Genomic DNA, 57,325 nt, shown 5'->3' on the forward strand with positions numbered 1-57,325 from the left:
CGGTGTCGCGGGTGTGGCGCAGGTCGTTCGCCTGCAATTCGATGTCGACGGCGGCGCCCGCGATTCCGGCGGAGCCCTGGTGCATCAGCACGCGGGCGTGCGGCATCGCGCGGCGCTTGCCGCGGGTCCCCGACGACAGCAGGAACTGGCCCGCGCTGTAGGCGATGCCGAGCACCAGCGTGGACACGTCGCAGGGGACGAGCCGCATGACGTCGCGGATCGCGAGCATCGACGGCACCGACCCGCCGGGGGAGTGGATCCACAGCGCGATGTCGGACGACGAGTCCTCCCGCGCCAGGGTGATCAGCTGCGTCGCCAGCAGCGTGCCGTTGTCGTCGTCCAGCGGGCCGTCGAGCACGAGGACGCGTTGCTGGTAGAGCTCGCGCCGGGCTCGTTCGTTGAACAACGGGACTTTCTGTTCCTCGCTCATGGCTTCACTGTGCGCCGACGCGCGCACCGGCCGGAGCCCGATCCGCCTGCGGCGGATCCGCCCAGAGCAGCGAGACCGCGGGGGCCGAACCGGCGGAAGATCCGCGGAAACCGTTGACCCGCTTCGCCCCCAATCATACATTCACTCATTAACTGTATGAATGGAGGGCGGCGGGATGGGACGTGGGACGGCCGTGGTGCTCGGCGGCAGCGTGGCGGGTCTGTGCGCCGCCGGAGTGCTCGCGAGGCACTTCGACAAGGTGATCGTCCTGGAGCGGGACCAGCTACCGCCCGGCGCCGAGCACCGGCGGGGCGTGCCGCAGAGCAAGCACCCGCACTTCCTCCTCAACTCCGGCCGCCGCGCGATCGGCGAGATCTTCCCCGGGTTCGAGGAGGCACTGATCGCCGCGGGCGGGATGCACCTGATGCCGTCCATGGACGCGGCGTACTGCGAGAACGACGGCTGGGCCCCGCGCAAGTCCGGATCGATGACGATGGTCTACAGCTCCCGCGTGCTCATCGAGCGGGTCCTGCGCGAGAAGGTCCGCGAACTGCCCGCCATCGAGATCCGCGAGGGCGTGACCGTCACCGGGCTCCGCTCCGCCGGGGGCGGCACCGTGAGCGGGCGCGTCGAGGGCGTCGAATACCGGGCCGACGGCGCCGACGAGGACTACCTGCCCGCCGACCTGGTGGTGGACGCGCTGGGCCGCGGCTCCTCGTCCGTCGACTGGCTCGGCGCCGCCGGCTGGGCCGCGCCGCCGGAGAGGACCCTCGACGCCAAGGTCACCTACGTCTCGCGGTGGTACGACCTGCCGCCCGCCGACCGGCGTCCCGAGTCGTGGTGGTGGCGGCACCTGGTCGTCACCCCGACCCAGGACACCGGCGACCACCCCGAGGAGCACGAGTTCCTCAGCAACTTCTTCCCGATCGAGGGCGACCGCGCCGTCGTGTGCATGGGGTCGTGGGGCATCGACATGCCGCGCAAGGCCGACACGTTCGAGGCCGCCGTGGACCGCGTGCGCGCCACGGCCTTCGGGCAGGCGACCCATGCCTGCACCCCGACGTCCGAGGTGCACCTGACCCGCTCCACCGGCAACAAGTGGCGCCGCTTCGACCTGCTCGACGTGCCGCCGGTCGGGCTGGTGTGCGTCGGCGACTCGATCTGCGCCTTCAACCCCTTCTACGCCCAGGGGATGAGCTCGGCCGCCCGCTCCGCGCTCATCCTCGGCGAGATGCTGGACGGCCGCGACGCCCTCGACCCCGCCTTCTTCCGCGAGTTCCTCGGCCGGCAGAAGAAGTCCCTGGACGTGCCCTGGATGCTCGCGATGGCGCGCGACCAGGCCTACGACTTCGCGACCGGGAGCGAGGTCGCCCCGGCGTGGCGGCGCAGGCTGGCCGCGCGCCTCAGCTGGCCGATCTTCAACGCCATCAACGCCACGAGCCGCGAGGACGCCTACGTCGAGCAGACGTTCGCCCAGGTGTTCAACCTCGACAGGTCGCTCCGGCAGATGGCCGCCGACCCGCGGTTCTGGTTCGGCATCGCGCGGTACAAGCTGCGTCAGCGGCTGGGCCGGACGGTCGTGCCCGGCGGGTTCGACGAGCGGAAGGACCCGCCCGGCACCGACTTCACCGGCTACACCGGCCCGGCGGACGCGGCGCCCGCCGGAAGCCGCCGCGGCGACGACCTCGTCGGAACCTGACCCGAGGAGTGGGACATGGGCTACACCTGCGACCCGGCGGCCGAGCGCGTCGCGGAGGCGCTCGGCTTCTCCTGCCACGGCGCGAACCCCGTGGTGACCGTCCGCAACCCGTTCGACCTCGCGAACGGCACCCTGCCCTTCCTCGAACTGCTCATCGTGGGCGGCGCGGTGTTCGCCCTCGTCCACGCGTGGCGGCGGTGGCGGCGCGACGGCGACCCGGTCAACATCTCGCTGTGGTTCGCGTCGGTCGTCTACCTGGCCGTGATCGAGCCGCCGCTGTACTTCCCCGGCTGGTTCGGCCTGGAGGAGCACGTCGGGTTCATCTTCTCCCACAACGTGTTCACCGTGCAGTTCATGTACGACCGGCTGCCCCTCTACATCGTGGCCTTCTACCCCGCGCTGTCGCAGCTCGCCTACGAGCTGGTGCGGGCCCTCGGCGTCTTCGCCCGGCGGGGTCCGCTGCTCGGCTCGGTGGCGGTCGCGTTCGCCTGCCAGGTCTTCTACGAGGTCTTCGACCAGCTCGGACCCCAGCTGAAATGGTGGGCGTGGAACCCGGCGAACGAGATGATCAACCAGCCGGCGCTCGCCTCGGTCCCGATGAACAGCATGCTGCTGTTCGCCTCGGTCTCCTTCGGCGCCATGACCTACCTGGTGGTCCGCCTGGTCGGGCCGCGGCCCGGCCGCGACACGCCCGCCGGCCGGCACGTCGCCTGGCGCACCGTCCTCGCCGGCGCCGCGACGCCGCTGGCGATGATCATCGTGAGCGCGCCCAGCGGCGCCTTCCGCGGTGAGGACCGGCTCGGGATCCAGCGGACCATCCTCGCCGCGGAGCTCGCCGTGGTCTGGATCGCCGGCCTCTACCTGCTCGTGGACGCCTGGCGCGCGCGGCACAGCGATTCGCGTGCGCGGCGTGCCGAGCCGTCCCCGGTGGCGTCGTCGCTGTTCGTGCGGACGTACCCGGCGGCGTACCTCGGCGTCCTCGTCGTCCTGTGGCTGACCGCGCTGCCCGCGTACTTCGCCTCGACCGGCGGCGTCACCGAGCAGGGCACGCCGGTCGGCAGCCTCTGGTACACCGCACTGTGCACCGTCGCCGCGACGGCCTTCATCCTGGGTGTACTGCGCGTGAGCGCGCCGCGACCGGCCGCGGAGCCTGTGCGATCCTAGGGCCATGGCGCACCACGGCTGGGGAGGACGGCCTCCCGCATCAGATGCCGAGGCCCGGCAGCGCATCGTCGACGCGACCGCCCGTTGCATCGACAGGCACGGCGTCGTGAAGACGACCCTGTCCGACGTCGCCCACGAGCTCGGCGTCACCCGTCAGACCGTCTACCGCCACTTCGACCGGATCAGCGACATCGTCGGCGAGGTGGCGGCCCAGGGTGCGGAGTCGTTCGTCGATCGGCTCGTCGACCACCTCCAGGGGATCGGCGACCCGGCCGGGGCCGTGGTCGAGGGCATGATGTTCTGCCTGCGGACCATCCCGACCGAGCCGCGACTGAGCCTGCTCCTGCAGCTCAGAGACTCCGCGGCCTTCGGACGCGGCGCCACCGCCGCGGACGCCATCGCCTACGGCGCCCAGATGCTCCACCGCTTCCCCGTCGACTGGGCGTCCGCCGGCGTCGGCGAGGACGACCTCAACGGCCTCGCCGAGATCATCATGCGACTGCTCACCTCGCTGCTGGAGCACCCGAGCGAGCCGCCCCACGACGAGGCGGAGATCCGCGCCCTGCTCAACCGCTGGCTGGCGCCCGCGCTGCGACGAACCGGTCCCCGCCCCGAGCGCGGATGTTCTTCGCAACTCGCCCCGGCGGGCCGGTGGCACGGGACAACCTCTTGATCTTCGCCCGGTCGAGCCGGGCCTGGTCGACATCCGGAAGTGGCGTCCCGACCCTTATGCCGTGCCCGCGACCGTCGGGACGGCGGCGATCGCCCGTCGCCGAACAATCCTCGGGTGCGAATCCAGATGCAGGGGTGTTGACAAACAGGCTAGCGGTTACCTATAATTTGAGTTGTAGGTTTCCTCTCTGGAACGCAGCGAGGTTCCGGGCGCGGAGGGCCCGGAGAAACATCGGAGGTGAGGCAACGATGCTGCTGACGTCGATCGACCCGTTCGTGCAGGAGTTCGAGCGCCAGTTCGACCGCGCGATCCGCCAGGCGGGCCTGACCAGCGGAACCGGTAACGGCGCGGCCATGCCGATGGACGGAGTCCGCCGCGCCGACGACGTCGTCCTGCGGTTCGACCTGCCGGGCATCGACCCCGGCTCGATCGAGGTCACCGTGGACCGCGGCGTGCTCACGGTCAGCGCGCGGCGCGAGGAGGAGTTCGGCGAGGACGAGCGCGTCTTCGTCCGCGAACGGACGATGGGCGCCTTCACCCGCCGGGTCTACCTGTCGGAGCACCTCGACGCCGACGCGATCGAGGCCGCCTACAACAACGGGGTCCTGGCCGTACGCATCCCGGTCCTGGAGAAGGCCAAGCCCCGCAAGGTCGCCGTCCAGGCCGGCGAAACGCACAAGGCCATCCGGAACTGACCGATCTTCCGCGGGAACGGCCGATCCAGCACGGCCCCGTCCCGGCGCAGCCGGCATCCAGGTCCCACCACGCCGGCCGCGCCGGTGGCGGGGCCGCCGGCTTGCCGGGCCTCCGGCGCCGACGGGACGGGGACCGGCTCCCGAGCCTCCGACCGACCCCCGCAGCGAACGACGAGGAGGACGACGAGCAGGTGAAGCTTCCCATGGACGACGATTACGCGGCCTTGTTCACGGTCGGGCAGGTCGCCGACATGCTGGAGGTGCAGCAGGCGTTCCTGCGCCGCATCGACGACCAGCGCGTCGTCTCCCCGCAGCGTTCGGCCGGCGGGCAGCGCCGCTACAGCCGCCTGGAGATCGGCCGCATCCAGCAGGTCGTCATCATGATGGGCGAGGGCATGACGCTGCCCGCCATCCGCCGGATCTTCGAACTGCAGCACCAGCTCGCGGAGGTCACCAGGGAACGCGACGAACTCGCCCGCCTCCTGGCCGCGCGTTCCCGTGCCAAGGCCGCTCCACCCGACCCCGACCGGTGACCTGAGTCCCGCCACCGACCGCCGCTTCAGCGCGCCCGAGGCCGCTCGTCCGCCCGAGGCCGCTCGTCCGCCCGAGGCCGCTCGTCCGCCCGGGCCTGCTCGGGCGGGCGGAGCTGCTCGGCCGCGCGCGTGATGCCCCGGCACATCCCTCCGAAGACCCGGTCGTGGAACGGCCGGAACACCCACCAGTAGGCGTGCCCGGCAAGCCCCCGCGGGTGGAACAGCGCCCGTTGTTCGAGCCGGCCGCGGCCGTCGTCCTCCGACACCCTCAGTTCCAGCCAGGCCAGGCCGGGCAGCCGCATCTCGGCCCGCAACCGCAGCAGCCGCCCGGCCTCGATCTCCTCCACGCGCCAGAAGTCCACCGTCTCCCCGATGCGCAGCCGGCGCGGGTCCCGGCGGCCCCGCCGCAGCCCGACGCCGCCCACCAGCCGGTCGATGACGCCCCGCGCCCGCCAGGCGATCGGGAAGGAGTACCAGCCCCGTTCCCCGCCGATCCCTTCGACGACCTCCCACAGCAGCTCCGGTGGAGCGCCGCTCCGGCACGAGCGCTCGTCGATGTAGAGGCTGCCGCCTGCCCAGTCCGGATCCGTGGGCAGCGGGTCGCTCGGGGCGCCGGGGACGCTCGCCGACGACCAGCGCGTGGCGACGTCCGCCTCGCGGACCCGGCGCAGCGCGAGCGCGACGGCGCGGTCGAAGCCGATCGGCCCGTCCGGCCGGGGCCGGACGTACCGCGCGATGTCGTTCTCGGTGCACACGACCTCGTTGCGCAGCGACTCGACGAGGGGACGCGCGAGACGGCCGGGGACGGGGGTGATGCCCCCCACCCACAGGCTCGACAGCCACGGGCTCAGCACCGGGACGGGGATGATGATCCGGCGGTTCAGCCCGGCCACGGCGGCGTACCGGCGCATCATGTCGGCGTAGGTGAGCACGTCCGGGCCGCCGATGTCGAAACCGCGGTTCACGTCGGCGGGCAGGTTCGCCGACGCCACCAGGTAGTGCAGGACGTCCCGGATCGCGATCGGCTGGATCCGGGTGAACACCCACCGCGGCGTGACCATCACGGGCAGCCGTTCGGTGAGGTAGCGCAGCATCTCGAACGACGCCGAACCCGAGCCGATGATCACCGCGGCGCGCAGCCACACCGCGGGCACGCCGCTGCCCAGCATGATCCGGCCGACCTCGGCGCGGGACCGCAGGTGCGGCGACAGTTCCTCCTCCGGGTCCATGCCGCCGAGGTAGACCAGGCGCCTCACGCCCGCGTCCCGCGCCGCGGCGGCGAAGGTCCGGGCCGCCCAGCGGTCGTTCTCGGCGAAGCCGCCCGCGCCGCCGATCGCGTGGATCAGGTAGTAGGCGACGTCGACACCGTCCAGCGCGCGCCGGGTCGCCACCGGATCGGTGGCGTCGGCCTCCACGATCTCCACCCGCCCCGCCCAGGGGTGGTCGCGCAGCCGCCGCGCCGAACGGGCCATGCACCGCACCCGGTACCCGGCGTCCAGCAGTTCCGGCACCAGCCGCCCCCCGATGTAGCCGCTGGCCCCGGTCACCAGGCACAGGCTGCCGCGCCGGCTCTCGGCGTCGCGGTTCACGTCCGGCCCCCGCTCCGGCGCGGCTATCGCATCGCCGCCGATCTGGGGGCCCGCTCGCGCATCTCATCGCGTGCGCGGGAGACGTCCTCGGTGGCCCGGTCGCGTATTTCCTCCATGCGCAGTGCGACGCCCATGGCGAAGAAGGTCGGGGCCCATTCGCCGACGAAGATGCCCCACCGGTCCGCACGTTCGAGACCCTGCGCCTCATACCGGTTCGACGCGGCCCACGAGGCGAATGCCAGGCCGATCGAGGCGAGGCCGGCCGTGTACATGTAATCGGACTTCAGGCCCCACTTGTGCAGTGTTTTGATCATTTCTCCCCCTTGGTCGCACGGCTGCCTACCCGGCGCCGACGTGCGCACGCGTGCGGTCCCAGGATTTTGCCGCCGCTGGAGGCGAACGATCCGATCGGACGGACCTTCCGGCGCCGTCCACGGCCGCCATCGTCTCCGGAGACCCGGCAAATCTCCGTTGACCAGGCGTTCTTGGGGGAATACGTCCACCGGACGGCGGGTACCGCGAGGCGCGGCCCGTCCGCGGATCTGGCGCGTGCCCTACTGGGGGTCGGCGGTGGGTGCGGTGCGGACGGTCGCCAGGTCGGCGAGTCCGGACAGGGTGATGACCGGTTCGAGGAGGGGCGGAGCGATCAGCTCCAGCCGCTCGGCGTGCGTGAAGAGGATGCTCAGCCCGGCGCTGTCGAGGTATTCGACGGCGGTGAGGTCCAGGACGAGGCGGCCGTCGGTGCCGCCGAGAGCGGTGTCGATGGCGGTCGCGAACGCCTGGCTGTTGCTCATGTCGATCTCGCCGGCGGCTGTCAGGAGGGCCGCGCCGTCCGGGTGCTGACCGGTCGTCAGGGTCAAAGGTGCGGTCATGGCTCGATCCTGGTGTACATGTCGACGGTGGTGCCGTTCGCGCCGGGTGTGATGGTGAGCTGCTGTGTCAGCGCGCGCATCAGGGCCGTCCCGCGGCCGCGGTTGTGGGCGGGGTTCGGCCGGGGCGTCTTCCACCGGCCCGAGTCGACGATGGTCAGGTGCAGCCGGTCGACGCCGGCCTCGGCGCGCAGCCTGACGAGTTCTCCGGGGGTGTGGCGGTGCCCGTGCTCGATGGCGTTCGCGCAGGCCTCACCGGCGGCCACCAGGACGTTCTGCGCCGTCCGGCGGGACAGCTGGCATTGGGCGAGCCAGTCGCGCAGGGCCTCGCGGACGGGGGAGAGCTGGGCCGACTCGGCGGGGAAGGTCACCTCCAGCGGGGCGGGGTGCCGGTACAGCAGCAGCGCGACGTCGTCGTCGTAGCCGCCCGGCGGCGCCAGGCGGCTCATGATGCGGGTGGCGAGGTCGTCGAGGGCCTGGTCGCGGCCGTCCTGGACGGTCTGGCCCGCCTGGGCGATCCCGTCGTTCAGGGAACGGCGCCGGCGTTCGACGAGGCCGTCGGTGTACAGCAGGACGGTGGCGCGGGCCGGGATGGTTATCTCGGCGTCGGGCCGGGGCCGTCCGGGCCGGACGGCGAGCGGAAGGGACCTGCCGCCCCCGAGCAGTTCGGTGGTTCCGTCGCGATGGGCGAGGATGGCGGGCGGGTGCCCGGCGCTCGAGTAGGTGAAGCCGCCGGTTTCGGGGTTGAGGACGCCGCAGAAGGCGGTCGTGCACAGTGCTCCGGGAATGCCGGCGGCGAAGTGGTCGAGGGCCATGAGCGTGTGGGCGGGGCTGGCGTTCTGGAGGAGCAGGGCGCGGCAGGCGCTGCGCAGCTGCCCCATGACGGTGGCCGCTTCCAGGCCGCGCCCGACGCAGTCGCCCACGACGATGCCGGTGCGGCCGTCGGGGAGGTCGAAGGTGTCGTACCAGTCGCCGCCGACTTCCAGCGGGCTGGCCGCGGGCTCGTAGCGGACGGCGAACCCGTCGGGCAGCCGGGAGGGGCCGAGGATGGCGCGCTGCAGGGCGAGGGCGGTGTCGCGCTGCTGGTCGATCTGGTGGGCGCGGACGAGACCCTGTGCGATGTGCCCGGCCAGCAGCGTCAGCAGCACCTGGTCCTGGTCGGTGAAGGGGCGCCGCTCGTTCAGCTCGACCCAGACCCCCAGGGTGCCCTGGGGGTGTTCCAGGGTGATGGCGGCCGGATGCTCCGCCGACGGGGTGAGCGTGGGGTACGCGCGCAGGGCGCTCAGTTCCAGGCGGCGCCGCTCCGGGAGGGTGTGCCAGGTCAGGTCCGGGTCGGTGGAGGTGAGGGCGGGCGGTTCGTCGCCTGCGAAGAGGACGGCCAGCACGCGCCGTGCGCGCCACAGTTCCCGCAGTTCGTCCAGCGCGCCGGACAGGGCGTCCGACAGGCCGACGGATCCGGCGAGGCGCAGGCTCACCGCGGCCAGGGCGCTCTCGCGCTGGATGGCGTAGTGCTCCGCGGTGACGTCGCGGAAGGTTCCCACGATGACGCGCCGCTCGGTGTCCGGGTCGTGGACGTGGTTGAAGGACGCGGTGATCCAGAGCCGGTGCCCGTCGCGATGGTCGACGGGGATGGTGTAGGTGCCGCGTTCCTGGTCCAGCAGGGTGGCGAAGGCGTCGGCGACCATCCGGTGCGCCTCGGCGTCGGTCTCCTCGTCCGGCCACCAGGGGTGGACCGGCGAGTAGGGCAGGTCCGCCGCTCCGTAGCCGAGGATGTCGGTGAACGCGGCGTTCGTCTCGATGATGGCGCCGTCCTCGTCGCAGACGAAGAACGCCTCCTGCAGGGAGTCGACCAGTGCGGTGCGCCAGCGGGCATGGCCGCTCCGCATCCGGGCCAGTTCCACGTTCGCCCGGACGCGGGCCAGCAGTTCGGCCGCGGCGAATGGCTTGAGCAGGTAGTCGTCGGCGCCCGCCCGCAGGCCCTCGATCGACGCCTCCTGCCCGGCGCGGGCCGACAGCAGCAGCACCGGCACGGCCGCGGTGCGCGGGTCGGCGCGCAGCTCCGCCACCATCTCCAGCCCGTCCAGGCGGGGCATCATCACGTCGCTGACCACGAGATCCGGCGGGTCGCGGCGCACCGCCTCCAGCGCGGCCCGGCCGTCGGCGACGGTGTCGACCCGGTAGCCGGCGCCGCGCAGCAGCCGGGCGAGGTACTCGCGCATGTCGCCGTTGTCGTCGGCGACCAGGACCGTGGCCGGCGTGGCGCCCTCGTGGGCGGACGCTGGATCCGAGACCGGGCCTGCCGCGTCCGGCGGCAGGCCGGGATCCTGCCCGGCGGGCTCGCCGGGCAGCCAGCGCAGCGCCTCCTGCACGTAGGGATCGGCGGTGGCCGACACCGCCGGGGCGGCCCCCGGCGAGCCGATGGCCCCGGCGGGCAGGTGGGACGTCCCGAACGGCAGCCGGATCGTGAAACGGGTGCCCTCGCCCTCACGGCTGTCGGCGGTGATGGTTCCGCCGTGCAGGCCGACGAGCTCCTGGACCAGGGCCAGGCCGATGCCACTGCCCTCGTTGGAGCGGGAGCGCGCGTTCTCGATGCGGTAGAACCGCTCGAACAGCCGCGGCATCTCCTCCGCGGGCACGCCCACCCCGGTGTCGGCGACGGTGACCCGGGCGTGTCCGTCCTCGGCCTGGACCGAAACGCGGATGCCGCCGTCGAAGGTGAACTTCAGCGCGTTGCTGAGCAGGTTGAGGATCACCTTCTCCCACATGCCGTGGTCGAGGTGCACCGGCCCGGGCAGCGGGGCGCAGTCGACGTCGAGGGAGAGGCCGGCCCTCTCGATGGCGGAACGGAAGACGCTGGCCAGTTCCGCGGTGACCGCCGACAGGTCGACCGGCTCGTAGCTCGCCTGCATCCGGCCGGCCTCGATGCGGGAGAAGTCCAGCAGGGCGTTGACCAGCTTTTGCAGGCGCAGCCCGTTGCGGCGGACGAGTTCCAGGTCCTGGCGCACGTCGTCGTCCGCGTCCGCCAGGCGGCTCCGCAGATCCTCCACCGGACCCATGATCAGGGTCAGGGGGGTGCGGAACTCGTGGCTGATGTTGGAGAAGAAGGTGGTCTTCGCGCGGTCCAGTTCGGCCAGTTCCTCGGCTCGCCGCTGCTGGGCCTGGTAGCTGCGGGCGCTGGCGACCCCGGCCGCGAGGTGCCCGGCGGTCAGCTCCACGAACCCGCGATACCCCTCCTCCAGCGCCCGGTACCGGTTCAGCGCGGCCACCAGGAACCCGTACGGCGCGTCGCCCTGCTGCAGCAGCGGCACGACCAGCGCCTGGACGGGCGGCTGCGGCCAGCTCCCGGACGGCAGATCGGTGAACGGGCCGCCGTCGAGCGGCACCAGCACCGATTCGCCCCGGGCCAGTGCCGCCGCGGGCCACACCGGCCCCGGGCCGGTGCCGCCCGAGTCGCCGGCGGGCACCACGAGCGGCGCCGCCGGGTGATCGCCGGAGATCCCCGTCGCGCCCGCCAGCCGCGCCGGCCCGTCGCCGTCGAACAGGTACGTCAGCGTGAACGGGAGATCCTGCCGGTTCCGGTCCAGTTGCCGGTGGGCGAAGGCCAGCGCCTCGGACTCGGTGCGCACCACGGTGGGGTCGGAGCCGAGGTCCCGCAGCGTCGCCATCCGCCGCTCCCCGATCACCCTCTCGGTCTCCTCGCTGACCACGCACAGCATGCCGACGACGGCGCCGTCGTCGTCCCGCAGCGGACTGTAGGAGAAGGTGTGGTAGCTCTCCTCGCTGTATCCCGACCGCTCGAGGAACAGCAGCAGCGCCTCGTCCCACGTCGCCTGCGCCGTGGTGAGGACGGTGTCGATCCGCGGGCCGATGTCGTCCCAGATCTCGGCCCACACCTCGTGGGCGGGACGGCCCAGCGCCCAGGGGTACTTGCGCCCCAGGGTGTCGCGCCGGTAGGCGGCGTTGCAGAAGAACGTCAGCTCCGGGCCCCACGCCATCCACATCGAGAACCGGGACGACAGCAGGATGCTCACCGCCGTGCGCAGGCTCTGCGGCCAGCCGGCCGGCGGGCCGAGCGGGGTCGCCGACCAGTCGACCGCGGCGAGATCGCGACCGATCTCGCGATCGGCTGAGAACACGTCCGCCCCGGTCCCACCGGTCGCGTCGCGCTCACCGCCGTCACAATGCGTCACGGGACGTCCTTCCGCGTCGGCCTCTCCGGTCCTCTCATCACTCGCCGGCACGGGAGAGATGATGCGCAGGCTAAGTAGGATAAATCAGGTTCTGACCCGGCCCCTCCATCTCTCGGCAGCACCGATCTGCACAGGAGCCTTCTAGGTGACCCACAACACGTTCACCATCGACCTTCCATCGCCGGACGCCGAGGTGCCCGTCCTGCGCGTCGCCGGAGATCTCGACCACCACACGGCCCCGCGGCTGCGGGAGGCCCTGGAAGCGGTGCCCTTCGCTCCCGGCAAGGGCGTCGTGCTCGACCTGTCCGGTCTCGCCTACTCCGACTCCACCGGCATCACCGTGTTCATCAACGCCTACAAACGCGCGCGGGCGGCCGGGGGCCTGCTGCTGCTCGCCGCGCTGAATCCCGACCTGCTCCAGGTCTTCCGTATCATCGGACTCGACCAGATTTTCGTCTTCCATCCCACGATCGACGAGGCGATCACCGCGTTCCGCCAGGAGTGAGCAGTGTCCACCGGCGCGCGGTCCGGGCCCGCGACGTGGCGCACAGTCCGCCCATAGTGTCCGTAATGAATGAATATGGGCGGTACTGTTCCGAACAGTAGTGGCGTGCGGCGCAGACCGGGCGCGCGCGTGAAGGAGGGGAGCAGGACCTTATGAGCGGTGGGGTGGACGGCACGCATCTTCCGAAGTTGCTCAAGTCACGACGGAAGGCGTTGCTCAGCCGCTGGGTGGAGCTCGCCGCCGAAGGCGTGCGGGGGCGGATGACCGGGGATGAGCTGAAGACCGAACTGGACGAGCTGTACGGGCTCATCGAGCGGACCGTCGCCACAGGCGACGAGGACGCCGCCGGCGAGCTGCGCGCCGCGCTGGCGGAGATGTCGCGCAGCCGAGCCCGGCAGGGGTTCAGCCCCAGCGAGACCGCGACCAGCGTGTTCGCGCTCAAGCAGGCGGTACTGGAGCAGGTCGAGGCGTCCGGCGACTCCGCCGTCTACGCCGAGTTCGTGAAGTTCTCGGCCCGGGTGGACGATCTTGGGCTGGTGACGTTCGAGACCTACGTCGCCGCGCGCGACCAGGTCATCGCCGACCAGATGGAGCAGCTGCTCGAGCTGTCCACGCCGGTGGTGAAGCTGTGGGACGGCATCCTCGGGGTGCCGCTGGTGGGCACGCTCGACTCGGCCCGCACGCAGGTGGTGATGGAGACGCTGCTGGAGCGGCTCGTCGAGACCGGTTCGCAGTTCGCGATCCTCGACATCACCGGGGTGCCCGCCGTCGACACCGAGGTCGCCCAGCACCTGCTGAAGACGGTGATGGCGGCCCGGCTGATGGGCACCGAGTGCGTGATCTCCGGCATCCGCCCGCAGATCGCCCAGACGATCGTGGCGCTCGGAATCGAGTTCGGCGACATCGCCACCAAGGCCACCCTGGCCGACGCCCTGGCCCACACCCTGGACAGGAGCGGAATCCGCGTGAGCGAGAGGGCGAACGCCTGATGGAGCGGGTGCCGATTCTCAAAATCGGTGAGGTGCTGCTGGTGTCGATCCAAGTGGATCTCCAGGACCAGACCGCCCTCGCGCTGCAGGAGGACCTGGCGGACCGCATCGTCAAGACCGGCGCGCACGGCGTGATCATCGACATCACGGCGGTCGACATCGTGGACTCCTTCATCGGCAGGATGTTCGCCACCATCGCCTCGATGTCGCGGTTGATGGACGCCGAGACCGTGGTGGTGGGGATGCGGCCCGCGGTGGCGATCACGCTGGTGGAGCTGGGGCTGTCCCTCGGCGGGGTGCGCTCGGCACTCGATCTGGAGAAGGGGATGCGCCTGCTCGGCGCACCGCTGCCCGCAGTCGGCCCGGGCGCAGTGGACCACCGGTGACCACCCCGCCCGGCGACGAGCTGTCCATCGCCTCCAACGAGGACGTGGTCCACGTGCGGCAGGTCGTGCGTGCCGCGGCGGCGGCGGCCGGCATGTCGCTGGTGGACCAGACCAAGATCGTCACCGCTGCCAGCGAGCTGGCCCGCAACGCCTTCGTGTACGGCGGCGGCGGTACCGCCCGCGTGGAATCGGCCGTCAACGCGCGCGGCCGGCCCGGCGTCCGGCTCGTGTTCGCCGACGCGGGGCCGGGCATCCCCGATGTCGAGCAGGCCCTCACCGAGGGGTGGACCACCGGCGGCGGCCTCGGCCTGGGGCTGCCCGGCACGCGCCGCCTGGTCGACGAGTTCGAGTTGGACACCGCGGTCGGCGAGGGCACCACGATTACGGTGACGAAGTGGACCCGCTGACCGGGGCCGGCTGGACGAGCAGCCCGCCCGCCGGTGACTCGGTGTGGGCGCGGGTGGAGGAGGGCAGCTCCGCCGCGGGGCTGCGGCGCCACGCCACCCGGATGGCCGAGCGATTGGGATTCACCGCGGAGCCTCTCGGCCGGATCCAGATCGCGGTGACCGAAGCGGCCACCAACCTGTCCAAGCACGCCGAGCAGGGCGAGATGCTGGTGCGGGTGGTCCGGGCCGGCGACGACGCCGCGCTGGAGATCGTCTGCCTGGACCGGGGGCCCGGCATCGCCGACGTCTCGGGGTCCCGCCGGGACGGCTACTCGACGAGCGGCTCGCTCGGCATCGGACTCGGGGCGATCGAGCGGCTGGCCGACCACAGCGGCATGCACTCGCTTCCGAGTACGGGCACCGTGCTGTTCGCGCGGTTCCTGCGGCCGCACGGCGAAGCGGCCGCGCCGTCGTCGTCCGTCCCGCCCTTCGCCGGACTGACGCGTCCGATCGAGGGCGAGCAGGAGTGTGGGGACGCCTATGCCGCCCGGACCGAGGGCGGGACGGTGTACGCGATGCTGTGCGACGGTCTCGGGCACGGGCCGATGGCGGCGCGCGCGTCTTCGGAGGCCGTCGCCGTGCTGCGGGAGGCGGCGCTGCCGGCCGCTCCCGTCGACCTCCTGGCGCAGGTGCACCGGCGGCTCGGCGCGACCCGGGGCGGTGCGGTCGCGGTGGCCGCGGTGGACCCCGGCGCGGGCACGGTGCGGTTCGCCGGGCTCGGCAACGTCGCCGGATGGATCATCGGCCCCGAGCGCCGGCACGGCATGATCTCCGTTCCCGGGATCGCGGGGGCGCAGTCCAGGAGGCTGCGCGAGCAGGTGTACGACCTTCCCCCGGGCGCGGTCGTGGTCCTGCACTCCGACGGGCTGACCGACAAGTGGGACGTCGTCGGCCGCCCCGGTCCCGGACGCGACCCGCTGCTGATCGCCGCCGACCTGCTGCGCGTGGCGGGGGTCCGGCACGACGACCGGGGCGTCCTGGTCGTGACCACCGCCGGGCGGAGGTGAGCTCGTGGCCGAGGAACTGCTGCGGGTGCGGATCTCGGACGAGGAGGGCGTCTTCGCCGTCCGGCAGGCCGGGCGGGAGGTCGCCGCCGCGGCGCGGCTCGACGCGCAGGACCAGGTACGGGTCGCCACGGCGCTCAGCGAGGTCGGCCGCGAGCTGTACGCTCACGCCGGCGAGGTCACGGTGGTGTTCCTTCTGGACCGTGAGCATCCCCCGGGTCTGGTGGTGGAGCTGGACGCGGATCCGGTTCCGGGCGCGACCCGTCCGAAGGAAGGGGAGGCGGCCGCCGCGCGCCTGCTCGACCTGGTCGAGGAGGCGGGGACACCTGCCGGGCGGGTCATCCGGCTGCGCAAGAACCTGCCCTCCGACACCCGCGCGGCGGACGGTCCGGCGCTGGCCGATCTGCGCGAAAGGCTGGGACGGCTGCGTCCGATCCCGGCGCTGGAGGAACTGCGGAAGCAGAACGCCGAGTTGATCGACGCGCTGGAGGACGTCCGGCGGCAGCGCGAGGAACTCCGGGTGCTCAACGCCGAGTTGGAGGAGACCAACCACGGCGTCATGGCGCTCTACAACCAGCTTTCCATGGAACTGGAGGAGACCAACCGGGGGGTGGTGGCGCTGTACGCCGAACTGGATGAGAAGTCCGACCAGCTGCGCGAGGCGGGAGCGGCCAAGAACCGCTTCTGGGCCAACATCAGCCACGAACTGCGGACCCCCGTCAACGGGGTCATCGGCCTCACCCGGCTGTTGCTCGACCCGGCCGCTGAGCCCCTCACGGGGGAGCAGCGGCACCAGATCTCGCTGATCGCCGACGCCGGGGGGACCCTGTTGTCGCTGGTGAACGAGCTGCTGGACATGGCCAAGGCCGAACAGGGCCGGTTGGCGCCGCACCTGTCGGTGGTGCAGATGTCCTCCCTGCTGCGGCGGCTGCTGGAGGTCCTCACCCCGATGGCCAAGCAGGCGGGCGTGGAACTGCGGACGGAGACCGACCCGGCCGCGCCCGCCGACGTGGTCACCGATGAGGAGATGCTGACCCGCATCCTGCGGAACCTGCTGGCCAACGGGCTGAAGTTCACCGACGAGGGAGAGGTGCGGCTGACCGTACGGGTCACCCCGGACAATCTCGAGTTCGTCGTCACCGACACCGGAATCGGAATCCCTTTCGGCGACCAGGAGCGCGTCTTCGAGGAGTTCTACCAGGTACCGCGCGGCAAACGCGGCGGGACCGGGCTCGGCCTGCCCTACGCCCGGCGTCTCGCCCACGCCCTCGGCGGTGAACTCGTGCTGGACAGCGAGCCCGGCGTCGGCACCACGGTGACCCTCCGGCTACCCCCGCCGAGGGGCCTGCCCGACCTCGGTCTCGGGCACGTGCTGATCGTCGACGGCGACGAAAGCTTCCGCCAGGCCCTGCGCGGCATGTTCGACGACGCCGCGGAGCGGGTCAGCGTGGCCTCGGACGGGCTGGCCGCCCGCGACCTGATCATCGCGGACCCGCCCGGCCTCGTCCTGCTCGGCCCCGGCCTGCCGGACCCCGACGTCCATGCCGTGCTGGCCCGGCCGGCGCCCGGCAGCGTCATCGTGCTGATCGCGTCCGCGGCCAGGGGCCGCCCGGCCGGTTCCGGACTGGAACGCGTCGACGCGGTCCTCGCGGAGGACCAGCTCTCCCCGGCGATGCTCGCCGACACGGTGTCGCGGGCCCGCGCACCGCGCCCGCAGGGAAGCGCCCGATGAACGACGGTCCCTCGTACACGACCCTGGTCGTGGACGACAACGACACCAAGCGGTACATCATCGGCAGCTGGCTGCGCCGCGCCGGGCACACCGTCGTCGAAGCCGCCTCGGCCACGGAGGTCTGGGACAGGCTGGCCGAACACGAGGTGGAACTGGTCGTCCTGGACATCCAGCTTCCCGACGTCAACGGCATGGAGGTCTGCGAGCAGATCAAGGGCTCGCCCGCCACGGCGTCGCTGCCGGTCATCCACATCTCCGCCACGGCCGTCGAGGTCGCCGACCGCACCGACGGGTTGCAGCGCGGCGCCGACGCCTACATGACCGACCCGATAGACCCGGGCGAGTTCATCGCCACCGCGGAAGCGGTGCTGCGCTACTACCGCGCCAGGCGCCGAGCCGAACGCATCGCCGACCGGCTGGCCGCCTTCACCCGGACGTCGCTGGCCATCAACGCCGCCCAGACGTTCGACGCGCTCGCGACGGTCGCGGCACGCGGCGCCTTCGAGATCTTCGCCGAGCCGGCGGCCGTGTTCCTGCTTCCCCCGGACGGCCGGGCGAGACGGACCATCAGCCTGGGCGCCGAACCGCTGTCCCGGCCGAGCCCGCCGGGCATGCCCGAGCTCCTGGCCCGGCTGGCCGGCCTGGACGACGGCACCGGCACGCGGGTCGTGCCCGTCCCGTCGCGGCGGTGGCTGGAGCTGGTGCCCGACAGTGCCGTCACGGACGACGTGCTCCTGGTCACCTCGCGGATCAAGCGGGACCGGCCCCCGATCGGGGTCGCGATCAGGGCGCACGGAGCGGCCGACGAGGACGACGCCAACCTGCTGCGCCAGCTCGGGCAGGCGCTCGCGCTGGCCATGGAGGCGTTGCGCTCCTATACCGAGGAGCACCTGATCTCCCTGACCCTCCAGCGCAGCCTGCTTCCCGCGGGCCGGCCGGCGGTGCCCGGCTGGACGTTCGCCGTCCGCTACGAGCCGGCCAGCGACCAGGCCGAGGTCGGCGGCGACTTCTACGAGGTCATCGACCGGGGCGACGACGTGCTGATCGCCATCGGGGACGTCCAGGGACACTCCCTGCACGCCGCCACGGTGATGGCCGAACTGCGGCACGCGCTGCGCGCCTTCGCCGAGGAGGGCCACGACGCCGTCGCGATCCTCCGGCTCCTCAACGACGTGCTGCTGCGCTACCACGACGACCAGACGGCCACCATGGTCCTGATGGCCCTTGACCCCCGGACCGGGGCGCTGCGGGTGGCCAACGCCGGGCATCCCCCGCCCCTGCACATCGCCGGGGAGAGGGGCGAATACGGCGGTCGCGGCGGTCTGCTGCTCGGCTTCCCGGCCGACATGGTCGGGACCGAGGAGCTCACGGTGCCGCCCGGCGGCACCGTCGTGCTGATCACCGACGGGCTGATCGAGGAGCGCGGCGTCTCCCTGAGCGCCAACATGGAGCGGTTGCGTACGGTCGCCGCCGAGGTGGACGACGACCTGGAGAAGTACGGCGACCGCATCATCGCCGAGTTCGGCCCCCGGGAGGACGACGTCGCCCTCATCGCGATGCGCCGCGACCTCGAGTGAGGGCGGCCCCGATTGTCGCGTGACCTGCCCATTCCCGGTGCCCCCGGCGAAGGTAAAAAAAGGGCCAAGTGCGTGGAATAGTTTGGCAACGGAGGGGCATATCCGGGGCCGGAGGTGCACACATGGTTCCGTTGCTACTGGTTCTTCTGCTCATTCTCATTCTCGCCGGCGCGGGGTTCGCGCTGAAAGCCCTGTGGTGGATCGCGATCATCGTACTGGTGCTCTGGCTGATCGGTTTCGTGGTCCGTCCGACGAGCTCCGGCGGCCGCCGCGGTCGCTGGTACAGGTGGTGAACGCGCAGGCACGCCGCTGATCGGCTCCCAGGTCGCCGAGGCGCACCGCGATCGACCCCGCGGTGCGCCTCGGCGCTCGATCGGCCGACCCATCGCCGAGCCGTCCCGGCCGTCATGATGCGGCCAGGACGGCTCGCGGGCGCCCTGGAGATTGGTCCCGCGTCGCAATTTTCGCCATTGTGGCGAGAATTACATTCGCCTTTTCGGGTGCGCCGCGTCACGTTGTGTCGACGAGCTGGTTCTCCCACGCCCAGGTGACGATGCCGACCCGGTTGCGCACCCCTAGTTTGGCCTGGATGCCCGACAGGTGGCTCTTGACGGTGCTGAGCGAGATGAACAGCTCAGCGGCGATCTCTTGGTTGGTACGGCCGCGCGCCAGGGCCCGGACGACCTCGAGTTCGCGGTCCGACAGGGGCGGGGGCTGCGCGGCGCGCGCCGGCGCCGAGGCGGTCGCCAGGTGCCGCAGCAGCCGGACGGTGACGGACGGCGAGACCAGCGCCTCGCCCTTGTGCGCGGCGCGGACGGCCTCGACGAGCAGGGCGGGCCCCGCGTCCTTGAGAATGAAGCCCACCGCGCCGCCGCGCAGCGCCCCGTACACGTACTCATCCAGGTCGAAGGTGGTGACCACGACGACGCGCATCGGGTCGGTCACCTGCGGGCCGGCCAGCGCTCGGGTCACCGCGATGCCGTCGAGCCGGGGCATCCTGATGTCGACCAGGCACACGTCCGGGCGCAGCCGCCGCGCCAGGGCGACCGCCTCGGCCCCGTCGGCGGCCTCCCCGACGACGGCGATGTCGGGCTGGTCCTCCAGGATCAGCCGCAGCCCGCGGCGGATCATCGCCTGGTCGTCGGCGAGCAGGACCGAGATCGTCATCGGGGCTCCCTGGTGGGGACGGGCAGGGTCGCCCGCACCGACCAGCCGGCGCCGGGCCGCGGCCCGGCGCGCAGCGAGCCGCCGAGCGACTCGACGCGTTCGCGCATGCCGATCAGACCATAACCGCCGCGATGAGGGTGCCGGGCCGGGGCCGCCGGGGCGTCGTCGGCGACCTCGACGGTGACATCCCGCGCGCCCTGCTCGACGGTGACCGTCACGGACCGGGCCTTGGGCGCGTGCCGCAGCACGTTCGTCAACGCCTCCCTGGTGACGCGGTACACGGTGGTGGTCACTTCCGGAGGCCACTCGGGGTCCCCGTTCCCGTCCGGCATGTCCAGCCGTACGTCCGGGCCCTGCCGGCGGAAACGCTCCACCAGCGCGGCGAGGCGCTCCGGCCCGGGGGACGCCGGCGGCGCGTCGTCGGCGTCGCGCAGCAGCCCGACGACCCGCCGCATCGCGGCCAGGGCGTCGGTGCCGGCGGCCTCCAGCTCGGCGAGGTACTCGCCCACCTGCTCCGGATTCCGCCGCGCGACGACCTGGGCGCCTTGCGCCTGGACCACCATGCCGGTGATGTGGTGGGCCACCACGTCGTGCAGCTCCCGGGCCAGCTCCAGCCGCTCGTCCCGCCGCACCCGATCGGCGGCCGCGCGAGCCCGGACGTCCAGCAGCCGGAGCGACAGCCCCGCGCCGACGGCGGCCAGCCAGACCAGGCCGTCCAGCGCCGTCACCGCCGCGAGGCCGGCGGGCGGCGGCCCGGCGGCGAGCTGACCGGCGATGATCAACGCCGGGACGGCGACCGCGACGGCGGCGGCCGGTACCGGCGCGAGGGCCCGCAGCGCGGACCCGGTCAGCACGGCCAGGGCCAGGGTCATGGCCGGGCTCGGTTCGGCGGGAAGGTCGGGACCGGCCACGCGGGTGAGCACGATGGCCGCCGCCGCGAGGCAGAACGCCACGACCGCCGGCCGGAGCGGACGGCGCAGCCCCCGCAGCGCCGCGAGGCACGCCACGGCCGCGGAGACGCTGCCCGGCACCCAGTACCAGGCGCCCCAGCTCTGCGCGATGGCGGCGGCCTGCACGATGATCGCCGTCAGGAGCACGGCGCCGAGCCCGGCCACGGAGACGCCCCGGACCCATCCCCGTGGAACGGTCACGCCGGCCAGCGTATCGACGCTCCGTCCGGCGGTGCGCGTGGACTGATCCGGGTCCGGCGCGTCCCGATGTCCCATCTCTACGGCCGGGGGCGGGCGGGCGGCGACTCCGCGGCCGGCGCGCCGGACGGCTGGACGGGCGCGAACGCGCGAAGCAGCGGTCCCACGACGAGCCCGCCGACCACCAGCATCGTGGCCAGGGCCGTCGGTCCGGTGGGCCCGGAGAACCAGGCGAGCGCGGTCACGGCGACGCCGCCCGCGGCGATGGCGGCGGCCGACGGCACCGGCAGGACCCTGAGCGAGGAGCCGATGAGCACCGCGAGGGCCAGGGCCGCCATGGGCGACGGCTCCTGCGGCAGGTCGGCCGCCATCGACAGCCCCACGGCGCCGGCCGCCACGGTCACGCCCGCCGCCGCGGGCCACGCCCTCCGCCGCCGCCCGCGCAGCAGCGCCAGCCCGCACATCACCACCGCGACGGCGGTGGTGTAGATCCAGTAGGCGTCGCCCCAACTGTTGATGAGCATGTACGCCGTGAAGGCGATCCCCAGGGCGAACACCACGCCCAAACCTGTGTTGACCAGCACGTCCGGATTCGCTGGGGACCGAGCGGCACCTTTCCCGTGGCCGTTCGCGAGCGGCATGAGGGACCTCGTTTCGGGATCGGGAATCAGTGAGCGAGGGTGCTTCAGGCGCGCCTGACGCGCCGCAGGGCGATGACGGTGAGGAGCGCGCCGGCCACCAGATAGAGCCCGGTTTCGGCCAGTTGGAAGTGCCAGTAGCGGCCGCTGGGCTGGTACTCGAGGTCAACGTGCAGGTCGAGTGCGGACAGGCACACCGCGGTGTCGCCGAACGTGCCGCCGGCGCCGGTCTTCGGAGGGGTGGCGAAACACCGGTCGAACGCGCTCTCGTCGAGCGTCCGTCCGTCCGCGGTGCGCAGCGGGCTGGTCTCGCTGATCCACGCGTCGGGAGCGCCGGGCACCTGCAGGCCGCCGACGACGGGGGCGCCGGTGAAGCTGCCCAGGTTCCTGGCCTGGTTGATCGCCTGCGCGGTCATCGGCACGGTGACCTTCTCGGGCGGCATGAGGTGCGGCCGCACCAGGTTCGGCACCGCGAACTGGACGGCGAGGAAGACGACGCCCGTGATGGCCATCGCCGGAAGCGTCCGGCGCACGAACAGGCCGACGGCGGTGCCGAGGGTGAAGGCGAGGAAGGCGTAGCCGATCGGGGCGATGTCGCGGGCACCGAACTCGATGGTGCCGAACCGGTCGGCGGCGACCTGGTCGTACGGGGACGCCACCCAGGTGAACAGGAGGGCGACCAGGCCCGTCAGAACCATCGCGGCCAGGCCGACGAACGCCATCCGGCCGATCAGCCAGCGGCGGCGGGTCACGCTCTGGTTCCACACCAGCCGGTGGGTGCCGAGTTCGAGCTCCCGGGCGATCAGCGGTGCTCCCCAGAACGCGCCGATGACGACGGGGACCAGCCCGAGTCCGGCGGCCACGATCAGCAGCGTGTTCATGTAGGCGCCCTGGAACTGGCTCCCGGCCTGCGCGCAGCCGGCGGCGTCGGTGCACCGGGACCGGTAGGCGTCGTGGGCGTCCCGGATGTCCATGCCCAGGTACAGCAGGTAGCCGGCGACCAGCGCGAGTCCGGCGGCGCCGGCCAGCGCCTGGAGGCGGAACTGCCGCCAGTTCAACCAGATCATCGGGCCCCCCTCCCGGCTGCGGCGCCCGTCCGGGCGACGGGCGTGCTCGCCCGCGACATGTAGCCGAGCACCAGCTCTTCGAGCGTGACGGGCTCGACTCGGAACGGGAGCTCCGACGGCGGGAGGTCGGTGCGCACCATCGCGCTGCCGTGCCGGGTGCCCTGCTCGACCCGGACGACCTCGACACCCGCGGGCAGCCCGCCGAGATCGCCGTGCGGCGCGACCAGCCGGTGGTGCCAGGCCAGCAGGTCCGGGACGTCGCCGGCGATCTGGACCCGCGAGTCGCACAGCACGATGAGGTAGTCGCAGACCTGCTCGATGTCACCGAGCAGGTGCGACGACAGCACGGCGCTGGCGCCGAGCTCCGCCACGAACTCCATCAGGTTCAGCAGGAATTCCTGGCGCGCCAGCGGGTCCAGCGCGGCGGCCGGCTCGTCGAAGATCAGCAATTCGGGACGCTTGGCGGCGGCGATCGTCAGCGCCAGCTGCGCGCGCTGACCGCCCGACAGCCGTCCCGCCTTCTGGCCCGGGTTCAGCCCGACCTGCGCGATGCGCCGCCCGGCCATGCCCTGGTCCCAGGACGGGTTGAGGTGCGCGCCCAGGCGCAGATGGTCGGCCACGCTGAACGACGGGTACACCGGAGAGTTCTGCGCCACGAACCCGACCCTGGCCAGGTGCGCGGCGCTCGCCGCCGGCCGGGACCCGAGGACGCGCAGCGAGCCCGACGTCGGCTCCAGCAGCCCGCAGGCCAGGTTCAGCAGCGTCGACTTGCCGGCCCCGTTCGGACCCACCAGGCCCACGACGCGTCCGGCCGGAATGCGCAGATCGACGTCGCTCAACGCCTCCCGGCGGCCGTACCTTTTCGTCAATCCCTCGGCATGCAGCACCGGGATCGGATTTTCCTTCGGCATGGCAGCATCGTCGGCGGCGGCGCCGCCCCAGGTCACCGGCCCAAAGCACGGTTCGCGCTGGCACCGCTCGTACTTTCGGCTGGTTCGACGCCGTGGCTCCGCTCGACTGGGCTACGCCATCGCCCTGGCCCGCATCTGGAACTGCTGAAGACGGGTATGCGGCGGATTCACGCGGGCAGCCCGGCCGCGTGGCGCATGGCGCCGCGCGCGCGAGCCGGGCCGCTGGTGATCGCCGAGGGGGCGGCGAGCGGCGGACGGCCGGGGAGCGGCGGGGGCGGTCAGCCGGCCCGGAAGCTGCCGGACGGCGAGACGTGCGCGCCGTATCCGGGCGAGATGAAATTGAACGGCGGCGGGACGGGGAACGCGCAGTACGGGTCGGTGAAGAAGAGCAGCCGCCCGTTGCCGTAGTTGGCGACCACGTGCGCGCCCGGAGGCAGGGATTGGCAGTCGGCCGAGGCCGGATATTCCTTGAGCCGGGTTCCGGCCCAGGAGATCTGGGCCCCTTCGGTCACGAAAACAATGATCTTTCCTTGCGGGTCGGCGGCCCGTTCCCGGGCGTTCGCCGGTGCGGCCGCGGAGGCGAGCAAGGTCGCTGCGAGGACTGTGACGGCGGTGGTTCGTGAGGGGTGGGGCATGGCGCTCCTTGGGCGACGGCGGTGGGAACGGGGCGTAGATGCCCGATCTCCGAACCCCTGTAACGCTGAGCAAGTGTGCTGTCACTGTTCGTTGCTAGTTTCGATCTGACATTTGGCCTCTGACGTGCGCCTTTGTGGCACGGTAATGATTGTCGCGACGTAGTGTCATTGACCGGTGACGTTGAGTCAATTAGCTTGGCACGCTATCGGATCCGCGCCGTCCCGGCGGGATTGCCCTGATGCCTCAGAAAGGGCCTTGACCTGCAATGTTGCATACTCTCATCGTCGGAATGGGCAGGTCGGGACAGGAATTGCACCTGCCGGCGCTGGCCAGGGTGCGCGCCGCGGCCCCCGGCCTGCTGGCCCGGACGCCGGTCGTCGCCGTCGACCCGTTCCGCGCGCCGGCGCAGGTTCCGGGGGTGGTCGGGGCCGGGTCGCTGGAGGAGGCGGCGCGGCTGCGCCCGCCTGCGCGGACGGTGGTGCACGTGTGCACGCCGCCCGGCGCCCGCGCGAGCGTCCTGGCCCGCCTCGCCGGGCTCGGCTACCGCAAGATCATCGTGGAGAAGCCGCTGGCCGTGGACCTGGCCGGGCTGATGGACGTGGCCCGGATCCGGCGCCGCTGGGACCTGGACGTCACCGTCGCCACGCACTGGCTCGACAGCGGCCTCACCCGGCGGCTGCGCGCGGCGGTGCGCGGCGGGCTCCACGGGGAACTGCGGCGCATCGACGTCCTCCAGAACAAGCCCAGGTTCACCCGCAGCACCGCGGTCCGCGACCATCCCACCGCGTTCGACGTCGAGCTGCCGCACGCGCTCGCCGTGGTGCTCAGCCTCGCGGGAGGCGCGCGGATCGCCGGCGCGTCCTGGGACGACATGGTCATCGGGCGGTTACGGGTCCCGCGCCTCGGCCGCGCCCGGCTCCGGCTGGACCATTTCGCGGGCGTCGTCACGGAGATCGACTCGGACCTGACCTCCCCGGTGCGCGAGCGGCGCATCACGCTGGAATTCGATCGGGCCGTCCTCGTCGGCCACTACCCCTGCAGCGAGGCCGACCACACCGCGCAGCTGCGCGTCGTCCGTCCCGGCGGCGAGGTAAGCCTGAGCGTGTTCACCGACGACGCGTTCACGGCTTTCCTGCGCGGCGCGTACGCGCGTTACGCGGGTCCGGCGTCCCGCGTGCACAGGACGTTGCCGGTGCAGGTCGACACCGTCCGGCTGCTCACCGAGGCCAAGCGACTCTGCGCCCACCAGGGCCCAGGGGCCCTCCAGCGGGAGGAGGTCCAGGGTGCCCTCCGCTGAGGCCGGGCCGGTGGAGGTCCGCCTCGCCGGGATCGGTGACGAGGCGGCCGCGGATCTCGCGGGCCAGATCGGCGCGGTGGCGGAACTCGGCTGGCACCGGCTGGAACTGCGGACCGTCGGCGGCACGCCCGTCGCGGACCTGGACGAGGACGCGTTCCGCCGGGCGGTGCGACGCCTGGAGGCCGCCGGGACGTCCGTGGTAGGCGTCGCCTCCAAGATCGGGGACTGGTCCCGCCCGGTCACCGGCGACTTCGCCGTGGACGTGCGCGAGCTGGAGATCCTCGCCCGCCGCTGCGCCGTCCTGGGCGCGCGGCTGGTGCGGGTCATGTCGTATCCGCGCGGCGGCCTGGGCGGGCCCGAGTGGGGCCGCCGCTCCCGCGCCCGGCTGCGCGAGCTGGCGCGCCGCGCCGAGGACCACGGGCTGGTGCTGGCGCACGAGAACTGCGCCGGCTGGGCGGGCGACCGCGCAGACCGGATGCTGGACCTGGTCACGGGCATCGACAGCCCGGCGCTGCGGCTCCTGTTCGACATCGGCAACGGTGTGGCGCACGGGTACCCGCCGCTGCCGATGCTCCGCGAGGTCGTGTCCCATGTCGTGCACGTCCACGTGAAGGACGCGCGTGCCGGGGCCGGGGGAGAGGTCGTCTTCGTCCCGCCCGGGGAGGGCGAGGCCCGGGTCGCCGAATGCCTGGAGGTGCTGTTCCGGAACGGGTACGGGGGTGTGCTGTCCATCGAGCCGCACGTGAGGCTGCGACCGCACCTGGAGTCCGGCACCGCAGACCGGGACGCCTTCGTCGCCTGCGGGCGGGCCCTGGAGCGTCTCATCGCACGGACGGCGATCACGAGCGGCACGCCGCGATGACCGGGGGCCGGCTCCCCGCACCGCTGACTCCCGGCGACCGCGACCTCCTGCTCCGGCTCCTCGACCTGCCGACCGCCGGCCCGCTGGAGACCGGCTCGCTGGAGACCGGTCCGGGCGCGCCGCCGCCCCGCCTGGCCGAGGCGCAGGACGCCTACCGGCGACATGCTGCCGCGCTGGGCCTGCGCGCCGTGCGGCACGCCCCGGCGGAACCGTCCGATCTGGACACCGGGCCCGTCCCCACACCGGTTCGCGAAGCCCTGGCGCAGCCGCGGTTCCTCACCGACCAGCCCAGCCTCGTGCTCCGGCTGGGCCCGGACGATCTGCCCGCCGCACGCACGGTCATGTTCAACGTCCATCTGGACACCGTCGCGGGGCTGCAACCGGCGCGCTTCGACGGCGAACGGTTCCACGGGCGCGGCGCTATCGACGCCAAGGGCCCCGCCGTGGCGCTGCTCGCGGGCATCCGCGCCGCGCGCCGGCGACGTCCCGCGCTGGGACGTGACATCGGCGTGCTGGTGCAGGCCGTCGCCGGGGAAGAGGGCGGCGCCATGGGCGTCTTCGGCACGCGTCCCCTGGTCCAGCGCGGCTTCACCGGGCGGCTGAACGTCTTCTGCGAACCGACCCGGGGACGTTTCCTGCCGCGCAGCACGGCGGCGATGACCGCATGCGTCGTCGTCGACGGCGCGGACGCCGTTGACGACCGCCCAGGCGGCGGGCACAACGCCAGCGTCCTGCTGGGTTTCCTCGCCCAGCATCTGGGGCGCGCGCTCGACTCGGCGGCGTCCGAGGCGGCGGTCTGCGTGGCGGGGCTCCACACCGGGACGCGGCACAACAAGGTGTACGGGGGCGGCTCCCTCCTGCTGAACATCGGCTACGCCTCACCGGCGGCCGCGCACCGCCTGGAGCGGCGGCTGCGTGACGCGCTGGACGGCGGCCTCAAGGAGTTCTCCTCGGTCTTCGCCGGCACGGCGCTGTTCGGCCGCACCGCCGCCGACGCGTCCGCCATCACCCGCCTGGAGTGGCGCAAGCGCGGCCTGCCCGTGCTGGACGACCGCGACCAGTGGGGCCACACGCTGCTGCGCGACCGCGCGGGGATCCCGCCGTGGCCCGCCGCCGAACCCGCCTTCACCTGCGACGCCATCTGGATGTCGCAGGTCCCCGGCGCCTGCGCCGTCGTACTCGGGCCCGGGGACCTCGCCGCCAACAACGCCCACGCCGCCGGGGAGTTCGCCGGCGCCGCCGAACTGGCCGAGTTCGCCGACGCCGTCTCCCGCCTTCTCATCGCCTTCACCGACGACCGCGCCTTCACCGACGACCGCGCCTTCGCCGACGACCGCGCCTTGACCGAGGACCGCAGCTTCACCGATGACGCCAGTTTCACCGACGACTCCGGCTTCACCGACGACAAGAAGGGATCGCCGTGACCGTGGCCCCGCCGTCCCGAACATCGCTCCCCGTTCCCGCACCGCTCCCCGCTTCCGCGCCGTTCCCGTCCGCCTCGTCCTCGGCCCCGGTCCGGGTGGCCTACACCGATCTGCTCCGCTTCGCCGGGGCCGTGTTCGCCTCGCTCGGCGTCCCGCCCGAACGGGCGCGGGCGGCGGCGCGGGCGCTGTGCTACGGCGACCTCACCGGCATGACGTCCCACGGGCTGGCCAATCTCACCCGCCTCTACCTGCCGCTGTTCGAGGAGGGACGCGTCAACCCCGAGGCGGAGCCGCGCCGGGTCGTCGACCGGGGCGCGGCGGTGCTCTGGGACGCCGACCGCGCCCTCGGCCTGTGGGCGGGAGAGGCCGCCATGGACCTCGCCGCCGAGCGCGCCGCCGCGTTCGGGATCGGGATGGTGGGCGTCCGCGGCGCCACGCACTTCGGCTGCGCCGGGCATCACGCGCTGCGCGCCGTGGAGCGCGCCATGATCGGGGTGGTCGCCGCCAACTGCGGCGGGCAGCGCATCGCCCGCCCGCCGGGCGGCGCGGTGACGATGCTCGGCACCAACCCGCTGAGCGTCGCCGCGCCGGCGGGTGGGCATCCGCCGTTCGTCCTGGACATGAGCACGACCGCCGCGCCCACCGGGCGCATCCGGGAGGCGGCCCGCGAGGGGCGGACGATCCCCGAGGGGGTGCTGCGCGGCGAGGACGGCGGCGCGGTCACCGATCCGGCCGCCTTCGACGAGGGGCGGGCGCACCTGCTGTGGCTGGGCGGCGGGGCCGGGCAGTACAAGGGGTTCGGGCTCGGCATCGCGGTGGAGGTGCTGTCCGCCGTGGTGTCCGGCGCCGGCCTCGGCGCGCATCCGGACGCGTTCGGCGGCGACGGCGGGCCCGGCGGCCGGGACGACGACATCGGTTTCTTCGCCGCCGCGATCGCGCCCGGGGTGCTCCGCACCGGCGCGGACGCCGACGCGGGCGTGCTGTTCGGCGCCCTGCTCGGCTGCCCGCCCACCGACCCGTCCGAGCCGGTGCGCTATCCCGGCTGGCACGAGCATCGGCGCGCCCGGGAGCACCGGCGCCACGGCGTCCCCCTCAGCGTGGAGCTGTACCGGGAGCTGCGCGGCGTCGCCGAGAGCCACGGTGTTCCCGCCCCCGCCCCGCTGGGGCGGTCGTGACGGCGCCGCTGCGGGTCGCCGTCATCGGCCTCGGGGTGATCTCCCGCTTCTACCTCGCGGCGCTGCGCGACTCGCCCGCGATGCGGCTGGTCGCCGTCTGCGACAGCGACGCGGCGAGGCTGGCCGGGCAAGCGGTGCCCGGACACACCGACCACCGCCGGCTGCTCCGCGAAACACGGCCGGACGCGGTGGTGGTGGCGGTGCCCAATGACGTGCACATGCGAGTCTGCGCGGACGCGCTGGAACGGGGCGCGGCCGTCTGCGTGGAGAAGCCGCTCGCCCTCGACACCGCGGAGGGCATCGCACTCCGGAGGCTGGCCGAGCACAGGGGCGTCCCGCTGTTCACGGCCTTCCACCGCCGCTACAACGATGCGGTCGCCCGGCTGCGGACCGAATGCGCCGGCTCGCCCGTCGCCGAGGTCACCGTCCGCTACCTGGAACGCATCGAGGAGCACGCGGGCGCCGACGGCTGGTATCTCGACATGCGGCGCTGCGGCGGCGGATGCGTCGCCGACAACGGACCCAACGCCTTCGATCTCGTCCGGCTCCTGCTGGGACCGGCCGAGGTGACGTCCGCGCGGATCGCGCGGGACGGCCGGGGCGTCGACCGGCAGGCCGACGTCCGCCTGCGCGCGGAAGGCGGACGCGCGCGGATCCTGCTCGACTGGTCGTTCCCCGGCGAACGCAAGGACATCGAGGTGCGGCTGGCCGACGGGCGGACCGTGCGCGCCGACATGCTCGCCGGCCACACCGGCTTCAAGGGCTCCCTCTGGCACGAGTACGTGGGGGTGCTTCGCGCCTTCGAGCGGTGCGTCCGAGGGAGCCGGCAGGAGGACGGCGGCCTGGCCGCCCTGCGTTTCGTGCGGGACGCCTACCGCCTGGAGGAACCCGGACGGGACACGGAACGGTCCATCGCGGCGCCGCGGGAAGGGGCGCGGAGTGAATCCGGCTGAGGACGGGCTCAAGAGGGCGGTCCCCGCGACGGTCGTGAAGGTCCTCGCCCATCGCCGGCATGACCGTGGGATGCGGCTGGAACCGTTCGCGAGCCGGTGCGTCCGCGCGGGCGAGGTGCACGAGCTGGTCGCCACGGACCACGGTGAGACCGCTCCGGGCGCCCGGATCGACCGGGTCGCGTTCCTCGGTTTCGCCGAGATCAACGGGGCGGGCGTGCTCGACCGCGGCGACGAGCTGTGGATCGGCGGGCGGTGCGTCGGCGTCCTGCTCGGCTTCGACGGCTGCCATCTCCCCAACCACTACAACGTGCTCGTCCGGGCCGAACCGGCGCGCACCGGGACCGAGCTCGGCCTGCTGCCGGGGGAGCGGCTGGCGTTCCGCCAGGGCCCTGCGCCAGGGCCTGCGCCGCACTGAATTCCGGCTGAAAAACAGCCGCTGACTGAATATGTGAAATGGCGATGACGCATGCCTGGATCGCGATCTATTTCAGTGATATGCCCTTCGTTCGCGAGACATGCAAATCTTACCCCCCTTGCATGTTCGACCCGGTCGTAGGGCGGCAAAGTAGATGTCGTCGGCACCCGGTTAGGTTCTTCCAAATCGCTGCCGATTCGACCGGTCGCCCATTCAGTCCAACGGCAGAGAAGGAGATTCGAATGGTCATGGCCACCACCCAGTCCAATCGTCTGGAGGAGCGGTTCCGGCTGTGGGACCGCAACGGCAACGGCGTCATCGAGCGGTCCGACTTCGAGCGCGAGGCGGACGAGATCATCGCCCGCCTGGGTGCGCAGGGCACCCCGAAGGCGGACCAGCTCAAGCAGGCCTACCTCGGCATGTTCGACAAGCTGTCCCAGGCCGCCGGCGCCGACCGGATGACCCGCGGCCAGTTTCTGGAGGCCGCCGAGCAGGAGATCGTCGGCAAGGGCGACGCCGGGTTCGCCGCGGTCGTGCGGCCGACCATCCAGGCGATCGTCGACGTCCTGGACCGCAGCGGCGACGGCGAGATCACCCCGGCGGAGATGCACGGCTGGTTCGCCGCGATCGGCCTGGACGGCGAGGTCGCCGACCGCGCCTTCCGCGACCTCGACTCCGACGGCAGCGGCAAGCTGTCGGTCGCCGAACTGGTCGACGCGGTCCGCGACTACCACCTCGGCCGCAACGACATCCCGCTGCTCGGCCGCTGATCGGGCCGTCCGATAAGAAATGCCGTCCGGGGGAGCCCCGTGGTCACCGGTCCATGGGTTTCTGCGGGTCTTCCCCGGACGGTTTCCGCCGCCCGCCGACCGCGAAGGGAATCGTGCAGAAAACGTCGCACGCGGCAGCGCCGACCGCCGCACCCGCCATTCCGTTCTTCAGTCAGGCCGACAGTTTCGAAGACAACTGGAGCGAGATTCGCAAGCATGTCACCGACGTTCTGGACAACGGTAAGTTCTCGCACGGCGCGAAGGTCGGCGAGCTGGAGGAACGGCTCGCGGCCTGGACCGGCGCCCCCCATGTGGTGGCCGTCAACTCCGGGACCGACGCGCTGATCCTGCTGCTGCGCGCCGCCGGGCTGCGGCCGGGCGACGAGGTGATCGTCCCCGCCTACTCGTTCGTCGCGACGGCCAGCGCCGTGGCGCTCGCCGGGGGCGTCCCGGTGTTCGCCGACATCGAGGCGGACGGCCACGGCGTCGATCCGCGGTCGGTGGACGCCGCGGTCACCTCGCGCACCAAGATGATCATGCCGGTCCATCTGTTCGACCGCATGGCCGACCTGCGCGGCCTCGGGGACGTGGCGCGGTGGCACGGCCTGACGATCGTGGAGGACAGCGCCGAGGCCGTCGGCATGCGCATGGACGGCACGCACGCCGGCCTGCACGGCGCCGGCGGGGTGCTGTCGTTCTTCCCCGCCAAGACCCTCGGCGGCATCGGGGACGGCGGGGCGGTGCTGACCGGCGATCCGTCCATCGCCGAGAGGGCCCGGATGCTCCGCCACCACGGGCGCGGCGGCCGGACGCTCGGCGACTTCTCCGGCATCTCCAACGCCACGATGCTGCCGGGGCGCAACAGCAAGATGGACGACGTCCAGGCGGCCGTCCTGCTGGCCAAGCTCACCACCCTCGACGCCGCCATCGCCCGGCGCGCGGAACTGGCCGGACGCTACGACGCCCGGCTGCGCGGCATGCCCGGCGTCCGGAGCGTCCCGGGAGCGCGCCCGCCGCTTCCCGGGAGCAACCGCGTCGTCTACGTCTACCTCCTCCAGGTCGACGACCGGGACGCCCTCGCCGCGCATCTGGCGGCCCGCGGCATCGGCACGGAGATCTACTATCCGGTGCCGCTGCATCTGCAGCCGTGCTTCGCCCACCTCGGCCACCGGCCAGGCGACTTCCCGCGCGCGGAGGCCGCCTGCGCTGCCGCCGTCGCGCTCCCGCTCCATCCCGACCTGCGCGAGGCGGACGTCGACCGCGTCTGCGACGAGATCGAAGGCTTCTACGCGGGGAGGCCGCGATGACCGCCCCGTCCATCACCGCCGTCCCGTTCTTCTCGCCGGAGCTGTTCGAGGGGGATCGGGAGGCGCTGCTGGAGATCGTGCACGCCGTCGGCACCGGGCCCGAGCAGAAGTTCATCCTCGGCGAGCGGACCGCGCGCCTGGAGCGGGAGCTGGCCGGACGCACCGGCGCCCGCGCCGCCGTGGCCTGTTCGAGCGGGACGTCCGCCCTGACCCTGATCCTGGCGGCCATGGGCGTCGGTCCGGGCGACGAGGTCATCGTGCCCGCGTTCGGCTGCGCGCCGCTCGCCGCGACCGTCGTCGACGCCGGCGCCCGCCCGGTGTTCGCCGACGTCGACCCGGTGCGGCTGACCGTCGACCCGGCCGCCGCCGAGTCGCTGATCACGTCGCGCACCAGGGTGCTGCTGGCCGCCCACATGTTCTCGGTGATGGCGGACATGCCCGCCTTCCGGGAACTGGCCGACCGGCGCGGCCTGCGCCTCGTCGAGGACTCCGCGCTCGCCCAGGGCGGGACGCTGCGCGGGCGGCCGGCGGGACGCTGGGGAGACGCCGGGCTCTACTCGTTCGTGCAGGTCAAGACCTTCGGCATGCCCGGAGAGGGCGGCGTGGTCGTCACCGACGACACCGCCCTCGCCGCGGAGGTGCGGATGCTCCGCAACCACGGGCAGGACGGCGTGCACCGGTTCGTCCACCACCGGATCGGCCACAACAGCCGCTTCGACGAGGTGATGGCCGCCTTCCAGCTGCACCGGCTGCCCGGCCTGGACGGCCGGCTCGCACGCCGCGCGGAGATCTCCGCCCACTACTCCCGGCGCTTCGCGCCGCTGGCCGAGCGGGGCCTGGTGGCGCCGCCGGAGGGCGGCGACGGCCGGTTCCACTACGTGTACACCGTCCTCACCGAGTGTCGGGACGCGCTGCGCGCCCATCTGGCCGAGCGCGGCGTCGCCGCCCACGTGTACTACCCGCGCTCGCTGCCCGCCCAGCCGGCGTTCGCCCCCTACGCGCGGCCCGGCGGGTCCTGGCCGAACGCGGAGGCCGCCGCGCGGCGCAACATCTCTCTCCCGCTCTACCCGAACCTGACGGACGCGCAGGTCGAGCACATCGCCGACGCCGTGTGCGCGTTCACCGAAACCAGCGCGTTCACCGAAACCAGCGCGTTCACCGACACCAGCACGTTCACCGACACCAGCGCGTTCACCGAAACCAGCGCGTTCACTGACGCCGACAGGGGGCGAGCATGAGCCAACAGACCGCGGTCCGAGGGCCCGGCGTGTCCGGGCACGGCACCCTCGCCGCCTACGCACGCCTGGCCAAGCTGGACATCTACGACTACTACCTCGGGCTCGCGGTCGTGTGGGCGCTGCTGGCGCCCGCCGCGCGCTGGCAGCCGCAGACGTTCGGCCTGCTCGCGCTGACCCTGGTCGCGCAGGTCGTCGTCGTGGCGGCCATGGTCGGCTTCGACGACGTCACCGGCTACCGCGACGGCAGCGACGCGGCCAACTACGGCTCCGACGCGGCCCGCCGCCGGCTGGCCCGCAAACCCCTCGTCGCCGGGACGCTCACCGAGGCGCAGGCGCTGCGCTTCTCCTGGACGGCCGCGGCGGCGGGGTCGGCGCTGTGGGCGGCCGTGGTCGCGGCGGCTCCGCATCGCCCGATGTGGGCCGTCGTGCTGGCGGCTGCCTGCGTGGCCGCGTCCGTCCAGTACTCCTGGGGTCTCAAGATCAGCTACCGCGGGTTCCAGGAGCTGTTCCTCATCGGCCTCGGCATCGGCTGGACGCTCGTGCCGTACGCGCTGCTGACCGGCGGGACGACCGGGTTCGTCCTCGTGCAGGCGGTGCTGTTCGGCTCCGGGCCGATGCTGTTCGGGCTGTACTCCAACACCAACGACGCCGAAGGCGACCGCGCGGCCGGGCGCATCACCGTCGCCACCCTGGTCTCCGCTCGGGCGCACCGGCTGTTCGTCGCCGCGATGACGGTCGCCCAGATCGCGCTCATCGCGGGCGCGACGGCCACGGGGTTCGCGCCGTGGTGGTTCGCCATGGTCATGCTCCCGCTCGTCGCCATGCGGCTCGCCCATCTGCTGATCGGCTTCCGCGGCGACATCCTGCGCGCCCGCCGGATCGCCATCCACGCCCACCGCGTGACGGTGGGACTGCTGGTCGTTGCCGCTCTCGTGTCCGGGGCGACGCCGTGACGCCCCGCGACGGGGAGAGCAGGGCCCCGGTGCTGGACGTCGCCGTGGTGGGGGCCGGCCCCGCCGGGCTCGCCACCGCGTACGCGCTGGCCGAGCAGGGACGCAAGGTGCGGGTCCTCGAAGCAGCCGAGGCCGTCGGCGGGCGGATGCGGACCGTCCGCGAGCACGGCTGCCTGATCGACACCGGCGCCGAGATGTTCCCCGGCCGCGCCGGCTACCCGGAGACCTGGAGGCTCATCGCCGACCTCGGGCTGGACCGCGACCCGGCCGCCGTGCCGGACGTCCGCGACGCCCTGGCCGTGTGGCGGGACGGCCGGGCCCGCCCGAACGCCGGCCGCCCGCTGGGGCTGCTGACGGGGGCGGGGCTGAGGCCGCGCGCAAGGATCGACCTGGTGCGGTTGCAGGCGCGGCTGGCGCGGCTGGCCCGGCTCGGTGGACTCGACCCCGACCGTCCCGAGCGGGCCGGCATCGCCGAGGACACCGTGGCCGCGCTGGTTCGGCCCTACCACCCGGACCTGTACGACTACCTCGTCCACCCGCTGGCCGCCGGGTTCTTCGGCTGGAACCCCGAACGCTCCGCCGCCGCCCCGTTCGCGGCGCACCTGGCCGCGTGCGGCGGCTCGCACACCTGGCACACCTACCGCGACGGCATGGACACCCTGGCCCGCGCCCTCGCCGGCCGCCTGGACGTCACCACCGGTCACCCGGTCACCCGCGTGACCCGCGACGGCCGCTTCGTCCGGGTGGAGTCGCCGCGCGGCACCGTCACCGCCCGGGCGGTGGTGCTCGCCGTCCCGGCTCCGGTCGCGGCCGGCCTGTACGACGAGCCCCGGCCTGATGCGCGGGAGTTCCTCGCGGAGTGCGGATTCACGCCCATGCTGCGTGTCAGCCTCGTCTTGGACGCACCGCCCGCACCGGGGCGGACGCGGCCGAGCTTCGCCACGCTCATCCCCGAGGCCGAGGACGCCCTGCTCAACGTCATGACCCTCGACCACCGCAAGCACCCTGGGCGGGCGCCGCGGGGGCGCGGGCTGGTCTCGCTCATCGCCTCGCCGCGCGGCTGCCGCGAACTCCTCGACGCGCCTGACCGGGCGGTCGCGGAACGGCTGATCGCCTCCGCCGGACGCTTCGTCCCCGGGTTGCGGGCCGAGCCGTCCCACGTTCTGGTGCACCGGTTCCGGCACGGGTTGCCCGAGGCGACGCCGCTCGCCCTGCGGTTGCGCGGCGCCTTCGCAGACCGGCCCGTCGCGGCGGTCGAGTACGCGGGCGACTGGGTTCCGCTGCGCCCGTGCAGCGAGGGCGCGGTCGCCTCCGCCGCCCTGGCCGCCGAGCGGATCCAGACCTACCTGTCGTCGAACGTGCGGTGCCTCTCCGGCACCGCCCCCGCCGCGACCCGCGAGACGGCGACCCGCGAGACGGCGACCCGCGAGACGGCGGGCCTTGCGGCGGCGCCCGATCCCCGTTCTCCCGATCAGAGGTGACGAGATGGCTCTCTTCGGCAAGCGCATCGAGCTGGGCACGCTGTTCGAGGACGTGGCCGACCGCGGCCACTCCACCACGGTGCACCTCAGCCGCCCGCTGGACATCGCCCCCGGCATGGGCACCGTCCTGGATCCGCCCGCCCTCGCCGGGCTCGTCCGCACCGCCGCCGGATGGTTCGCCGCCGCGGGGGTGAAACCGGGCGACCGCGTCGCCATCAGCAAGCGCGACCACTGGGATCTGGTGCTGCTGTGCTGCGCGGCCGCCCGCCTCGGCGCGGTGCCCGTGCCGCTGTCGGCGCACCTGGAGACGGACGTGCTGGACATCCTCCTCAAACGGCTGGATCCGGCACTGCTGGTCGTGGACTCGGCGCGGACGGCGGACCGCCGCCCGGCGGAGCACGCGGACGTCCGGACGCTCGTGCTCGACGGGGAGGCCGGTGACCCGTCCGCGCTGTCGCTCGACGACGTGCGCGGCCACACCGCCCCCGCGCCCCGCCGTCCGCGAGTCGACGACCCGCTCGCCATCGTCCACACCTCGGGCACGACCGGTGTGCCGAAGCTCGTCGTGCACTCCACCCGCACGCTGCTGCGGCGCCTCGCCGGCTTCGAGGCCCACCGGTGGCCCGTGCTCGCCAGCCGCCCGGACGACGTGGTGGCGGCCGCCTTCTCCTTCGCCCACGGGCGGGCGCTCGCCTGGACGGCCGCCGTGTCGGCCCTCGGCCCCGCGAAGATGGTGGTGATCACCTCCGCCGACTGGGCCGAGGCCCGCCTGCCGCTGGACGAGCACCGCCCGACCATCGTGGAGGCGCAGCCCTCGACCTTCGTGCGCTGGCGCTCCCGCACGCGGTCGGGGGCGTTCGACCGCGTCCGCCTCTACATCAGCACGTTCGACGCCGTGCACCCGCCGACCGTCCGCACCTTCCTCAACGCGACCCGGCATCCGCGTCCGATCTGGCTGCAGGGCTGGGGGCAGAGCGAGACGGGGCCGCTGACCTTCCGCTTCCTCACCCGGCGCGCCATGCGGGCCGAGCACGGCCGGCATCCGACGACCCGCGACCTCGGCCGTCCCGTCCCCGGCCGCACGCGGTTGCGCGTCGTCGACCGCGATACGCTGCGTCCCGTCCCGCGCGGCACGGCCGGCCTGCTGGCGTGCAGCACCAAGGCGCTGTGCCTGGACTACGTCGGCGAGCGGGAACGCTACCTGCGCAAACGCGCCGGGCAGTGGTTCATCACCGGTGACCTCGGCGTCCTCACCCGGAGCGGGCGGCTGCTCCTGCTGGACCGGGAGACCGACGCCCTTCCGCAGGCCAGTTGCGTCGAGGTGGAGGACGTCATCGAGGACAGGCTGCCCGGCGTCGGCGAATGCGTCGTGCTGAGCGTCCCCGGCCGTCCCGCCCAGCCCGTGCTCGTCGTCGAGGACGGTCGCCTGGATCCGGAGCAGTGGCGGGACGCCGTCGCCGACCTGCCGGAACTCGCCGACCCCGTCCTCATGGAGTGGGGGCGGCTACCGCGCACCGCGACCGGCAAGGTGCGGCGAGCGGCCTTACGCGAGCACCTGGGCCTGGAACCCGGGACCCACGGGACGGGGAAGTGGACGTGAGAACGGCGACCCGGACCCTGGCGGATCTCACGGCCCGCCCCCTGGACGGGACGGTCGTGCGCGCGCTCGGTGACACGCTCGTGGTCCGCGTCGCCGCCGCCCGGTTGCGCGCGCTCGGCTGCGTGGTCGAGACCGGTGACGTGCCACCGCCGCCGGACGCGCCCACCGGGTGGCTGGGCGTCGTCCACGCGACCTTCGTACCCGGGGATCGCGCTCTGCCCGAGTGCCGAATCAGCTGGTCCGGGCCGGTCGGGGTGCCCATGGCGGGGGAGCGCGACGTGCAGGCCGCGTGCGGCATCATGCACGTCCACGGGCGCGCCACCGGTGCGCCGCGCGCGCTCCGGGTCGATTTCGCCTCAGTGTGCGCCGGTGTGCTCGCGGCCCAGGCGATCGCCGCCGGGATGCTGGCCGTGCTGCGGGGCGGGACGCCCGTCCGCGCGGTGACCTCCGTCGCGCAGGCGGCGGCGCTGGCCCTCACCCAGTACGTCGCCGCCGCAACGTCGGATCCGGGTGCCGGGCGGCGTCCGCTCGCGGCCACCGAGCGGACGCCGCCGTTCCGGTCGGCCGACGGCGTCCGCTTCGAGATCGAGACGTTCGCCGCCGAGAACTGGCTGGCGTTCTGGACCGCGCTCGGTGCCGCACGGCCCGCGATCGTCGCGGGCTGGCCGCCCTTCCAGCAGCGCTTCGCCACCGCGACCTGCGCGCTTCCACCCGCGCTGGAGGACGCGGCGGGGACGCTCGACCACCCGTTCATCCGTGCCGCCGCCCGCGCCGCCGGGGTCAGCATCGTGGAGGTGGACGAGGACGCGACACGACCCTTGCCGCCGCCGCCCGCGTCCCCCTGGCGGCTTCGCGCCATCACCCCCGCGGGGACGGATCCGGCCAGCGGCCCGGCGTCCCATCGCGCGAGCGGGCATGCGCCGCTCGGCGGTGTGCGCGTCGCCGAGGCCACCAACCGCGTCCAAGGGCCCCTCGCCGGGCACCTGCTCGGCCTGCTCGGCGCCGAGATCGTCCGCCTGGAACCGCCCGGCGGCGACCCCATGCGCGGCGTCCCGCCCATGGCGGGCGACTGCTCCGCCCGCTTCCGCGCACTGAACCGGGGCAAGGACGCCGTCGAGGCCGACCTGAAGACCCGCGCGGGCCGCGAGACGGCGCTCCGGCTGCTCGCCTCGTCGGACGTCTTCCTGCAGAACTGGCCGCCCGGTCGTGCGGGCCTGTTCGAGATGGACGCCGGTGACCTGGCCGCCGTCCGGCCGGGCCTCGTCTACGCGCACGCCGGAGGCTGGGCCGAGGTCCACCCCACGCCGCAGCCCATGGGCACCGACTATCTCGTCCAGGCGTACACGGGGGTCGCGGCGCTGCTGGCGGAGCACGGGCGGCCTCCGGCGCCGACGCTGCTGACCGTCGTCGACGTCCTCGGAGCCCTCATCAGCGCCGAAGGGACCGTCGCGGGCCTGCTCGCCCGCGCCCGCGCCGGCGCCGGCGTCCGCGTCGAGACCGCGCTGGTCGACGCCGCCCGCCTCCTGCGCGCCGCGCACGCCGACCGTCCGATCGCGGAGACGGCGCCGACCGCACCCGTGGTGACGGACCTCGCCGCGATGGCCGCCGACCCCGCGTACGAGGCGCTCTTCGAAACCGACGGCGAAGCCGCCTACAGCCGCAGCCCGTGGACGTTCGCCCCGCAGCCCACGCACCCCCGGAGAGAGGACATATGAGATCCGCTTCCGCATGGAGATCGGCCAACGGCGTCACCATGGCCGACCTGGTTCCCGCCGAGACGCGCGCGGCCTGGACCGCCGCCGGGCTGTGCCCCGGCCGGGACCTCTATGCGCTGTTCCGCGACCACGTCCGCGCCGCGCCGGAACGTGACGCCGTCATTGACGGCGCGGGCGTGCTCGGCTACGCCGCGCTGGACGAACGCGTCCGCCGGGCGGGCGCCGCGTTGCGGGTCGCCGGCCGGGGGCCGGCCGACATCATCGCCGTCCTGCTGCCGAACGGACGCGACGCCGTCATCGCCGAGCTGGCGATCGCGGCGATCGGCGCCGTGGCCCTGCCGATCCCGCATACGCACGGGCCGCGCGACGTCGCGCGCCTCCTGCGCCGGTCCCGCGCGGCCGCGCTCATCACCGCCCCGGAGACGGTCGCGACGGCCGGCGGCCTGGACGGGTTGCAGATGTGGACGCCGGGAACGCCGCCGTCCGAGGGAATCCACTCCCTGGGCGAGGCGGGCGACGGCGACGTGCGGGCCTTCCGCCCCGCGAGCGTCGACCCGGAAGCTCCGGCCCGCATCCTGATCTCTTCGGGCTCGGAGTCGGAACCGAAGATGGTGGCCTACTCCCACAACGCCATGGGAGGCGGGCGCGGCAACTACGTGGCCGCCCTGAAACGCGGATCCGGGCCGATGCGGGCGCTGGTGCTGGTCTCGCTCGCGTCGTCGTACGGGTCGCTGGCGACCTCGGGGATCGTCGCACGCCACGGCGGCACGCTGGTACTGCTCCCGCGCTTCGACGCCGCCGCCGCGCTCGACGCCGTCGAGCGGCACCGTCCCACCCATCTGTTCGGCGTTCCCACCATGCTGTGGCGGATGAGCGAATGCGAAACCGGCGCGGACCTGTCCTCCCTCGACGTCGTCGTCTCCAGTGCGGGACCGGTGCACCGGCACGTCCGGGACGCCTGCGTCCGCCGGTTCGGCATGCCGCCCGTCAACGTCTACGGCTCCAGCGACGGGGTCAACTGCCACACCGGCCGCGACCCGTCCCGCTGGGAACCGGGGCTGGCGGGCGTTCCCGATCCCCGGGTGGCGCGGATCAGCGTCCGCGACCCGGAGGGACGGCCCCTGCCGCCCGGCCGGGCGGGGGAGATCTGGGCGCTCGGGCCGATGACCCCGCTGTGCTACGTCGCGGCGCCGGAGCTGGACGCCCGGCACCGGGCCCCCGGCGGCTGGGTGCGCACCGGCGACCTCGGCCGCCTGGACGACGGCGGCACGCTGTGGGTACTCGACCGGCTCAAGCGCATCGTCATCCGCGGCGGCATCGGGATATCCCCGGCAGAGGTGGAGCGCGCGCTCATCGGCCACCCCGACATCGCCGACGTGCACTGCGTCCCGGTGCACGATGCGGACCTGGGCGAACGGATGTGCGCCTGCCTGGCGCCGCGCCCCGGAGCCGGACGGCCGTCCCCGGCCGCCCTGATCACGTACCTGCTGGAACGCGACCTGGACAAGCGCGGCCTGCCCGAACGCTTCCTGGTGCTGCCCGAACTCCCGCTCGGCCCCACCGGCAAGGTCGACGTCTCCGCCCTCACCAGCCTCGCCGAGAGGGCCGCCGTCCCGGCGGACTCCGCCGGGCAATGACCTACTTTGACCCCATAATGCCGCGAATATAGATGGTTGGGATTGGTCTCGTGGCTCGTCGTCTCGGGACGATGACAGGGTGATGTATCGGCACTCTGGTCTCGTGTTCACTGAGCACACTCTCGACGTCCCGCTCGATCATGCCGACCCCGGCGGGGACCGGATCGAACTGTTCGCCAGAGAGGTGACCGCGGCGGACCGGCCCGCGGCGGACCTCCCCTTCCTGCTCTACCTGGCCCGGACACGCCGCTGCTGGAGGCGTCGGCCGAGGACGTCTACCGGGCCGCCTACCCCCGCGTACCGGCGCACAACGAACGCTACTTCGAGCGCTATCCCGATGACGCGCCGACCGCCCGGCAGGTGGTGGAGGCGCTGCGCCAGCGGGACGTCCGGCTGCCGGGCGGGGACAGGCTCACCCGCGGCGCTTCCGGACGCTCGGCATCCACTTCGGCGCGGAGAGCAAGTTCGACGCGCTGCTGCACGAGTCGATCTACTGCCAGGGCGCACACCAAACGTCCGGGCGACGGCGCGCCGCCGATCGGCGTGCAGATCGTCGCCCGTTCTACGGATATCGGACGACAGATCGAACGCGGCGCGGTAGAAACGCCAGAGGCTCCCGGATGTGCAGTTGCTTTGGTCGACTCGCAGCGTCGAGGGCCGCTCTGCGTCACTGGCCGGTCCGCCCCGCAACCGGCCTCTGACCAGCACGATCAAGATGAAAGGTTCATTCCGTGGAACGGGAGCGGAGAAATGTTCGGACGTTGCGGGGAAAAGGCTTGGGGCCATCGCGCGGGAGCGGGGGCGGCGGCGCTTCTCGTCGCCCTGTCCGCGTGCGGCGGTGGTGACGAGGGCGGCAGTGGTGACGAGGGCGGCGCTGCGAGGAAGACGGGCGGGCCTGCCGGCAAGGCGTCCGGCACGCGGGTAGCGGTTCCGATGGCCCACCATGCGGGGCCCGCGCACGTCGAGCTCCTCGCGCTGAGCAGGACGTCCGGTACCACCGTCACCGGGCAGTTCCGCGTCGTCAACGACGGCCAGAGCCCAATGAAGCTGCAGATCAGCTTCTTCGAGGGCGGCCGAGAGGGCGACATCAACAGCCTGGAGGCGAACGGCATCGGGTTACTCGACGGGGCAGGCGGCAAGCTCTACATGCCGCTGAGGAGGGCCGACGGCACCTGCCTGTGCTCCGACCCCGGCGGCGAGGAGGTCGCCCCGCGCGGCTCGGTGGACATCTACGCTGTCTTCCCCGCTCCGCCCGCCGGAGTGAAGAGGGCGACGGTGACGATCCCGCTGACCGTGCCGATGCAGGACGTTCCGATCTCCGACGGCCCGGTCCGGCCGCTCCCGGACCAGACCGTCGACCCGGCTTCGGTGAAGCTCGCCGCACCGCGCGTCCTGACCGTGGCGGGGGTCGCCGAAGGCGACGACCAGTCCGTGGACGAGGACGGTGACGAACGTGCCGTGCGCCTTTCGTCCGACGTCCTGTTCGCGCTGAACAAGGCCGACCTCACCGCGAAGGCGGACGCGCTGCTGCGCGGCGTGGCCAAGCAGATCGACGCCTCGAACGGCACCGTCGTCAAGGTCGACGGCTACACCGACTCCAGCGGCGACGACGCCATCAACCGGCCGCTGTCGCACCGGCGTGCCAAGGCCGTGGCCGACCGGCTCAAGGGACTGGTCACCCGCGCGGGCGTCGCCTACCGGACCGCCGGGCACGGTTCGGCCGACCCGGTGGCCTCCAACGACAGCGACAGCGGGCGCCGCAAGAACCGCCGGGTCACCGTGAGCTTCCCCCTGCCCGCCCCTCCGCCGGCTCCGACGAGCGGCCGCGCCTACAGCTGGTCCCCGGGGAAGCCGGCGTCGTCGCGCACCGCCAGGTTCACCCCTGCGGCGGCCAAGGACCTGCAGATCCAGGTGAACTCCCTGCACCGTGATCCGGCGGGACTGACGACCTTGGTCTGGACGCTGCGGAACAACGGGCGGTCCCAGGCTGACGTGCACTCGAGGTTCGAGCTGGACCTGTATTACAACGGCAGGATGACCCCAATGCCGAACAGCACTGACGGCATCTCCGTCCTCGACACTGCCGACAACGTCTGGTACTACCCGCTGCGCGCCTCCAGCATGGAGTGCCTCTGCACCACCTTGCTCCGCAGCGATGCCAAGCAGACCCTCGACCCGGGGGAGTCGATGACCTTCTCGGGTGTCTACCGGCTACCCGCCCAGGCTGACACGGTGGACATCGACATTCCCTGGGACGGCGAGCCCGGGGCCCGGATCAAAGGCATCGCCGTCAGGTAACCGACGGGAGTTTCAAAGGCGCGACATGCCGAGCCTGCTGCGAGAGCGCAAAGTGGCGCTGTTCAAGCCGATTGACGGAGGACAAGCCTGGTATCGCAGATGAACTCTGCCGCGATGTCGTCCGTTCTTCGGATCCTTGAAAGCAGCATTCATCGCCAGGACACCGCTGGACTCGCTGAAGTCGCCGAACTCCACCAGCTGCGGCGCCGGATACTCACCGAGCAGGCAAATGTGGACGCCGTGTTCGCCGCGTCGGACAACATGGCGCTCGGCGCGCTGCGCGAGCTGGAGCGGCAGGGGCGGAGGGTCCCCGACGACGTGGCGGTGACCGGCTTCGAGGACGCGGGTCTATGTTTCGGGGAGCTGACGCTGACCACGGTCCAGCAACCCACCTGGGTCATGGGGCAGCGGATGCTGGATCTGCGTCTATCTCGCGGGGCCGTTGAGCGCGTCGCGGACGGCGGACAGCGCGTCCATCAAGTCGGCCTGCTGTTTCGGCGTGAGGGCGCTGGTGGTGCGGCGTTCGAGTTCGCGCCATGCCGCCTGGGCGCGTGGGACGGCGTCGCGTCCCTTCCGCGAGAGTTGGACGATCATGGCGCGCCTGTCGGTCGGCGACGCGGTGCGGGTGACGAGCCCGGCCCGCTCCATCGCCTGGAGGGTCGCGGTGACGGTGGAGCGGTCGCGGCCCATGTAGTGGACGAGGTCGGTCTGGGGCACGGGGCCGCGGGCGTCGAGGTAGAGCAGCACGATCTCGTGCGGCGAGGCGACTCCCGCCTCGTTGAGCAGCTCGGTCCCCACTCGTGCGTGGGCACGGACGACCTGCAGGAGCAGCGATCCGATCGGGGCGCCTTCGATGCTGGTGCCGACGTGCGGGGGCCGCGTCGCTCGTCCAGCCTTGGGGTCGTCCGGTGAGCCGGTCGCAGTCACGGTCACAGCCTAGCGAACTTGTTGGCATGCCAGCAATCCAGCTACTCTGTTGGCATGCCAACAAATGCCGGGGTCGAGCGCCTCGACCGGGACCTGCTGCGTCTGATGGGGGTGCTGCTGGCCGGCGCGTCGGTCGCGTTGCTGGACACGACGATCGTCGCCGTCGCGATCGACGACCTGACCCGCGCGTTCGGCACGACGGTCTCGATGGCCCAGTGGGCCACGACCGGTTACCTGCTCGCGATGGCGGCGGCGATCCCGACGATGGGCTGGCTGACCGACCGCTGGGGCGCCCGGCGGGTCTGGCTGGTGACGCTGTCGCTGTTCATGGCCGGCTCCGTGCTGTGCGGGCTCGCGTGGTCCATCGAGAGCCTGATCGCCGCGCGGGTCCTGCAGGGCCTCGGCGGCGGGCTCATCCTCCCCCTGGTCCAGGCGATCCTGGCCGGAGCCGCCGGGCCGCGACGAATGGGCCGGGTCATGGGGATGATCGGCATCCCCGGACAGCTCGCACCGATCCTCGGCCCGGTGCTGGGCGGCGTGATCCTCGGTTCGCTCGGCTGGCGGTGGATCTTCCTGGTCAACGTGCCTCTCTGCCTGCTCGCCATCGCCCTCGCCCGGCGTCACCTGCACGTGACGGACGCGCGTCGCTCGGTGCCGTTCGACTGGGCCGGCGCTCTGCTCATGATCCCGGCGATCGTCGCGATCCTGGCCGGCCTGTCGGCGGTCGGTGAGTTGCAGAGTGCGTCGGCGGGCTCGATCGTGTTGCTGACAGGTGGCATGGGGCTGCTCGCCGGATTCGTCCTGCACGCCAAGAACAACGGTGACCGCGCGATCATCGACCTGAGGTTGCTTCGGCTTCCGTCGTTCTCGGTCGCGACCGTCCTGATGTTCCTCTCGGGAGCGTGCCTGTACGCTCCGATGCTGCTCCTGCCGCTCTTCTATCAGCAGGCCCGCGGCGTTCCCGTCTCGCAAGTCGGTCTGCTGCTGGCCCCCCAAGGCCTCGGTCTGATGGCCGGACTCTGGGCTGCTGGACGGTCGGCCGACCGCTTCGGCCCGCGAATCGTGGCACTCGCCGGGGCGGTGCTGGCCGGAACCGGCGTCACGGTGTTCGTCGTCGCCGGCGACGCGCCCCTCTTCGTCCTGTCCGCGGGGCTGGTGGCGCTGGGGGCCGGGCTCGGCGGGGTCGGGGTCGCCGTCTCGGCCACGAGCTACCGCGATGTCCGGCCGACGGCGATCCCCCGGGCCACGAGCCTGCTGAACATCGTCCAGCGTGTCGGCGCCTCATTCGGCACCGTCGTCATCGCGGGCATCCTCCACCAACGGCTCGCCGCCGGCGACGCGGACGCCGGCCAGGGGGCCGTCGACGCAGCGTTCGCGCACACCTTCGCGTGGGCGCTCGGCCTGCTCGCCGTCGTCCTCGTCGTCGTGCCGTTCCTGCCCGCCGCGCCGCCCCCGCTTCCGCCCGCCCGCGCTACCGGGAGGCCGTAGACCGGTGCAGGCAGAGCGCCATCTGGACGGCGGTCTTCATGTCGTCGCTCTGCGCGTCCGAACCGCCCGGGTCGAGGTTCACCATGACCGTCGCCTGGCCGCCGTCGACCGTGGCCCCGCCCGCGGTCTCGTAACCGAAGACGTCACCGCCGTGGCCCCAGTACAGACCGCCGCAGGGCAGTGGCCTGCTCTCCAGGCCGAGGCCGTAGGCGCGCCCGTCGGAGTCGCCGGTGGGCCGGGTCCGCATCATCTCCCGCAGCTGGGCCGGGCGCAGCAGCCTGCCGTCGACGAGTGCGCCCAGGAACCGGTTGAAATCCGCGCCGCTGGAGATCATCCCGCCGGATGCGCCCGCGACCGAGGGGTTGAACGCGGTGAGATCCATGAGCGGCGCGTCCTCGCCCGGCCGCACGTACCCGTGCGGGTGCGGTCCGGGGATCGCCGGGGCGTCGCCCGGCACGGACGTCTCGCGCAGGCCCAGCGGGGTGATGACGCGCCGGTCGATCTCCTCGGCCCAGGTGCGGCCGGTCACCTTCTCGATGATCATTCCGGCCAGCAGGTAGTTGGTGTTGGAGTAGCGCCAGCCGGCGCCGGGCGCGAACTTCGGTGGATGGGCGAGCGCGAGGTTCACCAGATCGCGCGCGTCGTGGTGGGCGAGCGGGTCCGTGAGGATCTGCCGCGGGTCGAGGTAGGAGAGGTAGTCGGGCAGGCCGCTGGTGTGCTGCAGCAACTGGCGGACGGTGATCTTCCGCCCGTCGTTGCCGTTTCCACCGACGACGCCGGGCAGATAGCGTTCCACCGCCGCGTCGAGCGAGACGCGATGCTCTCCCACGAGCTGGAGTACGACCGTGGCCACGAACGGCTTGGTCATGCTGCCGATCCGGAACCTGCTGTCGCGGGGCACCGGCGCCCGGCTGTTCACGTCCGCGACGCCGCTGGTCAGCACCGTGCCGCCGCGCCGATCCCGCAGGTGCAGGAGCGCTCCGGGCCCGCCGTCGACCGTGGTCAGCCGGTGCATGAGTCGATCCAGCCGAGCCTGGTCGGCGCCGTCTCCGGCGGCGGTGCCGGCGGCCTGCGCGCCGGTACCGGTGCCGGTCAGGACGCCCAGCGCGACACCGGCTGCCACGGCCAGCGTGAGTGCGCCACGGAGCGCATGCCTTTGCTTGATCACGTGTCTCTCCATTGTGACTGGTAGTGACTGACGGTCGGGCTAGGCCGCTACGCGAGCCTCGGTCCGGACGTGCGTGGGGGAGGACGGGCTCTGCTCGCGGGTGAACGGGACGAGAGCGAGCCAGATCAGCGCCGCTCCCGCCGGGAGCAGGTCCAGGTCGATCGTGATGGCGACGAAGCCGACGGCGACCAGGACGGGACCCAGGGCGGCCATCGCCTTGCGCCCCGGGGTGACGAGCGCGGACTGCACGAGCAGCGCGATCAGTCCGATCATGAAGAAGACCGGGCCGATCTCGTACAACGCCTGGGGGAGTACGGCGGGGACGTCCGCGTACCGGTCGGCGAGCATGCTCTTCTCGGCGCTGTCCGCGGCGCGCAGGCCGACGACGATGTCGACGATCGCGACGCGGACGAACGTCACCAGTCCGAAGGCGGCGACCGCGGTCGCGACTCCGGCTGTGGCCCGGCGTGCGGTGCCCCCGGCCGTGGCCCGGATCCGGCCGTACACGCCGGCGATCACCCCGCCGTACAGCAGGAGGGAGCCAAGGAAGAGCAGATGGCCCACCGTCCAGGCGGGGCCTGGCCCGTGCTGCCCGTCACGGCCGTCGACGAGCCGGACGAGTCCGTAGGCGAGCATGAGGGCAGGGGCGAGATGGAAGGCGATCCTGGCCATGAGCGGTTCTCCTGGGTTTCGAGCGCTGCGTTCTTACGCTCCCGATCCTTGGGGAACCGGCGGCCGGGCGGATCGCCGCCGCGAGCGGTCTTCGGGCATCGGTCACGCGAGGGAGAGGCGGGGTGCGCCTCCCTCGCTCGACGGAGGCCCTCAGGCGGGCTCGATCAGCCGGGTCTCGTACGCGGCGATCACGGCCTGGACGCGGTCGCGGATGCCGAGCTTCGCCAGGACGTTGCTCACGTGGGTCTTCACGGTGTGCTCGCTGACGACCATGGCCGCGGCGATCTCCGCGTTCGACAGGCCGCGGCCGAGGAGCCGCAGGGTCTCGCGCTCCCGTTCGGTCAGGACGGACAGGCGGTCGGAGGCGGTCGCGCCGGCCCGCGGGCGGGTGCGCGTGATGTCGGAGATGAGGCGGCGGGTGACGGCGGGCGCGAGCAGCGACTCTCCCGCCGCCACCACCCGGACCGCGTGGACGAGGTCGTCGCGGCGCACGTCCTTCAGCAGGAACCCGCTCGCACCGGCGTAGAGCGCGTCGTAGACGTAGTCGTCCTGGTCGAACGTGGTGAGCATGATCGCGCGGGTCCGGGTTCGCGCGCACACGACCTTGGCGGTCTCGATGCCGTCCAGGCCCGGCATGCGGATGTCGAGCAGCACGACGTCGGGGTCGTGCTCGTCTACGGCGGCGATCGCGGCGGTGCCGTCGCCGGCCTCGCCCACCACCTCGATGTCGGGCTGCGCGTCGAGGATCATCGCGAAGCCGCTGCGGACGAGTTCCTGGTCGTCGGCCAGCACGACCCGGATCACGCGGCCACCGTCGCGGTGTGGGGGAGACGCGCGACGACCCGGAACCCGCCGCCCGGCAGGGGGCCGGCCTCGGCCGTGCCGCCGCAGGCGCCGACGCGTTCACGGATGCCGATGAGGCCGTCGCCGCCCCGCCGCCACCCCGGCTCCCCTTCCTCGTGGCCCTGCCCGTCGTCGGTCACCGTGATCTCCAGTTCGTGGTCGGTCCAGCGGAGCCGGACCTCGGCCGTCCGGGCGTTGGCGTGCTTCACCGTGTTGGTGAGCGCCTCCTGCACGATGCGGTACGCCGCCACGTCCACGTCGGACGGGAGGTCACGGCTCACGCCCTCGACCGTGAGGCGCACCTGGACCTGGGTGCGGTCGACGTGCTCGACCAGGCCGGGCAGCGCGCCGAGAGTCGGCTGAGGCGCGCGTACCCCGTGGTCCTGCTCCTCCTTGAGGACGCCGAGCATCCGGCGCAGCTGGGCCATCGCGTCGCGGCCCGCGTCGGCGATCGCGTCGAAGACCTGTTCGGCCTGGTCGGGATCGGAGCGGACCACCACCGGACCGGCTTCGGCCTGGACGACCATGATGCTGACGGCGTGCGCGAGCACGTCGTGCATGTCGCGGGCGATACGGGCCCGCTCCTCCGCCGCCGCCCGCGCGGCCTCGGCGGCGCGTTCACGTTCGAGCGCCTCGCGTTCGCGTTCGAGCTGCGCGGAGCGTTCCACCAGCGCGTCCGACCGTTCCCGTGCGGTCCGCGCCAGCGTGCCCAGCAGGAACGCCGTCATGGGCAGCAGCAGCGTGAACATGAACTCGCCTGCGTCGTTGCCGTTGACGAGCGCGCCGGGCGGAATCATTGCCATGAGCGCGCCGATGAACCCCCACCGCTGCCAGCGATTCCGCCCCAGGTCGGCGAGTGTGTAGATGGCCACCAGCACGCCGTACTGCAGCGCCTGGCCCGGACGGTCGTGCAGCGAGACCGCCAAGGTGAAGCACGCGACGACCAGCGCGATCGCGAACGGCGCCCGCCGTCGCCATACGAGCGGCACGACCGTGCCGAGGTTGAACACCACGCCCAGCGGAGTGACCTGCGGCGCGGTGGCGAACGGAACGAACACCGGGACGGCGACCGCCGCGGCGACCAGCACGTCCACGAGACGGCCGTCACCCGCCCGCGACCGCGACGGCGGTCGCGGGCGAAGACCGAAACCGCGGAGCAGATCCGACATCTACCTAGTATCGGGGCTCCGGCGCCCCTGGGCGGCGACCACCATGGTGGTCACGCGGAACGGCTGCCGGACATCGTCTGCGGCCTAGGGCCGGAGGGCGAGGCGGGCTTCGTTCCGAAAGGCTTCGTCCTCCGGGAGGGACCACTGCTCCAGGACGGAGCGGCGGGCGGCGTGCAGCGCTCCGGGTGGCAGGGCGGCCACGGCGTCGGCGAGAGCCAGGGCGTGTTCCAGGGCCTGGCCGGGCTCGACCAGGTGGGAGACGAGGCCGAGAGTGAGCGCCTCCCTTGCGGGGACGCGGCGGGCGGTCAGGAGGATGTCGAGCGCTCGGGCCTGACCGACGAGGCGGGGGAGGCGCACCGTGGCCGCGTCCAGGCAGGGGAGGCCGTGGGCAAGGTTCAGGGTGCCGAATTCGGCGGAGGCGGAGGCGACGCGCAGGTCCGCCCAGAGGGCGAGTTCGAAGCCGCCGCCGAAGCAGTAGCCCTCGATGGCGGCGATGACGGGCTTGGCCGCGGGCTTCCGGGTGACCTGCATGGGCGGCGGTCCGTCCACGGTCGGCATGGGGAAGTCGCCCGCGGCCATGGCCTTGAGATCGTTCCCGGCGCAGAAGGCGCCGCCGGCGCCCGTGAGGATGATGGCGCGGATCTCCGCGTCGTGCTCGGCGGTGCCGACGGCCTCGCCGAGGGCTCGCGCCATGGGGCCGTCCACGGCGTTGCGGCGCTCGGGGCGGTCGAGAACGATCAGCTGGACGGGGCCGTGGCGCTCGGTTCGGATCATGCCGGAGATACTAGATAGATCGATCTAGTGAGACAAGGGCTAGGCTTGCGAGATGGGATCCGATACGCGGGCGCGGCTGCTGGAGGCGGCGGCGCGGTTGTTCCGGAGGCAGGGGTACGCGGCGACCGGGCTGAAACAGGTCACAGCGGAGGCGGGGGCGCCGTGGGGGTCGCTCTACCATTTCTTCCCCGGCGGGAAGGAACAGCTGGGCGTCGATGCGGTCGGGTATTCGGGGGCGCGTTTCACGCGGCTGTTCGATCTGGTGTACGGGCGGGCCGAGGGGGACGCGGCCGAGGCCGTACGGGACGTCTTCCATCTGAGCATCGACGCCCTGGAACGGTCGGGATGGGGCGACGGGTGCCCCATCGCGACCGTCGCGCTGGAGGCGGCCAGCACCAGCGAGCCGCTGCGGCATGCGTGCGCCGAGGTGTTCGCCGATTGGCGGGCGGCGACGGCGCGGCGGCTGGCGGCGGAGGGGATCGAGCGGGCGGAGGATCTGGCGACCTGCGTCCTGGCGGCGTTCGAGGGAGCGCTCCTGCTGAGCCGTGCCAACCATGACACCGGGCCGTTGCGCGTGACGGCCGAGATCATGGCCCGGACGATCCGGGAATGCCGTCCCGGATCGGCGTCCGCTGATTCCGTCAGCTGATCCAGCGCGGTCGGCGGCGCTGGTGGTTGCGGTGATGAGGCGCCCCCGCAGGGCCGCCCGTCAGGCCGGTTTCTCTTCTGGGGGCTGACGTTGGGCGGCGAGTGCGGCCTTCGTCAGTTTCTCCATGCGCCGGCACGCTCGCCTGTAGAACCTGAGCTGGGTGAAGCGGCCGAAGAGGATGAAGCCGATGCGGACGAGGGGATTCGGGATGTCCGCTCGCTGCGAGAAGACGTGAATGTGGAATTCCACCTCGCCGGTGTCGAGCCATTTGCGGACTTCTTGGTCCATCTGGCCGCGTTCGAGGTGTCCCTTCAGGGTCTGGTAGTTCCAGCCCCACACGCGTGCCGTGCGGCCGTCCTGCTCGATGTGTCCGTCGACGACGTCGTGGATGCGCAGCCCGAGGTAGAAGCGCAGCCCGTAGAAGCGTCCTTGCAGGAGCAAGTCCTTGCCCGGTTCGGGCGGACCCGACCGGTAGACCTCCCGGATGATGGCCGGGTCGGCGTGTTCGTAGTCCCGCACCAGGCGGCGGGCGGTCTCCCAGCTTCCGCCTGGGGTCGGCGGGCCGGGCGGCTCCGCCGGCAGCGGCTGCAGGTAGTCGTCGACGTGCCAGCCGTCCTCCGGCCTGCTCATGTCGTGCCGGTCCGGATCGAAGTTGAGGGGAAGCCTGCTCAGGTCGGCGTGCCGCCGCAGCATCCGCCGCCGGACCCGGGTGCTCCCTCTCATGGGGCCGTCCTCTCCGCCCGGCGACGTCGCGCCGGCCGCGAGTCGCCGGTGGGACGGGCGGCGTGCTGGACGGCGTCGTAGGTGGGGCCGCGCACCTGCTGGAAGAACCCCGCGGGGGGCAGTCCCCGGATGGGGGTGCGCGCGGGGTTGAAGCGCGCCGATCCGTTGCCATCGCCTCGCGCGGGCCCGAGGAGCCGCAGCTCGCCGAATCGCTCCCATGCGCCGAACTCGGTCGCCACCACGAGGTTCAGGGATAGCGGCCGCTCGTCCACGGAGTGCGCGAGCGACGTGAGGTCGGCCGGGACGTGATGTGCGGGCGGCGCGACGGCGCCCAGCAGGATCCGGCGGTCACCGGCCCGGTAGGCGAGCAGAGAACCGTAGAAGGCCGGGCTCCAGCGGGCCGCGGGCCGCAGCAGGTGACGGCCCAGCGGGTTGTGCCCGGTCGTGGCCAGCAGCAGTTCGGCGGTGGCTTCCGCCGCGTCGCCCGCGGGTGGCTGCCGCCAGCGCAGCGCCAGGCCCAGCAGGTCCGGCAGCGGCGGCGGCAATCCGATCGCGCGGGAGAGCCGTACTTCGCCCTGCAGTTCCGTGCGCTCGTCCAGGAGCGGAACGCCCCAGTGCTGGGACGTCCCGTGCAGGACGAGCGTGGCGTCGAACACGAGCCCCTTGGGATGCAGCGGCCGGTCGCGCAGCCGCGCCGCCAGGGCGAAGGTCCGCGCGAACGCCGCGGTGACCGCGCGGCCGACCAGGCGCTGCCCCCGCCCGGCGCCGGAGACGTCCGCCCGTTCGGTCTGGACTCCCACGCCGCCGACCATGTGGCCGCCGGACAGCTCCGCGACCCGGGTGCAGAAATGCGTCCACATGTGCAGCTGCATTTCCTTCGCGATGCCCACCCTCTCGTAGAGGACCTCCGCCAGCCGGTCACCGCTTCGCGCCCACGACTCGATGGTGAAGACGAGGCCGCCCTCCCGGGTTCGCGTCGCCCGGAACTCGATCTCCCCGGCCTCCAGATGGCCGCTCAGCGTCACGAAGCGGAATGACACCGGTGTGCGTTCCACGACGCGGACCGGACAGTTCCACGGCCCCGGCATGTGGACGACGTACTCGTCTCCCATCTCCAGGGGCCGGGACACCCCCGAGGTCTTGTCGAAGACGGCGATCTCCACCGGTGAGGCGGCGTTGAGGTCGTCGCCGACGCGGTCGATCAGTTCCGCGGCGGTCAGCGGGCTGCCGGAGATGCGGACCGTGTAACGCCGCTGGTAGAGCGGTCCGACGCCCTGCCGCGGATCCTGCACCCGGTCCCCGTCCCGCTGCGGTAGCCGCCCGACCTCCGGCTGCACCCCCGCGTGCAGCCTGCGCCGCGGCACCCCGCGAGAACGCCGCAGCCACCGCCACGCCGCGATGCCCATGCCCACGGGCCAGCGCACCGCACGCACGCGGCGCCGCGAACGTACTCGCATCGCGCCCCCCGGCTGTTCGCCCCCATTGGCCCGCCCGGCTCCGGGCGGGCCGACGCGCCGTGCGTACCCGCCCTGACCAGGGCCGAACCGTTCATTGCCCGGAGATGAACGAGGCGGTGCGGACCGGACGTCGGCGGCGTCAGCGTCACAAGGCGAGCGCATCGATAGGCGATTTCCGGAAGCGCTCGCCAGGTCGATCGAGGGTCACCGGCGACCGGGTCATCGTCGAGCCGCCGCGAGGTCCTGCAACCTGCGGGCGACCGTGGACGGGTCGGCGAGGGTGAGGGTCAGTCCCGGATGGCGGAGCAGGCCGGTGGGCTCGATGCCGCGAACCGGTCGGTGGAAGCGGATGCAGACGCCCCGCTCGGTGCTGGTGCCGAACGTGAGCCCGCGGTCGGCCATCGACATGCGGGCGCCGGTGACCTTCCAGACGCTGTACGGCCCGGTGATCTCGGCGCCGGCCACGTTGTCCAGGGGCGTCCGCACCTTCCAGGGGCCGAAACGGACCTCCAGCCAGGACGGGGCGAGCAGGAGGCGGCAGGTGTCCGGCCGGATCCCGAGCAGAGACAGCGGACGGGCCAGGCGGCGTTCGAAGGCGAACTCGAAACGTTCGGCAGTGGCGTCTGAAGGCATCTCGATTCCTCCTTGACCAGGCGTTTCGTGGTGACTACCCGTGCCCGGCCCGGCGGTTGCGATGAGCGATGTCGGCGTTGAGGGCGGTCGCGAACGTGCACCATGCCGCGTACGGGACGAGTGCACCGGCCGCCGCCGCGTCGACGGGGGCCGTGCGGCGGATCAGGTCGGCGTTGCTCATGTCGAGCAGAACCGTCCCCGCCAGCCCGCCCTTCAGGCTGCGTCGGCCGAAGAACAGCTGGCTCCAGGCCGCGTTCAGCAACAGGTTGACACCCAGACTGGTGGCCAGCGCACGGCGGCGGCGTCCTCGGGCCCGCAGCAGGGCACGTCCGCCCGCCCAGGCGATCGAGGCGTACAGAGGCGTCCACACCAGCCCGAACGTCCAGGACGGCGGCTGCCACGGCGGCTTGGACAGCGAGCGGTACCAGGCACCGTTGGCGTTGACCGCCTTGGACCCGATGGCCGCGGTCGCCGTCACGGCTGCGCCCGTCGCCGCGTAGGTCCGCCACGCGCCGGCCGCCGGCCGCCGCTTCGGTTTCTTCGCGGGCTTCATGGTCGGCTCCTTCCCGCGGCGGCGGGACCTGCACATCGAGAGCCGGCCGGGGTCCCTCTTCTTGCCTCTGGCCCTACGGGGAAGACCAGGGGTCAGTGCGGGCCCTCAGGCACATCGCCAGTGCTGGCCGATGTGCGCCTGCAGGGCCTTGGCGGTTGCGCGGTCGCGGTCGCGGGCCGGGACGCATCGGTACACGCGGCGGGCCAGGTTGGCGAGCGTGGCGGTGCGGTGCTCTGGCGGCAGTTCGGCAAGCGCGGCGGTGGCGGTGTCCAGGCCCTGGAGGGTCTGACCAGAACGGATGAGAACCATGCTCGTCTTGAGTTCCACCTCGACACGTTCACGTATGGAGGCCGGTTCCAGATGATCGAGCTCGGCCTGTAGCTCGCCTCTGAGATCCGCGTGGTCGGCGTCGTCGCCGAGAAAGGCCATCACCGCGGTGCGGGTGGAGAGCAGCCGCTGAGCCGGCCAACCCCAGACGGCCTGCTCCTCGGCGCGCACGTCCTCGGGGAGCCGTCCGAAGAGTTCGTCCAGAATCGCGAGCTCGGTACGGGCCGACCGTGTCAGAGGGGGACTGCCGGAGGCGGCCAGTGACAGGGCGCGCGCCGCGCAGGCCTCGGCGGACCCGGCGCAGGGCGTCTCCCTGGACAGCTCCCGCGCCTGGTCGGCGACTCGCAGCGCGAGCGAGGTCATTCCGATCGCCTGGGCGGCCAGCGCCTGCCGGCCGCAGACCCATGTCTGCAGGGTTCGATCGCCGCCGGCGCTCGCGGTCCGGCGGGCGGTGCGCCACCAGCGGGAGGCCGCGGCGAGCTCGCCGACCTCGGTCAGCGCCATCGCCATCAGCGCGGAGAGCTGCGCGCTCACCCGCAGAAGGGCGACATGGTCGGCCGAGCCTTCCGGGACGACGGCATCGGGGCCCGAGCCGCGGGCATCGATGGCCTCGCTCAGGTCGACGATGTCCGTGCCGATGTCCCCGATGAACGCCTGGGGCGGTCTGATGCGCACCGAGCAGGCGTGCTCGTACGCCGTCAGCCTCCAGTCCTCGACGAGATCGAGGGTGTCGACGGTGCGCACGGATCGATCGAGGCCGATGCGCAGCGTCTCGACCGGGTCCATCGGGATCAGGATGCCGGTCGGCGCTGCGCCCAGCACGCGTAACGCGGTCGGCCGCTCGGCCGGGAGGCTCGCCGGCTGGAAGGCGGCGGACCCGCGCGCACTGCGGGAGGCCCCCGCATCGGCATCGGCAGGTGTGAAGCCCCGGAAGGCGACCGGGTCGCTCTGGCCGTGGCCCGGCAGGGGATCGAGGAGGCGATCGAGCTCGGTCAGGCTGATGGTCAGCGCGGCGGCCAGCCGCGGACGGTGCCGGTCGGTGATCTCGGTGGCGCCTCTCTCCCAGCGGCTGACCGTCGTCTTGTCCACACCGACCTGTTCGGCGAGCGACGCCTGGGTGTGACTGGCGCGTTTGCGTGCGGCGGCCAAACGACGTCTGGGCGTCATCGGTTTTCCTCTCAAGTTCCGGCCTGGTCGGCTATCAGTGTGGCGGCCGGATGATCTTCATTCCACCGTTTCCCGCTTTTGTGTGCGCGATGCCGTCCGCGCCGCCTACCCGAGGACTTTCTCGCATGCTCGTCGAGCGCGCGCCCGCCAGGTGGGAGGACATTTTCGAGACAGTGGACCGATGTCCGGTCGAAGGCCATGCCTACTAGGCGTTGAAGATGCCTAGTTCATGCCTAGCCGGCGCATGGTAAATGCCTGTTGATTTCTGGTCGCGTGTTCCGATGAGATCTTCGCCATGAAATCTAGGAGCCGCCGCGCGGCCTTCTCCCCTGATCGATCGCGAGGGTCCGGACGAGGCGGGGCGGTAACATCTCGTCGGCCGGGTTCATCGTTACTCACGGGTTCGGCGCGGGTTCGTCCGGCCGTCCGTCCGCTGGGTGCCGGCCTGGCCGGCCTGCTCCTTCTCTCGGTCGCCGCCTGCGGCACATCGTCAGAACAGAATGCGAACGGCCTGGAGAAGTCTCATATCTCGGTCGGCATACTTCCGATTCCAGATGCCGCACCGCTGTTCATCGCGATGAAGAAGGGATTCTTCCGCGAAGAAGGACTGACCGTGAAGACCGAGGTGCTGCAGTCCAGCTCCTTCGCGGTGCCCAAGTTGCGCTCGGGCGCCCTGGACATCTCCTTGGACAACTATGTCGCCTCGTTCGCCGCCGATGACCAGGGCGCGGCGCACTGGCAGCTCATCGCCGACTCCTACCAGGCCGGCAAAGGCGCCTTTGTGGTGATGGTGGGCCCGAAGTCGTCAATCCGCGACCCCAAGGACCTGAAGGGGAAGAAGATAGCGATTCCCTCGCTGCACTCGGTGGGGCAGCTGATGATCACTTCGACGCTCGACACCCGTGCGATCAAGCCGGATGCCGTGACATACGTCGAGATGCCCTTCCCGCAGATGCCGGCGGCCCTGGCGAAGGGGCAGGTGGACGCCGTCTGGACGCCGGATCCGTTCATCTCCTCGATGCAGAAGTCCATGGGGGCGCGCACCGTCCTGGACACCGCCGACCCCGGCGGCCCGACCAGCGACTTCCCCATGTCGGGCTGGGGGGTACTGGACGGCTACACGCGGAAGAATCCCAAGACCGTCGCGGCGTTCCAGCGGGCCATCGGTAAGGCGCAGCAACTGGCGGCCGGCGACCGGGGAGTGGTCACCAAGATACTTCCCACCTACGTCAAGGGCATCCGGCCCGACAGCGCGGAGCTGATCACGCTGGGCACCTATCCCACCTCGCTCAGCCCGATCCGGCTGCAGCGAGTGGCGGACCTGATGTTGCGGTACGGGTACGTCAAGAAGCAGGTGGACGTCAAGCCGATGATCGTGCCGCCGCCGCCGGCGAAGTGATCGGGATACATCGTGTGGCCCGCCGCTGGGTGTCCGGAGCGGCGGGCATCGCCGTCCTCCTGGCGGCCGCCGAAACCGCCGGACGCACCGGGCTGGTGGACCGGTCGGTCCTCCCCCTGACGTCCGCGGTGCTCGCCCGCGCCGCCGGCCTGGCGGGTGATCTCGAATTCCTGCGCGCCGCCGCGGTCACGGTGGGCATGTGG

54 protein-coding genes and 1 pseudogene (2 of these 55 cut by a window edge) are annotated in these 57,325 nt (G+C 72.6%); 33 read left to right on the forward strand and 22 right to left on the reverse strand.

The genetic code is table 11. The annotated features are described in order from the left end of the window. Positions 1-430: the 5' portion of a ClpP family protease gene (locus SM418_RS11570; protein ID WP_371940597.1), read on the reverse strand. Its footprint begins 200 nt before the window's first position; only the first 430 of its 630 coding nucleotides appear in the window; the start codon lies at positions 428-430; the stop codon falls past the left edge of the window. A gap of 175 nt (positions 431-605) precedes the next feature. Between SM418_RS11570 and SM418_RS11575 the strand changes: the two genes are divergently transcribed. The 5 genes from SM418_RS11575 (at position 606) to SM418_RS11595 (ending at position 5,194) form a co-directional block, all read left to right on the forward strand. Further along, positions 606-2,129, forward strand: coding sequence for an FAD-dependent oxidoreductase (locus SM418_RS11575; protein ID WP_371940596.1), 1,524 nt, complete (start codon positions 606-608; stop codon positions 2,127-2,129). Positions 2,130-2,144: 15 nt separating this feature from the next. Then, positions 2,145-3,293, forward strand: coding sequence for a hypothetical protein (locus SM418_RS11580; RefSeq protein ID WP_371940595.1), 1,149 nt, complete (start codon positions 2,145-2,147; stop codon positions 3,291-3,293). A gap of 4 nt (positions 3,294-3,297) precedes the next feature. Continuing rightward, a complete protein-coding gene (locus tag SM418_RS11585; protein ID WP_371940594.1) occupies positions 3,298-3,966 on the forward strand; it encodes a TetR/AcrR family transcriptional regulator in 669 nt (222 codons plus the stop codon). Positions 3,967-4,214: 248 nt separating this feature from the next. After that, the gene (locus SM418_RS11590) at positions 4,215-4,661 is read left to right on the forward strand and encodes an Hsp20/alpha crystallin family protein (RefSeq protein WP_371940593.1); all 447 of its coding nucleotides are present in this window, start codon (positions 4,215-4,217) and stop codon (positions 4,659-4,661) included. 203 nt (positions 4,662-4,864) lie between these two features. Beyond that, entirely contained in the window at positions 4,865-5,194 is a 330-nt protein-coding gene (locus SM418_RS11595; protein WP_371940592.1) for a helix-turn-helix domain-containing protein, read from the forward strand. Between the two features lie 26 nt (positions 5,195-5,220). Here the strand turns inward: SM418_RS11595 and SM418_RS11600 are convergent, their stop codons facing one another. From SM418_RS11600 to SM418_RS11615, 4 genes are all read right to left on the reverse strand, one after another. Beyond that, positions 5,221-6,783, reverse strand: a complete 1,563-nt coding sequence (locus SM418_RS11600) for an SDR family oxidoreductase (RefSeq protein WP_371940591.1) — start codon at positions 6,781-6,783, stop codon at positions 5,221-5,223. A gap of 23 nt (positions 6,784-6,806) precedes the next feature. Continuing rightward, positions 6,807-7,097 carry a hypothetical protein gene (locus SM418_RS11605; protein ID WP_371940590.1) on the reverse strand — a complete coding sequence of 97 codons (291 nt, stop codon included), beginning with the start codon at positions 7,095-7,097 and terminating at the stop codon, positions 6,807-6,809. Positions 7,098-7,337: 240 nt separating this feature from the next. Continuing rightward, positions 7,338-7,655, reverse strand: coding sequence for an STAS domain-containing protein (locus SM418_RS11610; RefSeq protein ID WP_371940589.1), 318 nt, complete (start codon positions 7,653-7,655; stop codon positions 7,338-7,340). Further along, positions 7,652-11,842 (reverse strand): SpoIIE family protein phosphatase, encoded by a 4,191-nt coding sequence (locus SM418_RS11615; protein ID WP_371940588.1) that lies wholly within the window; start codon positions 11,840-11,842, stop codon positions 7,652-7,654. Before SM418_RS11615 ends, SM418_RS11610 begins: the two co-directional genes overlap by 4 nt. Before the next feature lie 145 nt (positions 11,843-11,987). Between SM418_RS11615 and SM418_RS11620 the strand changes: the two genes are divergently transcribed. The 8 genes from SM418_RS11620 to SM418_RS11655 all read left to right on the forward strand — a co-directional run bounded on the left by SM418_RS11620 (position 11,988) and on the right by SM418_RS11655 (position 18,774). After that, positions 11,988-12,347: an STAS domain-containing protein gene (locus SM418_RS11620; RefSeq protein ID WP_371940587.1), complete on the forward strand. Its 360-nt coding sequence runs from the start codon at positions 11,988-11,990 to the stop codon at positions 12,345-12,347. Between the two features lie 152 nt (positions 12,348-12,499). After that, positions 12,500-13,336, forward strand: a complete 837-nt coding sequence (locus SM418_RS11625) for an STAS domain-containing protein (RefSeq protein WP_371940586.1) — start codon at positions 12,500-12,502, stop codon at positions 13,334-13,336. Next, entirely contained in the window at positions 13,336-13,722 is a 387-nt protein-coding gene (locus SM418_RS11630) for an STAS domain-containing protein (RefSeq protein WP_371940585.1), read from the forward strand. The genes SM418_RS11625 and SM418_RS11630 overlap by 1 nt, the downstream gene beginning before the upstream one ends. Beyond that, positions 13,719-14,129, forward strand: a complete 411-nt coding sequence (locus SM418_RS11635) for an ATP-binding protein (RefSeq protein WP_371940584.1) — start codon at positions 13,719-13,721, stop codon at positions 14,127-14,129. The genes SM418_RS11630 and SM418_RS11635 overlap by 4 nt, the downstream gene beginning before the upstream one ends. Further along, complete coding sequence (locus SM418_RS11640) at positions 14,117-15,175, forward strand: ATP-binding SpoIIE family protein phosphatase (protein WP_371940583.1); 1,059 nt, start codon at positions 14,117-14,119, stop codon at positions 15,173-15,175. The genes SM418_RS11635 and SM418_RS11640 overlap by 13 nt, the downstream gene beginning before the upstream one ends. Positions 15,176-15,179: 4 nt before the next feature. Then, a complete protein-coding gene (locus tag SM418_RS11645; protein WP_371940582.1) occupies positions 15,180-16,904 on the forward strand; it encodes a sensor histidine kinase in 1,725 nt (574 codons plus the stop codon). Further along, positions 16,901-18,481, forward strand: coding sequence for a SpoIIE family protein phosphatase (locus SM418_RS11650; RefSeq protein ID WP_371940581.1), 1,581 nt, complete (start codon positions 16,901-16,903; stop codon positions 18,479-18,481). Before SM418_RS11645 ends, SM418_RS11650 begins: the two co-directional genes overlap by 4 nt. Positions 18,482-18,603: 122 nt before the next feature. Next, positions 18,604-18,774: a DUF5670 family protein gene (locus SM418_RS11655; protein WP_371940580.1), complete on the forward strand. Its 171-nt coding sequence runs from the start codon at positions 18,604-18,606 to the stop codon at positions 18,772-18,774. 217 nt (positions 18,775-18,991) lie between these two features. Here the strand turns inward: SM418_RS11655 and SM418_RS11660 are convergent, their stop codons facing one another. The 6 genes from SM418_RS11660 to SM418_RS11685 all read right to left on the reverse strand — a co-directional run bounded on the left by SM418_RS11660 (position 18,992) and on the right by SM418_RS11685 (position 23,924). Further along, positions 18,992-19,648, reverse strand: coding sequence for a response regulator transcription factor (locus tag SM418_RS11660; RefSeq protein WP_371940579.1), 657 nt, complete (start codon positions 19,646-19,648; stop codon positions 18,992-18,994). Further along, on the reverse strand, positions 19,645-20,799 hold the full coding sequence (locus SM418_RS11665) for a sensor histidine kinase (RefSeq protein WP_371940578.1): 1,155 nt from the start codon (positions 20,797-20,799) through the stop codon (positions 19,645-19,647). The genes SM418_RS11660 and SM418_RS11665 overlap by 4 nt, the downstream gene beginning before the upstream one ends. Before the next feature lie 77 nt (positions 20,800-20,876). Continuing rightward, positions 20,877-21,356 (reverse strand): hypothetical protein, encoded by a 480-nt coding sequence (locus SM418_RS11670; RefSeq protein WP_371940577.1) that lies wholly within the window; start codon positions 21,354-21,356, stop codon positions 20,877-20,879. A 125-nt stretch (positions 21,357-21,481) separates the two neighbouring features. Next, positions 21,482-22,501, reverse strand: a complete 1,020-nt coding sequence (locus SM418_RS11675) for an ABC-2 membrane transporter-related protein (protein WP_371940576.1) — start codon at positions 22,499-22,501, stop codon at positions 21,482-21,484. Beyond that, complete coding sequence (locus tag SM418_RS11680) at positions 22,498-23,412, reverse strand: ABC transporter ATP-binding protein (protein ID WP_371940575.1); 915 nt, start codon at positions 23,410-23,412, stop codon at positions 22,498-22,500. The genes SM418_RS11675 and SM418_RS11680 overlap by 4 nt, the downstream gene beginning before the upstream one ends. Before the next feature lie 278 nt (positions 23,413-23,690). Beyond that, positions 23,691-23,924 (reverse strand): hypothetical protein, encoded by a 234-nt coding sequence (locus SM418_RS11685; RefSeq protein WP_371940574.1) that lies wholly within the window; start codon positions 23,922-23,924, stop codon positions 23,691-23,693. A 389-nt stretch (positions 23,925-24,313) separates the two neighbouring features. Here SM418_RS11685 and SM418_RS11690 point away from each other — a divergent pair, with 389 nt between their 5' ends. The 16 genes and pseudogenes from SM418_RS11690 to SM418_RS11765 all read left to right on the forward strand — a co-directional run. Then, complete coding sequence (locus SM418_RS11690; RefSeq protein ID WP_371940573.1) at positions 24,314-25,345, forward strand: Gfo/Idh/MocA family oxidoreductase; 1,032 nt, start codon at positions 24,314-24,316, stop codon at positions 25,343-25,345. After that, complete coding sequence (locus tag SM418_RS11695) at positions 25,332-26,207, forward strand: sugar phosphate isomerase/epimerase family protein (RefSeq protein WP_371940572.1); 876 nt, start codon at positions 25,332-25,334, stop codon at positions 26,205-26,207. The genes SM418_RS11690 and SM418_RS11695 overlap by 14 nt, the downstream gene beginning before the upstream one ends. Next, positions 26,204-27,631, forward strand: coding sequence for a M20/M25/M40 family metallo-hydrolase (locus tag SM418_RS11700; protein WP_371940571.1), 1,428 nt, complete (start codon positions 26,204-26,206; stop codon positions 27,629-27,631). Before SM418_RS11695 ends, SM418_RS11700 begins: the two co-directional genes overlap by 4 nt. Beyond that, positions 27,628-28,806 carry an Ldh family oxidoreductase gene (locus SM418_RS11705; RefSeq protein ID WP_371940570.1) on the forward strand — a complete coding sequence of 393 codons (1,179 nt, stop codon included), beginning with the start codon at positions 27,628-27,630 and terminating at the stop codon, positions 28,804-28,806. The genes SM418_RS11700 and SM418_RS11705 overlap by 4 nt, the downstream gene beginning before the upstream one ends. Next, complete coding sequence (locus SM418_RS11710) at positions 28,803-29,759, forward strand: Gfo/Idh/MocA family protein (RefSeq protein WP_371940569.1); 957 nt, start codon at positions 28,803-28,805, stop codon at positions 29,757-29,759. Before SM418_RS11705 ends, SM418_RS11710 begins: the two co-directional genes overlap by 4 nt. Then, a complete protein-coding gene (locus SM418_RS11715; protein WP_371940568.1) occupies positions 29,746-30,174 on the forward strand; it encodes a DUF6917 domain-containing protein in 429 nt (142 codons plus the stop codon). Before SM418_RS11710 ends, SM418_RS11715 begins: the two co-directional genes overlap by 14 nt. A 242-nt stretch (positions 30,175-30,416) precedes the next feature. Continuing rightward, positions 30,417-30,944, forward strand: a complete 528-nt coding sequence (locus SM418_RS11720) for an EF-hand domain-containing protein (RefSeq protein WP_371940567.1) — start codon at positions 30,417-30,419, stop codon at positions 30,942-30,944. Between the two features lie 113 nt (positions 30,945-31,057). Then, on the forward strand, positions 31,058-32,251 hold the full coding sequence (locus SM418_RS11725; protein WP_371940566.1) for a DegT/DnrJ/EryC1/StrS family aminotransferase: 1,194 nt from the start codon (positions 31,058-31,060) through the stop codon (positions 32,249-32,251). Next, positions 32,248-33,489, forward strand: a complete 1,242-nt coding sequence (locus SM418_RS11730; protein ID WP_371940565.1) for a DegT/DnrJ/EryC1/StrS family aminotransferase — start codon at positions 32,248-32,250, stop codon at positions 33,487-33,489. Before SM418_RS11725 ends, SM418_RS11730 begins: the two co-directional genes overlap by 4 nt. Further along, entirely contained in the window at positions 33,486-34,442 is a 957-nt protein-coding gene (locus SM418_RS11735; protein ID WP_371940564.1) for a UbiA family prenyltransferase, read from the forward strand. Before SM418_RS11730 ends, SM418_RS11735 begins: the two co-directional genes overlap by 4 nt. Continuing rightward, positions 34,439-35,923 (forward strand): protoporphyrinogen/coproporphyrinogen oxidase, encoded by a 1,485-nt coding sequence (locus SM418_RS11740; RefSeq protein ID WP_371940563.1) that lies wholly within the window; start codon positions 34,439-34,441, stop codon positions 35,921-35,923. The genes SM418_RS11735 and SM418_RS11740 overlap by 4 nt, the downstream gene beginning before the upstream one ends. 4 nt (positions 35,924-35,927) lie before the next feature. Continuing rightward, on the forward strand, positions 35,928-37,523 hold the full coding sequence (locus SM418_RS11745) for a class I adenylate-forming enzyme family protein (RefSeq protein ID WP_371940562.1): 1,596 nt from the start codon (positions 35,928-35,930) through the stop codon (positions 37,521-37,523). Beyond that, positions 37,520-39,238 carry a CoA transferase gene (locus tag SM418_RS11750; RefSeq protein ID WP_371940561.1) on the forward strand — a complete coding sequence of 573 codons (1,719 nt, stop codon included), beginning with the start codon at positions 37,520-37,522 and terminating at the stop codon, positions 39,236-39,238. Before SM418_RS11745 ends, SM418_RS11750 begins: the two co-directional genes overlap by 4 nt. Before the next feature lie 38 nt (positions 39,239-39,276). After that, positions 39,277-40,875, forward strand: coding sequence for a class I adenylate-forming enzyme family protein (locus SM418_RS11755; protein ID WP_371940560.1), 1,599 nt, complete (start codon positions 39,277-39,279; stop codon positions 40,873-40,875). 933 nt (positions 40,876-41,808) lie between these two features. Next, positions 41,809-43,173, forward strand: coding sequence for an OmpA family protein (locus tag SM418_RS11760; RefSeq protein WP_371940559.1), 1,365 nt, complete (start codon positions 41,809-41,811; stop codon positions 43,171-43,173). 114 nt (positions 43,174-43,287) lie between these two features. Further along, positions 43,288-43,548 (forward strand): annotated as a pseudogene (locus SM418_RS11765) (substrate-binding domain-containing protein); the annotation flags it as partial. 51 nt (positions 43,549-43,599) lie between these two features. Here the strand turns inward: SM418_RS11765 and SM418_RS11770 are convergent. Continuing rightward, positions 43,600-44,100 (reverse strand): MarR family winged helix-turn-helix transcriptional regulator, encoded by a 501-nt coding sequence (locus SM418_RS11770; protein ID WP_371940558.1) that lies wholly within the window; start codon positions 44,098-44,100, stop codon positions 43,600-43,602. Positions 44,101-44,154: 54 nt separating this feature from the next. Between SM418_RS11770 and SM418_RS11775 the strand changes: the two genes are divergently transcribed. After that, the gene (locus tag SM418_RS11775) at positions 44,155-45,588 is read left to right on the forward strand and encodes a DHA2 family efflux MFS transporter permease subunit (protein ID WP_371940557.1); all 1,434 of its coding nucleotides are present in this window, start codon (positions 44,155-44,157) and stop codon (positions 45,586-45,588) included. Here the strand turns inward: SM418_RS11775 and SM418_RS11780 are convergent. The 5 genes from SM418_RS11780 to SM418_RS11800 all read right to left on the reverse strand — a co-directional run bounded on the left by SM418_RS11780 (position 45,572) and on the right by SM418_RS11800 (position 50,214). Then, entirely contained in the window at positions 45,572-46,756 is a 1,185-nt protein-coding gene (locus SM418_RS11780) for a serine hydrolase domain-containing protein (RefSeq protein ID WP_371940556.1), read from the reverse strand. The two genes, SM418_RS11775 and SM418_RS11780, sit on opposite strands and share 17 nt — an antisense overlap. Positions 46,757-46,795: 39 nt before the next feature. Further along, positions 46,796-47,428: a hypothetical protein gene (locus tag SM418_RS11785; RefSeq protein WP_371940555.1), complete on the reverse strand. Its 633-nt coding sequence runs from the start codon at positions 47,426-47,428 to the stop codon at positions 46,796-46,798. Between the two features lie 150 nt (positions 47,429-47,578). Continuing rightward, positions 47,579-48,232 (reverse strand): response regulator, encoded by a 654-nt coding sequence (locus SM418_RS11790; RefSeq protein ID WP_371940554.1) that lies wholly within the window; start codon positions 48,230-48,232, stop codon positions 47,579-47,581. After that, positions 48,229-49,440 carry a sensor histidine kinase gene (locus tag SM418_RS11795; protein WP_371940553.1) on the reverse strand — a complete coding sequence of 404 codons (1,212 nt, stop codon included), beginning with the start codon at positions 49,438-49,440 and terminating at the stop codon, positions 48,229-48,231. The genes SM418_RS11790 and SM418_RS11795 overlap by 4 nt, the downstream gene beginning before the upstream one ends. A gap of 84 nt (positions 49,441-49,524) precedes the next feature. Continuing rightward, a complete protein-coding gene (locus tag SM418_RS11800; protein WP_371940552.1) occupies positions 49,525-50,214 on the reverse strand; it encodes an enoyl-CoA hydratase-related protein in 690 nt (229 codons plus the stop codon). Between the two features lie 52 nt (positions 50,215-50,266). Between SM418_RS11800 and SM418_RS11805 the strand changes: the two genes are divergently transcribed. Further along, entirely contained in the window at positions 50,267-50,863 is a 597-nt protein-coding gene (locus SM418_RS11805; protein WP_371940551.1) for a TetR/AcrR family transcriptional regulator, read from the forward strand. 60 nt (positions 50,864-50,923) lie between these two features. Here the strand turns inward: SM418_RS11805 and SM418_RS11810 are convergent, their stop codons facing one another. From SM418_RS11810 to SM418_RS11830, 5 genes are all read right to left on the reverse strand, one after another. After that, on the reverse strand, positions 50,924-51,586 hold the full coding sequence (locus SM418_RS11810) for a DUF1990 family protein (protein ID WP_371940550.1): 663 nt from the start codon (positions 51,584-51,586) through the stop codon (positions 50,924-50,926). Next, a complete protein-coding gene (locus SM418_RS11815; RefSeq protein ID WP_371966065.1) occupies positions 51,583-53,043 on the reverse strand; it encodes a DUF1990 family protein in 1,461 nt (486 codons plus the stop codon). The genes SM418_RS11810 and SM418_RS11815 overlap by 4 nt, the downstream gene beginning before the upstream one ends. Before the next feature lie 219 nt (positions 53,044-53,262). Further along, positions 53,263-53,676 carry a hypothetical protein gene (locus SM418_RS11820; protein WP_371940548.1) on the reverse strand — a complete coding sequence of 138 codons (414 nt, stop codon included), beginning with the start codon at positions 53,674-53,676 and terminating at the stop codon, positions 53,263-53,265. A gap of 34 nt (positions 53,677-53,710) precedes the next feature. Continuing rightward, complete coding sequence (locus SM418_RS11825; protein WP_371940547.1) at positions 53,711-54,229, reverse strand: TspO/MBR family protein; 519 nt, start codon at positions 54,227-54,229, stop codon at positions 53,711-53,713. Positions 54,230-54,334: 105 nt separating this feature from the next. Continuing rightward, the gene (locus tag SM418_RS11830; RefSeq protein WP_371940546.1) at positions 54,335-55,723 is read right to left on the reverse strand and encodes a helix-turn-helix domain-containing protein; all 1,389 of its coding nucleotides are present in this window, start codon (positions 55,721-55,723) and stop codon (positions 54,335-54,337) included. A gap of 295 nt (positions 55,724-56,018) precedes the next feature. Here SM418_RS11830 and SM418_RS11835 point away from each other — a divergent pair, with 295 nt between their 5' ends. Beyond that, the gene (locus SM418_RS11835) at positions 56,019-57,122 is read left to right on the forward strand and encodes an ABC transporter substrate-binding protein (RefSeq protein WP_371940545.1); all 1,104 of its coding nucleotides are present in this window, start codon (positions 56,019-56,021) and stop codon (positions 57,120-57,122) included. Positions 57,123-57,136: 14 nt separating this feature from the next. After that, positions 57,137-57,325 carry the 5' portion of an ABC transporter permease gene (locus SM418_RS11840; protein ID WP_371940544.1) on the forward strand. It continues 579 nt past the right edge of the window, so 189 of the gene's 768 nt are visible here — the first part of the coding sequence; the start codon lies at positions 57,137-57,139; the stop codon falls past the right edge of the window.

This window comes from Actinomadura chokoriensis, from assembly GCF_041463665.1.
Taxonomy (GTDB): Bacteria; Actinomycetota; Actinomycetes; order Streptosporangiales; family Streptosporangiaceae; genus Spirillospora; species Spirillospora chokoriensis_A.

Coding starts and splice junctions, on each gene's coding strand:
- SM418_RS11575 (WP_371940596.1), top strand. CDS start 606: ATGGGACGTGGGACGGCCGTGGTGCTCGGCGGCAGCGTGGCGGGTCTG.
- SM418_RS11580 (WP_371940595.1), top strand. CDS start 2,145: ATGGGCTACACCTGCGACCCGGCGGCCGAGCGCGTCGCGGAGGCGCTC.
- SM418_RS11585 (WP_371940594.1), top strand. CDS start 3,298: ATGGCGCACCACGGCTGGGGAGGACGGCCTCCCGCATCAGATGCCGAG.
- SM418_RS11590 (WP_371940593.1), top strand. CDS start 4,215: ATGCTGCTGACGTCGATCGACCCGTTCGTGCAGGAGTTCGAGCGCCAG.
- SM418_RS11595 (WP_371940592.1), top strand. CDS start 4,865: ATGGACGACGATTACGCGGCCTTGTTCACGGTCGGGCAGGTCGCCGAC.
- SM418_RS11605 (WP_371940590.1), bottom strand. CDS start 7,097: ATGATCAAAACACTGCACAAGTGGGGCCTGAAGTCCGATTACATGTAC.
- SM418_RS11610 (WP_371940589.1), bottom strand. CDS start 7,655: ATGACCGCACCTTTGACCCTGACGACCGGTCAGCACCCGGACGGCGCG.
- SM418_RS11625 (WP_371940586.1), top strand. CDS start 12,500: ATGAGCGGTGGGGTGGACGGCACGCATCTTCCGAAGTTGCTCAAGTCA.
- SM418_RS11630 (WP_371940585.1), top strand. CDS start 13,336: ATGGAGCGGGTGCCGATTCTCAAAATCGGTGAGGTGCTGCTGGTGTCG.
- SM418_RS11650 (WP_371940581.1), top strand. CDS start 16,901: ATGAACGACGGTCCCTCGTACACGACCCTGGTCGTGGACGACAACGAC.
- SM418_RS11655 (WP_371940580.1), top strand. CDS start 18,604: ATGGTTCCGTTGCTACTGGTTCTTCTGCTCATTCTCATTCTCGCCGGC.
- SM418_RS11660 (WP_371940579.1), bottom strand. CDS start 19,648: ATGACGATCTCGGTCCTGCTCGCCGACGACCAGGCGATGATCCGCCGC.
- SM418_RS11675 (WP_371940576.1), bottom strand. CDS start 22,501: ATGATCTGGTTGAACTGGCGGCAGTTCCGCCTCCAGGCGCTGGCCGGC.
- SM418_RS11680 (WP_371940575.1), bottom strand. CDS start 23,412: ATGCCGAAGGAAAATCCGATCCCGGTGCTGCATGCCGAGGGATTGACG.
- SM418_RS11690 (WP_371940573.1), top strand. CDS start 24,314: ATGTTGCATACTCTCATCGTCGGAATGGGCAGGTCGGGACAGGAATTG.
- SM418_RS11700 (WP_371940571.1), top strand. CDS start 26,204: ATGACCGGGGGCCGGCTCCCCGCACCGCTGACTCCCGGCGACCGCGAC.
- SM418_RS11720 (WP_371940567.1), top strand. CDS start 30,417: ATGGTCATGGCCACCACCCAGTCCAATCGTCTGGAGGAGCGGTTCCGG.
- SM418_RS11730 (WP_371940565.1), top strand. CDS start 32,248: ATGACCGCCCCGTCCATCACCGCCGTCCCGTTCTTCTCGCCGGAGCTG.
- SM418_RS11735 (WP_371940564.1), top strand. CDS start 33,486: ATGAGCCAACAGACCGCGGTCCGAGGGCCCGGCGTGTCCGGGCACGGC.
- SM418_RS11745 (WP_371940562.1), top strand. CDS start 35,928: ATGGCTCTCTTCGGCAAGCGCATCGAGCTGGGCACGCTGTTCGAGGAC.
- SM418_RS11755 (WP_371940560.1), top strand. CDS start 39,277: ATGGCCGACCTGGTTCCCGCCGAGACGCGCGCGGCCTGGACCGCCGCC.
- SM418_RS11760 (WP_371940559.1), top strand. CDS start 41,809: ATGGCCCACCATGCGGGGCCCGCGCACGTCGAGCTCCTCGCGCTGAGC.
- SM418_RS11775 (WP_371940557.1), top strand. CDS start 44,155: ATGCCAACAAATGCCGGGGTCGAGCGCCTCGACCGGGACCTGCTGCGT.
- SM418_RS11785 (WP_371940555.1), bottom strand. CDS start 47,428: ATGGCCAGGATCGCCTTCCATCTCGCCCCTGCCCTCATGCTCGCCTAC.
- SM418_RS11795 (WP_371940553.1), bottom strand. CDS start 49,440: ATGTCGGATCTGCTCCGCGGTTTCGGTCTTCGCCCGCGACCGCCGTCG.
- SM418_RS11800 (WP_371940552.1), bottom strand. CDS start 50,214: ATGATCCGAACCGAGCGCCACGGCCCCGTCCAGCTGATCGTTCTCGAC.
- SM418_RS11805 (WP_371940551.1), top strand. CDS start 50,267: ATGGGATCCGATACGCGGGCGCGGCTGCTGGAGGCGGCGGCGCGGTTG.
- SM418_RS11810 (WP_371940550.1), bottom strand. CDS start 51,586: ATGAGAGGGAGCACCCGGGTCCGGCGGCGGATGCTGCGGCGGCACGCC.
- SM418_RS11815 (WP_371966065.1), bottom strand. CDS start 53,043: ATGCGAGTACGTTCGCGGCGCCGCGTGCGTGCGGTGCGCTGGCCCGTG.
- SM418_RS11820 (WP_371940548.1), bottom strand. CDS start 53,676: ATGCCTTCAGACGCCACTGCCGAACGTTTCGAGTTCGCCTTCGAACGC.
- SM418_RS11825 (WP_371940547.1), bottom strand. CDS start 54,229: ATGAAGCCCGCGAAGAAACCGAAGCGGCGGCCGGCGGCCGGCGCGTGG.
- SM418_RS11830 (WP_371940546.1), bottom strand. CDS start 55,723: ATGACGCCCAGACGTCGTTTGGCCGCCGCACGCAAACGCGCCAGTCAC.
- SM418_RS11835 (WP_371940545.1), top strand. CDS start 56,019: ATGAAATCTAGGAGCCGCCGCGCGGCCTTCTCCCCTGATCGATCGCGA.